A 44,311-nucleotide genomic window follows, 5' to 3' on the forward strand; every position below is an offset into this window, starting at 1 on the left:
CGCAGCACCGGCGGAAACCCGCCCGCTTTTGCCGCGCAACGGCGAGCGGCCGCCTGAGCGCGTGCCGATCATTCTCGAATCGTCCGGTGCCGGTGATTTTCACCTGGTCGACAGCGGCAACGGACTGAAACTCGAGCAATACGGTCCTTACCGCATCGTCCGGCCGGAAGCCCAGGCGCTCTGGCAGCCGTCACTTCCCGCCCACGTTTGGGAAAAGGCGGATGCACTCTTCACCGGCGATACGGATGAGGACGGCATGGGCCGCTGGCGGTTCACCAAGGAAGCTCTTGGCGAAACCTGGCCGTTGTCGCTGCTCGGCACCGATTTCCTCGGTCGCTTCACGTCCTTCCGCCATGTCGGCGTCTTCCCGGAGCAGATCGTCCACTGGGAGTGGATGAAGAACCGCATCGAGGAGGCGAAACGCCCGGTGAAGGTGCTGAACCTCTTCGGTTATACGGGCGTTGCCTCGCTGGTCGCGGCAGCTGCCGGCGCCGAAGTTACCCATGTGGATGCCTCCAAGAAGGCGATCGGCTGGGCGCGAGAAAACCAGTCGCTCGCCCGCCTCGACAAGGCTCCGATCCGCTGGATCTGCGAGGACGCCATGAAGTTCATCCTGCGCGAGGAGCGTCGCGGCAACCGCTACGATATCATCCTCACCGATCCGCCGAAATTCGGCCGGGGCCCGAATGGTGAAGTCTGGCAGCTTTTTGATCATCTGCCGCTGATGCTCGACATCTGCCGCGAACTGCTGTCACCGAAGGCAATCGGCCTGGTGCTGACCGCTTATTCCATCCGCGCCAGCTTCTACTCCATCCACGAACTGATGCGCGAGACGATGCGCGGCGCCGGCGGCGTCGTGGAATCGGGCGAGCTCGTCATCCGTGAGGCGGGGCTGGACGGCAAGACGCCGGGCCGCGCGCTTTCCACATCTCTTTTCAGTCGCTGGGTGCCGGCATGACCGACAATTTTCAGAGATCCGGACCACGACGGGTCGGTCAGGTGAAGGAAGTCACTTCGCTTTCCAATCCGATCATCAAGGACATCAAGGCGCTCACCAACAAGAGAGACCGCGAAGAGAGCGGCACCTTCATGGCCGAGGGCCTGAAGCTCGTCATCGACGCATTGGAGCTCGGCTGGGAAATCCGCACGCTGGTCTATGCCAAGGCGGCCAAGGGCAAGGCGCTTGTCGAGCAGGTGGCGGCCAAGACAGTCGCCCATGGCGGGCTGGTGCTGGAGGTCAGTGAGAAAGTGCTCTCGTCGGTCACCCGCCGCGACAATCCGCAGATGGTCGTCGGCATTTTCGAGCAGCGCTGGAAGAAACTTGAGGACCTGAGGCCGGGCAGGGACGAGACGCTGGTCGCGCTCGACCGCGTGCGCGACCCCGGCAATCTCGGCACCATCATCCGCACCGCCGATGCGGCAGGCGCTACCGGAGTGATCCTGGTCGGCGAATGCACAGACCCGTTTTCGCTGGAAACCGTGCGCGCCACCATGGGTTCGGTCTTCGCGGTGCCGGTCGTCAAATGTTCGCCGGAAGAATTCCTGATCTGGCAGAAGCGCTCCGGCACCCAGGTCGTGGCGACCCATCTTGCCGGCGCCGTCGATTATCGCACCGTGGATTATTCGAAAAAGCCGGTCGTGCTGCTAATGGGCAACGAGCAGTCCGGCCTGCCGGACAATCTTGCCAGGGCCGCCGATCGCACTGTTCGCATTCCTCAGCAGGGCAGGGCGGACTCGCTCAACCTCGCCGTCGCGTCCGCCGTGATGCTCTTCGAGGCCCGCCGCCATCTGCTGACCCTGGACGACAAGAAATGACCGCACGCGCAGCCCTTCTTTCGCGGCCTCTCGTGGCTCTGATCGTCATCGTCCTCGCCGTCATTCTCGATCAGGTGGTGAAGATTGCCGTCGAGAATTATCTTCCGATGCAGGAAGCAGTGCCGCTGGTGCCGCTTTTGGCGCTCTACCGTACCTATAATCTCGGCGTCGCCTTTTCCCTTCTGTCCGGCATGGAGCGGGAATTCATCGTCGGCATGCGGGTGCTGATCGTCGCCTTCGTGCTCTGGCTCTGGCGCCGCACCCCGAAGGAGCGGCCTTTCGCCCATGCCGGGTTCACGCTGATCATCGCTGGCGCGATCGGCAACCTGATCGATGGTTTCGCCTATGGTCACGTGATCGACTACATCCTGTTCCACACCGCGACTTGGTCCTTCGCGGTCTTCAACCTGGCGGACAGTTTCATCACCATCGGGGCAGGCCTGGTGATCCTCGACGAGCTGGCCGGGCCGAAAAAGGTCGATCAGTAAAATTTTACCTGATTGCTCTAAGGATTGGGAAAGAAACCTCGTTAGTCTTTCCCAATGCGAGATATCGCCGACATACATGAACGTATCTCCAAGGCGTTCGGGTCTTCCCCGGCGGCCGACATGGCCGAACCCGTGGTCGAAAAGGTCGTGCCCGCATTTGGCGTGCAGCCGGGTGAGGGAAAGCCTGCATCACGCAGCGTATTTGCCTCGCTCTTTTCCCGGATCTCCGAGTGGCGCCGTCAGCGCACGGTGCCCCGGCTCCAGCACGCCTTGAAGAATGCCGAGGCGGCCAGCGCTGCGAAATCCCGGCAGATTGCCACCGTCGTCCACGAAATCCGCACGCCGCTCAACGGCATTCTCGGCATGACCCATCTTCTCGGTCAGACCAAGCTGACTGCGGAACAGCAGAACTATCTGAGCGGCATTCGCCAGTCCGGTTACGCGCTGGCGCAACTGGTCGAAGACCTGCTCGATTATTCGACGCTGGAAGCTGGCCGCTTCCGGCTCAACAACCGGGCGGAAAATCTTCGCCACCTCATCGAAAACGTCGTCGAGATGCTGGCGCCGCGCGCCCATGAGAAGCGCATCGAGATCGCCGCGACGGTGGCCGCTGATCTGCCCGACCTCCTCGATTTCGATCCGGGACGTATCCGGCAAGTGCTTTTCAACGTCATCGGCAATGCCGTGAAATTCACCGCCCATGGCGGCGTACTGGTGCAGGCTGCGGTCGATGACGGCAATGTCGCTATCGCCGTCATCGATACCGGTCCCGGCATGGCGCCAGAGGAGCTGAACCAAGTTTTCGGTGAGTTCGAGCAGGCAGGCTCCGCGGAGGCCCGCAGCGGCGGCACCGGCCTCGGTCTAGGCATTGCCTCCCGCATCCTGGCGGAGTTCGGCGGATCGCTTTCCGTCGCCAGCCAGAAGGGGGCCGGCAGCACGTTCACCATCCGCTTCCCCTTGCATTTCGCGGAAACGGCGCAATCGGGCACAGGCGAACGCAACCAGTTGCTCGCGATGTCCCGCGTTCTGCTTCTGGCGCCGGAAGGGCCAGCCGCCAAGGCGACGGTCGCGACGATCGAAACGCTTGGCGGCCGCTGCCGGCACGTCGCCAACACGGCCGACGCGCAGATGCTGATCGACCGCGCCGAGACAGGGCCGCTGGCCTATACCGACCTGATCGTCGATCACCGGCTTGCCTCCGATTATGCCAATGAAAAGGCGCATGCGCCGCTTCATCGCATCCTGCTCGTCAACCCGGAGGAACGCGCTTCCCAGCCTCAGGATTTCTTCGATGCCTGGCTCATCCGGCCGCTCCGGGAAAAATCCCTGATCGATGTCTTGAGCGGCCGCCTGCGCGGCTTCGGCACACGCGACGCGCTCAACGATAACCAGGCCATGCCGCCGCCGCCCGTCATCGAAAAACATGGCGAAGGGCTCGACGTGCTGCTCGGCGAGGACGATCCCGTCAATGCGCTGATCATCCGCTCGGTTCTGACAAAGGCCGGACATCGCGTCCGTCTCGTCGGTGATTTCCCCACCCTGATCGAGGCGGTGCTTAACCGGGACACGCCGCTCGATCTCATCATTTCCGACATGTACATGCCTGGAGGGGATGTTTTCAGCCTCCTGGCGGCACTGCGTGGCGAGGAGCAGAACGGCGTCCGGTCTCTGGTTCCGGTGATCGTGCTGACGGGCGAGAGCCGCGAAGCGACGCATCGCGAGGCGCTTCTGAATGGGGCCAGCCGTGTCTTCGCAAAGCCGGTCGATCCGCTGACCCTACTGGAGGAGGTTCGAATTTTGGGAGTTCTCTCCACCGAGCGCCAACAGGCGCGTTGACGCGACCATTCCTGGAACCTATTATGACAATGGATGTCACGTTCTTGTCGCAGAGAAGTGATTTAAGGCGGTGATCAAACCGGGACGGGGAGAATCACCTTGGCAATCGAACTCCTGAACCGTGAAGTGATACCTGAAACAAACCAGGCGCCGGCCTCTGCTCCGGTAAGCGGCGATGTCTTCGGCCGCATTGGCACGCTCGAAACTCGGCTTGCCCGCAGCGAGCGTGAGATCGATGCCGCGCAGGCGGTTCGCTATCGCGTCTTCGTTGAAGAAATGCACGCGACACTCAGCCCCGACGCCATGCGCCGCCGCCGCGACGTCGATGCCTTTGATGCGATCTGCGACCACCTTCTGGTCGTCGACAACGCAATCGAGGGTGACATCGAAGATCAGATCGTCGGCACTTACCGCCTGCTGCGCCAGGAAGTGGCGTTAGCCAATAATGGCTTCTATTCGGCATCGGAATTCGACATCGAGCCGCTGCTTGCGCGTCATCCCGACAAACAGTTCATGGAGCTCGGCCGCTCCTGCGTACTGCCCGACTACCGTACCAAGCGCACCGTCGAACTGCTCTGGCAGGGCAATTGGGCCTATTCGCTGAAGCACGGCATGAACGCGATGTTCGGCTGCGCGTCCTTCCCGGGCGTTTCGCCCGAAGAACACGCCATGGCGCTGTCTTTCCTGCACCACACGGTCTCGACCAAGGGCGATTGGGCGGTTTCGGCACGGCCGGAACTCTATCGCCCGATGGACCTGATGCCGATGGAGGACGTGAATACCCGCAAGGCGCTTTCCTTGCTGCCGCCGCTGATCAAGGGATATCTGCGCCTCGGCGCCATGGTGGGCGACGGCGCGGTCATCGACCACGCTTTCAACACCACCGACGTTTTGATCGTCCTGCCGATCGCCTCGATCTCCGACCGCTACATCAGCCACTTCGGCGCCGATGCGGGACGTTTCGCGAGCTAACGGACAAGCCTTACGGGACCGTCGTATTGTGCGATGGTTTCATCCGAAGTCAGCAGCAGCATGCCTTCGGAAATACTCTGCGCGATGAGAATCCGGTCGAACGGGTCCTTATGGATCGGAGGTAGGCTCTCGACAGCAAGAGCATGCTCGGTGCTCACGTGTAATTCCTGAAATCCATTGTCGAGCAAAGCGCGATGTAAAACGCGCGGGCTGATATTGAAACCACTACGATTGAGCGCTCGTTTGATAGTCAGCTCCAGAGGCTGGCGGCACTGAAGAAAAGCTCATTTTCCTCATCTTCAATGATGGCGCGCATTTCGTCGGTGAGCTTTGGCGCATCGTCGGCGAACCAAGCGAGGATATGAGAATCCGGGAGAACTCTCATTCTCCGTAAAACATCTCTTCAATTTCCTTGGCGAACATTGTGTCGAAATCGTCGGGAACGGATGCATAGCCTTTTAGAAAGCCAGCCCGTCTTTTCTTCTTCGGCGCTTCCTCCAGCGGCACGACCCTCACCATCGGTTTGCCGGCCTTGGCGATGATGAAAGCTTCGCCGTTTGCTGCCTCTTCGACGAGGCGCGACAGATGGGTTTTGGCTTCATGAATGTTGATAGTTTTCACAAGCAAACCGCCGGGTGGACTTAGTCCACTCGGAGGTTGATTGCAAGAAAACCACTTACGTCCCGGCGTTGTAAGCCGCGATTGCTGCCATATTGACGATATCGCTGTCCTTGGCACCCATCGAGGTGATCTGTACCGATTTGTCGAGGCCGACGAGCAGCGGACCGATCACTGTCGAAGCGCCGAGTTCCTGCAGCATGCGGGTCGAGATCGAGGCCGAATGGATCGCCGGCATGACGAGCACGTTGGCTGTTCCCGAGAGCCGGCTGAACGGGTATTGCTCCATCCGGTGCGGGTTGAGCGCCACGTCCGCGGCCATCTCGCCGTCATATTCGAAATCCACGCGACGCTGGTCGAGGATCTTGACCGCCTCGCGAACCCGCTCCGAACGCTCGCCGATCGGCTGTCCGAAGGTGGAATAAGCAAGCATCGCGACACGAGGCTCGTAGCCCATGCGCTTTGCGACGCGCGCGGCTTCGACGGCGATATCGGCGAGATCCTCCGCATTCGGCATATCGTGGACGGCGGTATCGGCGACGAAGATCGTCCGGCCGCGTGAGATCACCAGCGATACGCCGATCACCTTGTGCCCCGGCTTCGGATCGATGCAGCGGCGGACGTCCTGAAGCGCCGTCGCATAATTGCGGGTCGTGCCGGTTACCATAGCATCCGCATCGCCGATGGCGACCATGGTCGCGGCGAAGTGGTTGCGATCGTTGTGGATCAGGCGCTGGACGTCGCGATAGAGGAAGCCTTCGCGCTGCAGGCGCGCGTAGAGATGATCGATATAGGCATCGAGCCGATTGGAAAGACGCGCGTTGACGATTTCGACGCCGGTGCGGTCGAGGTCGATGCCCGCCTTTTCCGCCGTCGTGCGGATGACGTCGTCGCGGCCGAGAAGGATGGCAGTGCCGAGCTTCTGGGTGGTGAAGGAAATCGCCGCGCGCATGACCTGCTCTTCTTCGGCCTCGGCGAAGACAACCCGCTTCGGAAAGCGGCGAACGCGTTCGTAGATGCCCTGCGTCGTCGCGGCAATCGGATCGCGACGGGCAGAAAGTTCGCGGCCATAGGCGGCCAGGTCGGCAATGTTCTTGCGGGCGACGCCGCTTTCCATCGCGGCTTCCGCGACGGCGACCGGGATCGCCGAGATGAGGCGCGGGTCGAACGGAACCGGGATGATGTATTGTGCGCCGAAACGGGGGCGGTTGCCCTGATAGGCGGCGGCGACATCGTCCGGCACGTCTTCGCGGGCGAGACTGGCGAGCGCATTGACGGCAGCGATCTTCATCGCGTCGTTGATCTGGCTAGCCCGCACGTCGAGCGCGCCGCGAAAGATATAGGGGAAGCCGAGGACGTTGTTGACCTGGTTCGGATAATCCGAACGTCCGGTCGCCATGATTGCGTCGTCACGAATGCGGGTGACCTCTTCCGGGGTAATTTCCGGATCGGGATTGGCCATCGCGAAGATGATCGGCCTGTCCGCCATCGAACGGATCATCTCTTCGGTAAAGGCGCCCTTTTGGGAAAGACCGAGCACGACGTCGGCGTCCTTCATGGCCTCGGCGAGGGTCCGCTTGGCGGTGTTCACCGCATGGGCGGACTTCCACTGGTTCATGCCTTCGGTACGGCCCTGATAGATGACACCCTTGGTGTCGCAGAGAATGACATTTTCCGAATTGAAGCCCATCGCCTTGATGAGTTCGACGCAGGCGATCGCCGCGGCGCCGGCGCCGTTGCAGACGAGCTTGGTGGTCTTGAGGTCCCGGCCGGTCAGTTCCAGCGCGTTGATCAGGCCAGCGGCGGCGATGATCGCCGTGCCGTGCTGGTCGTCATGGAAAACCGGGATGTCCATCAGCTCGCGCAGGCGGCTTTCGATGATGAAGCACTCCGGCGCCTTGATGTCCTCGAGGTTGATGCCGCCAAAGGAAGGGCCGAGGAAGCGCACGCAGTTGATGAATTCGTCGACGTTTTCGGTGTCGACCTCAAGGTCGATCGCGTCGACGTCGGCGAAGCGCTTGAACAGCACGGCCTTGCCTTCCATCACCGGTTTCGAGGCGAGCGCCCCAAGATTGCCGAGACCGAGGATCGCCGTGCCGTTGGAGATGACGGCGACCATGTTGCCGCGTGTCGTGTAGTCATAGGCGGTTGCCGGGTTTGCGGCGATGGCCAAGACCGGCACGGCAACGCCCGGCGAATAGGCAAGCGACAGGTCGCGCTGGGTCGCCATCGGCTTGGTGGGATTGATTTCGAGTTTACCGGGGCGGCCTTCCGAATGGAAATCGAGTGCTTCCTGTTCGGTTACGGAAGCGCGCGAACGTGCGGCCTTCTCCGTGGCCTTGTCCTTAGCAGGCATGTCTCCTCCAGCTTTTTGTGGGCAGCCGTCCTCTAGGCCGCGGCAGATGTTGTCTTTCAGGTGTCTTCATCGATAGTGTCGCAAGTTCCAGCGCGCAACAAAAAATCGGTTCCGTGACCCAGTTTGAAAGATTCCCCATCGACGCCCTGAATACTGCCGAGCTTGCCTCGGAGGAAAGCCGCGCCTCGGCAACGCCGATGATGGAGCAATATATCGAGATCAAGGCGAACAATCCGGGTTCGCTGCTCTTCTACCGCATGGGCGATTTCTATGAGCTCTTCTTCGAGGATGCGGTCGATGCGTCGCGCGCGCTCGGCATCACGCTCACCAAGCGCGGCCAGCATCTCGGCCGCGAAATCCCGATGTGCGGCGTGCCGGTGCATGCCGCCGACGACTATCTGCAGAAGCTGATCTCGCTCGGTTTCCGCGTCGCAGTCTGCGAACAGGTGGAAGACCCGGCGGAGGCCAAGAAACGCGGCTCGAAATCGGTGGTGAAGCGTGACGTCGTGCGGCTGGTGACGCCGGGCACGATTACCGAGGAAAAGCTCCTCTCACCGTTCGAGTCGAATTACCTGATGGCGCTCGCCCGCATCAAGGGAGCCGCCGAACCGCTTCTGGCGCTTGCCTGGATCGATATCTCGACCGGCGTCTTTCGGCTGGCGGAGACCGATCAGTCCCGGCTGCTCGCCGATATCCTGCGCATCGATCCACGCGAACTGATCCTGCCGGACACGATGTTTCATGATGCCGAACTGAAACCCGTCTTCGACGTGCTCGGCAAGGTCGCGGTCCCGCAGCCGTCCGTGCTCTTCGACAGCGCCAGCGCCGAGGGCCGCATTACCCGCTATTTTGGTGTCGGCACGCTCGATGGTTTCGGCAATTTTTCCCGTGCAGAACTCGCCGCCGCCGCGGCCGCCGTCGCCTATGTGGAAAAGACCCAGATCGCCGAACGGCCGCCGCTCGGCCGCCCGGAACGGGAAAGCGGCGCCTCGACGCTGTTCATCGACCCGGCGACCCGCGGCAATCTGGAACTGACCAAGACTTTGTCCGGGGAGCGCGAAGGAACGCTTCTGAAGGCGATCGACCGCACGGTGACCGGAGGCGGCGCTCGTTTGCTCGCCGAGCGGCTGATGTCGCCGCTGACGGATCCCGACCGCATCAACCGGCGTCTCGATTCCATCTCCTTCCTGCTGGAAGAACCCTCGCTCTGCGGCGAGCTGCGCTCCGGGTTGAAGCACGTGCCGGATATGCCGCGCGCCCTGTCGCGCCTGGTGCTCGACCGCGGTGGCCCGCGTGATCTCGGCAGTATCCTGCAGGGGCTGGAAGCGGCCCGCGGTGTCGCGGCCTTCCTCGACAAGGCGATGCTGCCCGAGGAGCTGGGGCAAGCGCTCGACGACCTGAAGGCTTTGCCGCTTCATCTGGAATCCATGCTCGGCAACATGCTGGCGCGGGAACTGCCGCTTCTGAAGCGCGACGGTGGGTTCCTCGCCGATGGCGCCCATTCGGACCTCGACGAGGTGCGGGCGTTGCGCGACCAGTCGCGGCGGGTGATTGCCGCGCTCCAGCTCCAATATGCCGAGGAAACCGGCATCAAGTCGCTGAAGATCAAGCACAACAACGTGCTCGGTTATTTCATCGAGGTGACCGCCGGCAATTCGGGCACGATGACCGATACGCCTGAAGGCAAGGCGCGCTTCATCCACCGCCAGACCATGGCGAGCGCTATGCGCTTCACGACGACAGAACTTGCCGATCTCGAAAGCCGCATCGCCAATGCCGCCGACAAGGCGCTGACGATAGAGCTCGAAGCCTTCGACAGCATGGTCGCAGCCGTGACCTCGGAGGCGGAGACGATCAAGGCCGGCGCCCGGGCGCTGGCGGTGATCGACGTCGCGGCGGGCCTTGCCATGCTCGCCGACGAATGGAGCTATCGCCGTCCGACAGTGGATGACTCGCGCATGTTCGCGATCGAAGGTGGTCGCCACCCCGTGGTCGAACAGGCGCTACGCAAACAATCGGCCGGCCCGTTCATCGCCAATGATTGCGATCTCTCGCCGCATAATGGCGGTGAGTTCGGTGCGCTCTGGCTGCTCACCGGCCCGAATATGGGCGGTAAGTCGACCTTCCTGCGCCAGAACGCGCTGATCGCCATTCTCGCCCAGATGGGGTCCTTCGTGCCAGCGGCCTCCGCCCATGTCGGCATCGTCGACCGGCTTTTTTCGCGCGTCGGCGCTTCGGACGATCTGGCCCGGGGGCGTTCCACCTTCATGGTCGAGATGGTCGAGACGGCCGCCATCCTCAACCAGGCGAGCGATCGTTCGCTGGTCATCCTCGACGAGATCGGCCGTGGCACCGCGACCTTCGACGGCCTGTCGATCGCCTGGGCGGCGGTCGAGCACCTGCACGAGGCGAACAGATGCCGCGGCCTGTTCGCCACCCACTTCCATGAGCTGACCGTGCTTTCGGAGAAGCTGAACCGGCTTTCGAATGCCACGATGCGGGTGAAGGAATGGGATGGCGAGGTGATCTTCCTGCACGAAGTCGGCCCCGGTGCTGCCGACCGTTCCTACGGCATCCAAGTCGCGCGACTGGCGGGTCTTCCCGACTCGGTGGTTGCCCGTGCCCGCGACGTGCTGACCAAGCTTGAGGATTCCGACCGCAAGAATCCCGCGAGCCAGCTGATCGACGACCTGCCGCTCTTCCAGGTCGCAGTCCGCCGCGAAGAAGCCAAGCGCGCCGGGCCGTCCAAGGTCGAGGACGCGCTGAAGGCCATCAACCCGGACGACATGACGCCTCGTGAAGCTCTGGACGCGCTTTACGCGCTGAAGAAGCAGCTCAAGGCCTGACGTTTCGACAACGGGTTGAGGGTGCGCGATTTAGCAGGTGAGGGACCGTGCCGAGGATCGCCCCCTTCGGACCCTCGATCCGCATGCCATCTCGGCCTGAACATGCTAATGCCTTCCAGATCGTGATCGAGGCCGTTTCATCGGGTATCCTGCGTGCTGTCCGTTCCCTTGCCTTTTCTTGCCGGCCTCGTCTTCGCGCTGACGCTTTATCGCAGCCTGAAGGGCGTCGAACTGCCCGGAACGCGTCGCTATTTCTATGCGTTCCTTGTGCTCTATGCCTTCCAGGGCGTCGGCGTAGGGCTGCGTTTCGGCTACGGGGTCGACGGATTGGTGCCCTTTTTGCCGATCACCGCGTCCATTATGCCGCCGCTTGCCTTCCTGGCGTTCCGTGGCCTGACCGCAAAACCTCTAGAGCGGCCTTGGTTGCACGCCGTGGTGCCCTGCGTCGTGGCAGTGGCGGTTGGCTTCTTCCGCGATCTTGTCGATCCACTGCTGCTGGTGATCTTCTTCGGCTACGGCGTTGCGCTCTACAGGCTGACGGTCTCGGGCGGAGACGACGTGATGGCCGAAGCCTCCCTGCAGCGGGTTCGTCCGGCTCTGCGCGCCGCCCGGTTGACCGCCGGGCTGATGCTGTTCTTCGCTCTCAGCGATGCCGCGCTCGCCGTCTACACCAATATTTACGGCGCCCGTGACGTACCGGTGGCGGTTACGATCATGAACCTCGCGGCGATGGCCGTGGTGATCGTCTACTATTTTTCACCGGATTTTTCGCCGGCCGAACCGACTGCTGCTTCGCCTTCCGTCGAGCCAACGGAAGAAGATAAGATCGCGTTATCTCGCATCGAGGCGGCTCTGGAAGAGGGCGAGCTTTACAGGAGCGAGGATCTGAGCCTTGCGAAGCTTTCCCGCAAGGCAAGGCTTCCGGCCCGCGAGGTCTCTGCCGTCATCAATCGCGCGAGGGGGTTGAATGTCTCGCAGTTCGTCAACGATCGCCGTATCGCTGAAGCCTGCCGCCTCTTACGGGAGACCGAACGGACGGTGATCCAGGTCATGCTGGACGTCGGCTTCTCGACGAAATCGAACTTCAACCGTGAATTCCGCCGCGTGACGGGCATGAGCCCCAAGCAATGGAGAGCCGAGGCAAGGGCCGCACAAGACGGCGGTGCGATAAAAACACGGCCTTGAACTTCAAAGCGGGAAGCAACAACTTTGAAACGTCCGATGATGATAATCGTTGGTCAAGGTGCCTCAAAAAGATTATAGCCTCCCTCCGCAGGCCGGGCACCGGCAGGATAATATGGCCAGACACGACATCGATTTTTCTGAACTTCTCGACGTGGCCCGTCTTCGGGCCGATTGCAGGGCGATCGTCAAGGACAAGGATCGCCCCCAGCTGGAATTGCGGGCGGCGCTTCTGCCGTTGCTGCGCCGGGCAAGCGTCGAGGGCCGCGAAAAGGCCCGCCAGCTTCTCTCCAAGGACGGCAGCGGGTTGAATTGCGCCCGCCGCATCTCCTGGCTCCAGGACCAGCTGATCCGCGTTCTTTACGAGACGATCGCCGAAGGCCTTTATACGGAGGGCACGGATATCGCCGTGGCAGCCGTCGGCGGTTATGGCCGCGACACGCTGGCGCCGGGTTCGGACATCGACCTCCTGTTCCTGCTGCCTCCGCGAAATACCGAGACCATGCGCAAGGCCGTCGAGTTCCTGCTCTACGTGCTGTGGGACATGGGCTTCAAGGTTGGCCACGCGACCCGCACCGTTGAAGAATGCATCCGTCTCTCCAAGACGGATATGACGATCCGCACCGCCATTCTCGAAAGCCGCTACATCTGCGGCCGCGAGGCGCTGGTGAACGACCTCGAGAGCCGTTTCGACAACGAAATCGTCGCCGATACCGGTCCGGAATTCATTGCCGCCAAACTTGCCGAGCGCGACAATCGCCACGAGAAGGCCGGCGATACGCGTTATCTGGTCGAGCCGAACGTCAAGGAAGGCAAGGGCGGCCTGCGGGACCTCCACACGCTCTTCTGGATCGCCAAATATTACTACCGCGTCCGCGAGACGACCGAACTGGTGAAGCTGGGCGTTCTCTCGCGCGAAGAAGCCCGCTCGTTCGAAAAGGCGGACGACTTCCTCTGGGCGGTGCGGTGCCAGATGCATTTCCTGACCGGCAAGGCCGAGGAACGTCTTTCGTTCGACATCCAGCGCGAGATTGCCGAGAGCCTCGGTTATCACTCGCGCCCCGGCCTTTCCGCCGTCGAACGCTTCATGAAGCACTATTTTCTCGTGTCGAAGAATGTCGGCGATCTGACCCGCATTCTCTGCGCAGCACTCGAAGAGCAGCAGGCGAAGGCGGCACCCGGCCTTACCAACCGCGTCATCTCGCGTTTCACCAAGCGTCTTCACAAGATCCCCGGCACCGTTGAATTCGTGGTGGACCGCGGTCGCATCACGCTTGCCGATCCGAATGTCTTCAAGCGCGATCCGGTCAATATCATCCGCTTTTTCCATGTGGCCGATATCAACGGGCTTGAGCTCCATCCCGATGCCCTGAAGCGCATGACCCGCTCGCTTTCGCTGATCGACAACGAGGTGCGCGAGGACGAGGAGGCCAACCGGCTTTTCCTCTCCATGCTGACCTCGCGGCGTGATCCGGCACTGATGCTGCGTCGGATGAATGAGGCGGGCGTGCTCGGCCGCTTCATTCCGGAATTCGGCAAGGTCGTCGCGATGATGCAGTTCAACATGTATCATCATTATACGGTCGACGAGCACCTGATCCGCTCCGTCGAAGCGCTGTCGGAAGTCGACAGGGGCAAGGCCGCCGATATCCACCCGCTCGCCAACAAGGTGATGCCGAGTGTCGAAGAGCGCGAGGCGCTTTATGTCGCCGTGCTGCTGCACGATGTCGCCAAGGGCCGGCAGGAGGATCATTCGATCGCCGGCGCCCGCATCGCCCGCAAGCTTTGCCCGCGTCTCGGCCTCAATGCCAAGCAGACCGAACTCGTGGTCTGGCTGATCGAAGTGCATCTCCTGATGTCGATGACAGCCCAGACCCGTGACCTGCATGACCGCAAGACGATCACCGACTTCGCCGAAAAGGTACAGTCGATGGACCGGCTGAAGCTGCTCCTGATCCTGACCATCTGCGATATCCGCGCCGTCGGCCCGGGTGTCTGGAACGGCTGGAAGGGCCAGCTGCTGCGCACGCTCTATTACGAGACCGAGCTGCTGCTCTCGGGCGGTTTCTCCGAGGTATCGCGCAAGGAGCGCGCCAAGGTTGCCGAAGAGGAGCTCTTCAAGGCACTGGCCGACTGGAGCGCCAAGGATCGCCGCACCTATTCGAAACTGCACTACCAGCCCTACCTCCTGTCGGTCTCGCTGGACGACCAGGTCCGTCACACGAAGTTCCTCCGCGACACCGACAAGGCGGGCCAGGCGCTCGCCACCATGGTGCGGACGGACAGTTTCCACGCCATCACCGAGATCACTGTCCTGGCGCCGGACCATCCGCGCCTGCTGTCGATCATCGCCGGCGCCTGTGCCGCAGCCGGCGCCAACATTGCCGACGCACAGATCTTCACGACCTCGGACGGGCGGGCGCTCGACACCATTCTGATCAACCGCGAATTCCCGGTGGACGAGGACGAGTTGCGCCGCGCCGGCACGATCAGCCGGATGATCGAGGACGTGCTGTCGGGCAAGAAGCGCCTGCCGGAAGTCATCGCGACGCGCGCCAAGTCCCGCAAGCGCAACAAGACCTTCACCATTCCGCCGTCGGTCATTCTCTCGAACGGCCTGTCGAACAAGTTCACGGTCATCGAGGTGGAATGCCTCGACCGTACCGGCCTGCTGGCGGATATCACCGCCGTGCTTGCCGATCTCTCGCTCGACATCCATTCGGCACGCATCACCACCTTCGGCGAAAAGGTCATCGATACCTTCTATGTCACCGATCTCGTCGGCCAAAAGGTCGTGAACGAGAACCGCCAGGGCAATATCGCGGCGCGGCTGAAGGCTGTGATGTCCGAGCAGGAGGATGAACTGAGGAGCGGCATGCCGATGGGCATGATCGCGCCGGCCCCCAATCCGGATCAGGCGTCGCAGCCGCGCAAGTCCAAGGCAAGCGTGTGAGTTTCGTCCGATGAGTCCCGCCCGATGAGCTTAGTCCGGAAATTCGCAACCGTCGGCGGAGCGACCCTCGGCAGCCGGATTTTCGGTTTTGCGCGCGAGACCTTCATGGCGGCGGCGCTCGGCACCGGCCCGATGGCCGACGTTTTCTACGCCGCCTTCCGTTTCCCGAACCTCTTCCGCCGGCTGTTTGCCGAGGGCGCCTTCAACGCTGCCTTCGTGCCGCTGTTTTCGAAAGAGATCGAGGCGAACGGCGTCGAGGGTGCCAAGCGTTTTTCGGAAGAAGTCTTCGGCGTTCTGTTCTCGGCTCTGATGATCATCACCATCGTCATGGAACTGATGATGCCGTGGCTGGTGGAATGGATCATCGCACCGGGTTTCGCCGACGATCCCCAAAAGACCTCCATCACCATCCGCTTAGCGGCGGTGATGTTCCCCTATCTGATGTGCATGTCGCTGACGGCGATGCTGAGTGGCATGCTGAATTCGCTGCATCATTTCTTTGCTGCCGCCATCGCCCCGGTTTTCCTGAACGTGGTGATGATCGGTGCCTTGTTCTACGGCCTCTGGATCCATGCGGATCCGCTGACCATCGCCTGGTATCTCTCCTGGAGCGTGCTGGCGGCCGGCCTCCTGCAGCTTGCCGTGGTCTATGCTGGTGTGCGCCATGCCGGCATCAACATCGGCTTCCGCCGCCCGAAGATGACGCCGAACGTCAAGCGCCTCCTCGTGCTTGCGGTGCCGGCGGCCGTCACCGGCGGCATCACCCAGATCAACCAGATCATCGGCCAGGCGATCGCCTCCGGCAAGGAAGGCGCGATCGCCGCCCTCCAATATGCCGACCGCATCTACCAGCTTCCGCTGGGCGTGGTGGGCGTCGCCGTCGGCGTCGTGCTCTTGCCGGAACTTGCGCGTGCCCTGAAGGGCGGGCATCTCAAGGAGGCTGCCAATACCCAGAACCGCTCCATCGAATTCGTGCTGTTCCTGACCCTTCCGGCTGCGGCCGGGCTCTGGATCCTGTCGGAAGCAATCATTCGCGTGCTTTATGAACGCGGTGCCTTCTCCGCCGAAAACACCTCGGTCGTCGCCTCCGTTCTCGCGATCTACGGCATAGGCCTGCCGGGGTTCGTGCTGATCAAGGCGCTACAGCCCGGGTTTTATGCCCGCGAGGACACAAGGACGCCGATGCGTTTCACCATGCTCTCGGTCGTCATCAATTCTGGCCTGGCGATTTCGCTTTTCCCGCTGATCGCCGAGCGCGGCATTGCCACAGCCGAAGCTGCGGCCGGCTGGACGAACACCGTGCTGCTGTTTTCGACGCTCGTCTGGCGCGGCCATCTCGCCTGGGAATGGGCGCTCGCCAAGCGCACGGCCCTGTTGCTCGTCTCGACAGGTATCATGTCCGCAGCACTGATCTTTGCGCTCCGCTATGCCGGGTCGTGGCTGACCCCGGATGCGCTGCTGATCCATCAGGTCGCGGCACTTGCCTGCCTGCTTGTGCTGGCGATCACCGTCTATTTCGCCTGCGCCTTCCTGATCGGTGGCGCCGATATCGGCATGATACGCCGGAACGTGCAACGGAAACCGAAGACCTAGCCTCGTTTCCGCCCGCCGCAATACGCCCATTGGCGTTTCGGTCCGACGTCCACATGCACGATGCCGTTGCAATAGCGGCCGATGCCGCCGATACCCGGTGCGCTGGCCGCGGCTGCGAGGATTGCTCGCTCCGACACACCCGGCACCCGGATATCGGCCGCATAACAATGACTGTGCTGAGACCCGCCGGAATGCGGCCGATGGCCCGACGTGACCATAGGCTTATGGCCGGTCTCGCGCGCGATATGCGCAAGGATGGCCCCCAGTTTTTCCGGAAAACAACTTGTGCGAACGCTGATCCGCTGCACGGTGAAGAAAGCTGAATAATCGTGCTTGAAGGAAGTGCTTCTGCGTTTCTGATTTTCGCCGGCTTCGGCGGCGACATTGAGCCCTAGCGTCAAAAGGCAGAAAAGCGCGACGCGAAATATGATGCGCATGGGTATCCCCCGTGGACAGACCGTGTCGTTCATGACCGGTTAACTGTGATGCGCTTGGGTATTTCCTTTCCAAAATTGGCGCGAATAAGGAGACTTTTGCTCAGAAATGGGATTCTGCCTGCCTAAAAGACTAACATCCGTTAATCTATTCGGAGATGGGTGGAGAAAAATTTTCCCATTAGGCGTATTGACTTAGGAGTTGTACGCCTAATGAGGTAGGTGTTTCTCGGCCCTACCTCGAATGATATGTGGACTGCTCTTTTGTCGCTGTAGTGTTTCGCGAGGCCTCCTGAATGGAGCTCCTCGCACCGCCAAAGCCACCACGGCCGGCAACCCGCGGGTGGCTTAATCACTCGAATTCGGAGCTTCCGCATGCCTGTCCAATCGCTGTTTCTCGTGGCCCTGATTGTCGACGATTACGATCGCGCGAAGGATTTCTATTGCGATGTGCTCGGCTTTGATTGCCTGGAAGACAGCGTGCAGCCGGAGGGCAAGCGTTGGGTCGTGGTGAAGCCAAAGGGTGGCGAAGGCGCGGCACTGTTGCTGGCTGAGGCCGCCACCGACACGCAGAAGGCGGCAATCGGCAACCAGACCAGCGGCCGGGTCGGCTTCTTCCTGAAGACCGACGATTTCGCCCGCGATCATGCCGCCATGACGGCCAAGGGCGTCCGCTTCCTTGAGGAGCCGCGCCACGAGGTTTACGGTTCGGTGGCGGTGTTTGCCGATCCCTACGGCAACACCTGGGATCTGATTGAACATGCGGCTTCCGCGGCCTCTTGATCCTCCGCGCTTCGCCGTGCATAAGCCCGCGCGTTAGCAACATGACCCTTCGGGTCTGGGGCCCTCCACCAGCCTAATTGAGGACGATATGAATACCTTCAAGCCGCTTGTCTTTTCCGGCGTCCAGCCGACCGGCAATCTCCATCTCGGCAACTATCTCGGAGCGATCCGCAAGTTCGTGGCGCTGCAGGAAAACAACGACTGCATCTATTGCGTCGTCGATCTGCACGCGATCACCGCCCAGCTCGTCCATGACGACCTGCGGGGGCAGATCCGCTCGATCGCCGCCGCCTTCATCGCTTCGGGCATCGACCCGAAGAAACATATTGTCTTCAACCAGTCGGCCGTGCCGCAGCATGCGGAACTCGCCTGGGTCTTCAATTGCGTCGCCCGCATCGGCTGGATGAACCGCATGACCCAGTTCAAGGACAAGGCCGGCAAGGACCGCGAGAACGCCTCGCTCGGCCTGCTCGCCTATCCGAGCCTGATGGCGGCCGACATTCTCGTCTACCGTGCCACCCACGTGCCGGTCGGCGACGACCAGAAGCAGCACCTGGAGCTTGCCCGCGATATCGCCCAGAAGTTCAATATCGACTTCCAGGAGAAGATCCGCGCCGCCGGCACCGGTGTCGACATGGTCGTTGGCGAGGAGCCGATCCATGGCTTCTTCCCGCTGGTCGAGCCGCTGATCGACGGGCCGGCGCCGCGCGTCATGTCGCTGCGTGACGGCACCAAGAAGATGTCGAAATCCGATCCTTCGGACCTGTCGCGCATCAACCTGATGGACGATCCGGAAGAGATCGCCAAGAAGATCCGCAAGGCCAAGACCGATCCGGAAGGCCTGCCGAGCGAACTGGAAGGCCTCAAGGGCCGCCCGGAAGCCGACAATCTCGTTGGCATCTATGCAGCCCTTGCCGACAGGACCAAGGCCGACGTTCTCGCGGAATACGGCGGCCAGCAGTTCTCGGTTTTCAAGCCGGCGCTTGCCGATCTCGCCGTGCAGGTGCTTTCGCCGATCACCTCGGAAATGCGCCGCCTGATGGACGACACGACCCATATCGATGCCATCCTCAAGGATGGTGGCGAGCGCGCCCGCGCCCGCGCCGAGAAAGTCATGGGAGATGTCTTCGACATCGTCGGCTTCCTGCGCTGAGATTATCGGCGCCTTTCAAGTCACGCAAAGATTGCATACCCGCCACGGCATTCGTGGCGGGTTTTCATTTTTTTCGGTTGGTATAAGTTCCGCATCACGACTGCTTCGGTCGACTACATGCGAAGGAGGGGAAGCATGGTTTCGAAACGGCTTTCGCGGCTTGAAGGGCACCGGCGCAAGTTCATGGCCGTCATCGACGGCACGCCGGAATGCGAAAAGGCGGTTCATTACGCCGGACGCCGCGCCAAGAACTCCAACGGGGGGCTTGTTCTGCTTTTCGTTATTCCCGAGGGCGATTTCCAGCAATGGCTGGGCGTCGAGCAGATCATGCGTGCCGAGGCTCGCGAAGAAGCGGACGCGGTGATGGCAAAGGCCGCCCAGAAGGTGCGCGATACGATCGGCATCGATCCGGAAATCGTCATCCGCGAAGGCAACGCCAGCGAGCAGATCATTCAGTTGGTCGAGGAAGACCGTGACATTGCGGTCCTCGTGCTGGCGGCCGGTTCCACAAAGGAAGGACCTGGACCCCTGGTGTCGGCCGTTGCGGCCTTCCCGATCCCCGTCACCGTGCTGCCCGATACGCTGACGGCCGAGGAAATCGACGCGCTGGCCTGATTGCGGACTTGATCTTGCGCAGGCAAAGGAGCACTTGAACGAAAAGCTGATACGGCTTATCTTCTTTTGAAGAGTTCTAAATTTGCGAGGGGCGTCGTGCCCCAGGAGAGACGAGATGTTCATTCAGACGGAAGCCACCCCCAACCCGGCGACCCTGAAGTTCCTGCCCGGCAAAGTCGTCATGGATAAAGGCACCGCCGATTTCCGCAATGCCGGCGAGGCGGAAGCATCTCCGCTGGCTGAGCGGCTGTTCGGCATCTCCGGCGTGACCGGCGTCTATTTCGGCTACGACTTCATCACCGTCACCAAGGAAAGCGCCGAATGGCAGCACCTGAAGCCGGCGATCCTCGGTTCGATCATGGAGCATTTCATGTCCGGCGCGCCGGTCATGGGTGGTGCGTCCACGCTTGCGGAAGCATCCGACGTGGAAGGTGAGTTTTTCGACGAGGACGACGAAACGATCGTCGCGACGATCAAGGAACTGCTCGAAACCCGCGTCCGCCCGGCCGTCGCCCAGGATGGCGGCGACATTACCTTCAAGGGTTTCCGCGACGGCACGGTCTATCTCAACATGAAGGGCGCATGCTCGGGTTGCCCGTCTTCCACGGCGACGCTGAAGCATGGCGTACAGAACCTGCTGAAGCATTTCGTTCCGGAAGTGCAGGCCGTCGAAGCTCTCTGAGCCCGCCGGCACCGTTGAATGATTATTCTCGCCATCGATACCGCCGGGGTGGATTGCTCCGCAGCGCTCTACGACAGCGCCGCGGGCAAAATGCTGTCTGAAGTCACCGAGACGATCGGAAAGGGCCATGCCGAAAGGCTGATGTCGGTCATCGACGAAGCGCTCGCTGCAGCCAATCTTCCTCTCAAGGCCGTCGAGCGCGTCGCGGTCGTCATCGGCCCCGGCTCGTTCACCGGCATTCGCGTCGGCGTCGCCGCCGCCCGTGGTTTTGCGCTCGCGCTCGGCGTGGAATCGGTCGGCGTGACCACGTTGGAGGCCTTGGCGCTCAAGTTTCTGGGCGAACATCCCGACCAGCCGGTCGTGGTTGCCATGGATGCCAAACGCAACGAGATCTACTCCCAGGCATTTTCCGCCAAGGGTGAGGCGTTGAGCCAACCCGCAGCGCTTTCGCCGGAGGATGCTTCGGAACTTGCCCGGTCTCTTTCGGCAGCAATGACCGGCTCCTGGGTCGAGCATTCCCTTGGTAAGGGAATGGCCGAATATGACGGGCGGGATCGCTTCGACATTGCCGTCGTCGCGCGCATCGCTGCCGAAAAACCTGCGGATGCGCAACGCCCTAAACCGTTGTATCTTCGGGGACCCGATGCGAAACCGCAGACCGGTTTCGCCCTTGCCCGTTCGTGAATGTACAGACTGCGCCGATGCTCGACGATTATCTGACCTGGAAGCCGTATTTCGAAGTCGTGCCGATGGAGGCCGGCGATTGCCTGGAGATCTCCGAGCTGCATGGCCAGCGGTTTCCGCGACAATGGAGCGACGGAGAATTCCAGAACCTCCTCCTGCAGCACAATGTCTTCGGTTTTGTTGCCCGCCAGACCAATGCGTTCTTCTCGAAGCCGCTCGGCGGTTTCGTTCTTTCGCGTGAGGCTGCCGGCGAGGCAGAGATTTTGACGGTCGCCGTCAACGAGAAATTCGGCCGGGTGGGGCTCGGCTGGCGCCTGATGCAGGCGGCCTTGCGCGAGGCGGCGTCGCGCGGCGGGGAGAGCATGTTCCTGGAAGTGGAGGCAGCCAACCGCCCCGCCGTCGAGCTTTACCGCAAGCTCGGTTTCCGGAAAGTGGGCGAACGCCCCGCCTATTACGCCGGGCCGGATGGGACGCGCTCCACGGCGCTTGTCATGAGCCGCGTTCTTCGTTAGTCCGTTAGTTTCTACGGGAACGTTTCGAAAGCCAAAACGACATGACAGACCTTTCCAAAACCCTGGAGGAGCTGTGTGCCGAAAAGGGCATGCGAATGACGGATCAACGCCGCGTGATCGCGCGTATCCTGCAGGAATCCGTTGACCATCCCGATGTCGAGGAACTCTATCGCCGGTCCTCGAAAGTCGACCCGCGTATCTCGATCTCGACGGTTTACCGCACGGTAAAATTGTTCGAGGACGAAGGGATCATCGAACGTCACGATTTCCGCGACGGCCGCTCGCGTTACGAGACCGTGCCTGAAGAACATCATGACCATATGATCGATCTCAAGACCGGTACCGTCATCGAGTTCCGCTCGGCGGAAATCGAGGCGCTGCAGGAACGCATCGCCCGGGAGCACGGCTTCCGTCTCGTCGGCCACCGGCTGGAGCTCTACGGCATCCCGCTGGACAAGGACGATAAGTGATTACCTGGGCGCGGATCGGCTTCGTTTTTGTCGTTCTTTTCGCAGTTACGCTGATTTTGTGGCCGTTCCAGCTCCTGGGCCTCGCACTCGACCTCAAGATCCGCCGCTATATCCCGCGCTACTGGCATCGGACCGCATGTTTCCTGCTGGGCATCCGTATTCATGTTCACGGAACACTGGAGCGTCGCCGGCCGCTGATGCTTGCCTGCAATCATGCGTCGTGGAAGGATATTCTCGTGCTCGGGGCGATCGCCGACGTCGTCTTCATCGCCAAGATGGAAGTGTCGGAATGGCCGGTCTTCGGCACGCTCGCCAAGCTGCAGAAGAGCATCTTCGTCGCTCGCGAGCAGAAGCGTCGGACCGGCGACCAGGTGAACGAGATCGCCGAGCGCATGGCGGCCGGCGAGATCGTCGTGCTCTTTCCCGAAGGCACCACCTCCGACGGCAACCGGCTTCTGGAGGTGAAGTCGTCGCTGTTCGGGGCCGCCGCCGCCGCGGTCCAGCACACGCCGGAAGGTGTCGTGCATGTCCAGCCGGTAGCTATCGCCTATACCCGCATCCATGGCATGGCCATGGGCCGTTACCATCGGCCGATCGCCGCCTGGCCGGGCGATATAGAACTGGTGCCGCATCTGCTCGGCGTCTTGAAGGAAGGGGCGCTCGACGTGGACGTGGCTTTCGGCGAGACGATCGAATTCCGCGCCGGCGACAATCGCAAGCATCTGAGCATGGCCGTGACGAGCCGGCTTCGGCGCATGCTGAACCGCCATCTGCGGGGGCGTGACTACGAAGCGCTATAGGAAACGCTTCATTTCCGGGTCTTCTTGCGGTATGGAGCGAGCCATGAACGAACACCTCTCCCTTCCCGTGCCCGCCGACGAGCCGGCCCAGCGCCCGAATTCCCGCAAGGTCTTCATCAAGACCTACGGCTGCCAGATGAATGTCTATGATTCAGGCCGCATGAGCGATGCGCTGGCGGGCGAAGGTTACGTGCCGACAGAAGAGATGGGCGAAGCCGACCTCATCCTCCTCAACACCTGCCACATCCGCGAGAAGGCGGCCGACAAGGTCTATTCCGCGCTCGGGCGTCTTCGCGACATGAAGAAGGCACGCGCTGCCGAAGGCCGGGAACTGATGATCGGCGTCGCCGGCTGCGTCGCCCAGGCCGAAGGCGAGGAAATCATCCGCCGTGCGCCAGCCGTCGACGTGGTGATCGGCCCGCAGACCTACCATCGCCTGCCGGAAGCGCTGAGACGCGCCCGCGGCGGAAAGCCGGTCGTCGATACTGAATATGCGGTCGAGGACAAGTTCGAGCACCTGCCGGTTACCGAGAAGGCGAAGATCCGCGCACGCGGCGTCACCGCTTTTCTCACCGTTCAGGAAGGCTGCGACAAGTTCTGTACCTTCTGCGTCGTGCCTTACACCCGCGGTTCGGAAGTTTCCCGCCCCGTCCAGCAGATCGTCGACGAAGCTTGGCGGCTTGTCGACGGCGGTGTGCGCGAGATCACGCTGCTCGGCCAGAACGTCAATGCCTGGCGTGCGCAAGGTCCGAAAGGCGGCGAATGGAGCCTCGGCGACCTGCTTTATCGCCTGGCGGAAATCCCTGGCCTTGCGCGTTTGCGCTACACGACCAGTCATCCGCGCGACATGGACGATCGGCTGATCGAGGCGCATCGCAACCTGCGCACCCTGATGCCCTATCTGCATCTGCCGGTTCAGGCAGGTTCGGATCGCATCCTGAAAGCCATGAACCGCCGTCACACGGGTGCCGAATACCTCCGTCTGATCGAGCGCATCCGCGATGCCCGGCCGGACATCGCCATCGCCGGCGATTTCATCGTCGGTTTCCCCGGCGAGACGGATCGGGACTTCGAAGATACGCTGCGCCTCGTCGAGGACGTGAACTACGCCCAGGCCTATTCCTTCAAATATTCGACCCGTCCCGGCACGCCCGGTGCCGACCTCGGCGATCAGGTGCCGGAAGAGGTGAAGGCGGAGCGGTTGGAAAGATTGCAGGCCCTGCTCTTGAAACAGCAGGCCGAATTCGCCAAATCTTGCGTCGGAAAAGTCATCGACCTGTTGCTGGAAAAGCCCGGTCGCATGCCAGGACAGATAATCGGACGTTCTCCCTGGCTTCAATCTGTGAATGTTGATGCAAAAACATCGCAAATCGGTGACATTATCCAGGTACGAATCAGTGGAACCGGCCCGAACAGCTTGTTTGCCGACCCGGCAGAGAGTTTAATAGGAGCCTGAGCTAACATCGAGGAGCTTGCCCTACTTGAACGGACGTGAATTGGTTTCTTCATCCGCGCGCCAGCCCCGCACCGCCGCTACCGACGCCAATCACTTTGTCCTGACGTTCGAGAACAATAGGTTCGCAAGCGAGCTTTTCGGGCAATTCGATCAGAATCTCAAACTTCTCGAAGAGCGGCTTCATATCGATGCCCGGGCGCGCGGCAATTCGGTGGCGATCTCCGGCGATCTGACGGCGACCAACCAGGCGCGCCGGGCGCTGGATTTCCTCTATGAACGCATCCAGAAGGGCGGGTCGGTCGAGACCTCCGACGTCGATGGCGCGATCCGCATGGCGCAGGCGGCCGACGACCAGCTGCAGCTGCCGACGCTTGAGAAAAAAGCCAAGCTCTCGATGAGCCAGATTTCCACCAAGAAAAAGACGGTCGTCGCCCGCACCCCCACCCAGGACGCCTATATGCGGGCGCTGGAACGCTCGGAACTCGTGTTCGGCGTCGGCCCGGCCGGCACCGGCAAGACCTATCTCGCCGTCGCTCATGCCGCCCAGCTTCTGGAACGCGGGGCTGTCGATCGCATCATCCTGTCACGTCCGGCCGTCGAAGCCGGCGAGCGTCTGGGCTTTTTGCCCGGCGACATGAAGGACAAGGTCGATCCCTATCTGCGGCCGCTCTATGACGCCCTTTACGACATGATGCCGGGCGACAAGGTGGAGCGGGCGATCACCGCCGGCGTCATCGAAATCGCCCCGCTCGCCTTCATGCGCGGCCGCACGCTCGCCAATGCTGCGGTCATCCTCGACGAGGCGCAGAATACCACGTCGATGCAGATGAAGATGTTCCTGACCCGTCTTGGCGAAAATGCCCGGATGATCATCACCGGTGACCCGAGCCAGGTCGATTTGCCGCGTGGCGTGAAATCAGGCTTGGTGGAGGCGTTGCAGATCCTGAAGGGCGTCGAGGGCATCTCGGTGATCCGCTTCAAGGATACCGATGTGGTCCGTCATCCGCTGGTCGGCCGCATCGTCCGGGCCTATGATGCGCAATATGCCGTCCACGAGGAAAGCGAGGAAGTCGACCGTTAACGGTCGGCTCCAAACCTTATGCCCCAACTCGACATACAGATCAGCATTGAAGACGAGGGCTGGCCCGAGGAGCCGGCCCTTTTGGCCTTGAGCGAAAAAGCGCTTGGGGCGGCTGCCGAATTCCTGGCGAAGGAAGAGAAGCAACCTTTTCCGAAAATCGCCCCCGAACTGTCGCTGGTCTTTACCGACGACGCGGCGATCAAGGAGATCAACGCCGAATGGCGCGGCAAGGACAAGCCGACCAACGTATTGTCTTTCCCGGCTTTTCCGCTCGAACCAGGCAAGATGCCGGGCCCGATGCTGGGAGATATCGTCATCGCTCGCGACACGGTTGAGCGGGAAGCGGTTGATCTCGACAAGAGTTTCGATGATCATCTGACCCATCTGCTTGTCCACGGTTTCCTGCATCTGTTCGGCTACGACCATATGCAAACGGACGACGCGGAAAGAATGGAAGCGTTGGAGACTCGCATTTTGGCCGCCCTTGGCCTATCTGACCCCTATGCGGGGCAGGACCCGATAATATAGTCTGGACCAATGAACGACTTTTCGACAAACCCGACCCGTGAGGGCAAGGACGCCGACTCGAGTTCCTCGGAAGAGGGCAGTAGTCCGTCTCGAGCGGAAGCTCAGAAACACCAAAGCTCTTTCTGGTCGCGCGCCGTCAGGCTGCTCAGGCCGTCGCAGGGCGAGAAGCTCCGCGAGGACCTCGCCGACGCGCTGATGACCGATACCAATATCAGCAATGCCTTCTCGCCCGAGGAACGGGCGATGCTGCACAATATTCTCCGGTTCCGCGAGATCCGCGTCGAAGACATCATGGTGCCGCGTGCCGATATCGAGGCGGTCGATATGACCATGACGATCGGCGAGCTGATGATCCATTTCGAGGAAACCGGTCGCTCGCGCATGCCGGTCTACAACGACACGCTCGACGACCCGCGCGGCATGGTCCATATCCGCGACCTGCTCTCCTATCTCGCCAAGCAGGCTCGCAACAAACGCCGCACCAGCGCGCGCGCCGCGCCTACGCAGCCGATGCCGCTTGCCACCGACAAGCCGGAAAAGGCCGAAAAGACGGTGCGCACCCCGCGGCCTGCCTTCGACCTCGGCCGTGTCGACCTCGAACAGACGGTTGCCGAGGCCGGGTTGATCCGCAAGATCCTGTTCGTGCCCCCCTCGATGCTCGCTTCCGACCTGATGCAGAGCATGCAGGCGGCGCGTACCCAGCTGGCGCTCGTCATCGACGAATATGGCGGGACCGACGGCCTCGTCACCCATGAGGACATCGTCGAAATGGTGATCGGCGATGTCGAGGACGAACATGACAATGAAGAGGTCATGTTCTCCCGCACCAGCGAGGACGTCTTCGTCGCCGATGCGCGTATCGAACTGGAAGAGATCGCCAAGGCGATTGGTTCCGATTTCGACATTCGCGACCGCCTTGAAGACGTCGATACGCTGGGCGGCCTGATCTTCTCCGCGCTTGGTCGCATTCCCGTGCGCGGCGAGGTGGTGCAGGCGGTGCCCGGCTTCGAATTCCAGATCCTGGAGGCCGATCCTCGCCGCATCAAGCGCGTACGGATCCTGCGCAGGCGCACGCTCGCGCGCCGCCGGCAGAAAGGCGATGGCGAGATGCTGCTCACCGATCAGACGCCGACGACTGCCCTGCTGCCGGCGCCATCCGCTCAGGACGCCGACGGACGCAATCACCAGGCCTGAGTGATCCCTGAAGTGTCCGCGCCTCTTTGACCTCACGACAAGCCCGCCATTTTTTGAAAGACTGCAGCCGCTGATTCGGGGGCGGAAGGGAACATAGATGGAGCGGCTGGCGGGCAGGATCATGCTTCTCTGGGGCTTCCCGCGCGTCGTCGTTGCTTTTCTCGCAGGAGCGATCGGTGCGCTCGCCCTGCCGCCCTTCGGTTTCTTCGCGGCGTTCTTCATCTCCTTCACGCTGCTCGTCTGGCTGATGGACGGTTCCACCGGCAATCCAGATGGTGGATGGTTCGCGCGGTTTCGTTCGGCCTTTTGGATCGGCTGGGTTTTTGGCTTCGGCTATTTCGTCGCCGGCCTCTGGTGGCTTGGCAATGCGCTGCTGGTGGAAGCTGACGAGTTTGCCTGGGCGCTGCCGCTCGCGGTTCTTGGCCTGCCTGCCTATCTTGCCCTATTTTACGGTCTTGCGACGGCGATCGCCCGCATCTTCTGGTCGGATGGTTTCGGGCGGATGGCCTCGCTCGCCTTCGGTTTCGGCCTTGCCGAATGGCTGCGTGGCTTCGTCGCTACCGGTTTCCCTTGGAATGCGGTCGGTTATGGCGCGATGCCGATGCCGCTGATGATGCAATCGGCGGCGGTGCTCGGCATTTTCGGCGTGACGGTTCTTGCCGTCTTCGTGTTTTCAGCCCCCGCCCTGATCGGCACTAAAAAGGGCATGCGGACCGGGCTAACGCTCGCGGCCTTGCTGTTTGCCGCCCATCTCGGTTATGGCGCCTATCGTTTGCACATCGCCGACGCCGCGCCGGCCCCGGCCGCCGATAGCCAGCCGGTCGTCCGCATCGTCCAGCCGGTAATAGACCAGGCGCGAAAACTGGACGATGCCGAACGGGCGGCGATCTTCGAGGAACATCTTGCGTTGTCGGCTTTGCCGCCCGAGAACGGTGGCAAGCGGCCGGACATCATCGTCTGGCCCGAAACCTCGGTGCCCTTCATTCTGACCCAGAACCCGGATGCGCTGACCCGCATTGCCGAGGTGCTGCAGGATGGTCAGGTCCTCATCACCGGCGCGGTCCGCTCGGAAGATGCCGGCGCGGGCTTCGCGCCGCGTTTTTACAATTCGATCTATGTGATCGACAGCCAAGGCCAGATCGTTTCGGCCTCCGATAAGCTGCATCTCGTCCCGTTCGGGGAATATGTCCCATACGAGGATCTCCTGCGCAATCTCGGCATCCCCGATGCCATCGCCATGCCGGGCGGCTTCAGTGCCGCGCCCGTGCGGGCCATGCTGACCCTGCCGGGTGGCAGGGTCTTCTATCCGCTGATCTGTTACGAAGCGATTTTCCCGGACGAGATCGGGCCGGACGTGGAGCGGGCGAGCGCGCTTTTGAATATTACCAATGACGGCTGGTTCGGAGCGACGCCGGGACCGTATCAGCACTTCCAGCAGGCTCGAATCCGCGCCGTCGAAAACGGTCTGCCGCTGATTCGCGGGGCGAATACCGGCGTTTCGGCGGTTGTCGACCCCTTTGGAAGGCTGATTCGAGCTATGGATTATAATCAAAAAGGCGTGATTGACGCAACCTTGGGCAGCATTTCAATCCCGCATTGGGATATGAAAGCTCGGGAACAGCACTTCTGGTTGGTTCTTGTGACGATGTTGTTGATTGCAGGCGTCTCGCGCGTTGGTTTTAATTTTCGGACGAATTGACCAAAAACCCCTAAAATTGCATAGTGGTCTCAGCCTTTCGTCTCGCCATATGCTTCAAACGTTGAGCCTGTTGTGACCAGCCGCGCGAAGTGTATCACCACACGCAGACCGGGTTGTGAGGATTAAACAACAAACGTCGTCAGGACATCGTTATGATTGAAAACAAAAAGAAGCCGAACCCGATCGATATTCACGTCGGGAGCCGGATTCGCCTTCGCCGGACCATGCTCGGAATGAGCCAGGAAAAGCTGGGTGAAAGCCTTGGCATTACCTTCCAGCAGATTCAGAAATACGAAAAAGGCACCAACCGCGTTGGCGCCAGCCGTCTGCAGAATATTTCCAGCATTCTCAACGTGCCGGTATCCTTCTTCTTCGAGGATGCACCGGGCGATCAGGGCGGTCAGGGCGGCATGGCGGAAGCCTCGAGCTCCAACTACGTGGTCGATTTCCTCTCCTCCTCCGAGGGCCTGCAACTGAACCGGGCTTTCGTGAAGATTTCCGACCCGAAAGTTCGTCGGCGTGTGGTTGATCTCGTAAAAGCTCTGGCAGCGGATGCCGAGGTCGAATAACGACCTTTCGATATCAGCACGAAAGCGGCCGCAAGGCCGCTTTTTTGTTGCCTATTCCAAGGTGAGGAGTGTTGCCGGAATACCTAACTTGTACACATAAAGATATATTTATGTCGTTGTACGCTTGTGTTTGTCGGTGAAAATCACTACACAGGTGCGTCGTTTCTTTGAGGGGAATCCCGTAATGCGCGCAAGTTATCTGTTCACCAGCGAGTCGGTTGCCGAGGGCCATCCGGACAAGGTTTGTGATCGTATCTCCGATGAAATTGTAGATCTTGTGTACCGCGAAGCGGCCAAGACCGGCGTCGATCCCTGGACCGTGCGCATTGCCTGCGAAACGCTGGCGACCACGAACCGTGTGGTGATCGCGGGCGAAGTTCGCCTGCCGCCAAGCCTGATGAAGAAGGACAAGGACGGCAAGGACGTCATCAATCCCTCGAAGTTCAAGTCCGCCGCCCGCAAGGCTATCCGTGACATCGGTTACGAGCAGGACGGCTTCCACTGGAAGACGGCCAAGATCGACGTGCTGCTGCATTCCCAGTCCGCTGATATCGCGCAGGGTGTTGACAGCGCCGCCGACAGGCAGGGCGATGAAGGCGCCGGCGACCAGGGCATCATGTTCGGTTACGCCTGCAAGGAAACGCCGGACCTCATGCCGGCACCGATCTATTATTCCCACAAGATCCTGCAGCTGCTCGCTATCGCCCGCAAGAAGGGCGAAGGCGATGCCGGCAAGCTCGGCCCCGACGCCAAGAGCCAGGTGACCGTGCGTTACGAAAACGGCAAGCCGGCTGCGGTCGACTCGATCGTTCTTTCCACCCAGCACCTCGACGAGAGCTGGGATTCCAAGAAGGTCCGCGAGGTCGTCGAACCTTATATCCGGGAAGCGCTCGGCGACCTGCCGATCGCCAGGGATTGCAAGTGGTACATCAATCCGACCGGCAAGTTCGTCATCGGCGGCCCGGATGGTGACGCAGGCCTTACCGGCCGCAAGATCATCGTCGACACCTACGGTGGCGCGGCTCCCCACGGCGGCGGCGCATTTTCCGGCAAGGACACGACCAAGGTCGACCGTTCGGCCGCTTACGCTGCCCGCTATCTGGCAAAGAACGTCGTCGCTGCCGGCATCGCCGACCGCTGCACGATCCAGATTTCCTACGCCATCGGCATCGCCCAGCCGCTGTCGATCTATGTCGACCTGCATGGCACGGGCAAGGGTGTGACGGAAGACCAGGTGGAAGCCGCCATTCGCAAGGTCATGGACCTGTCGCCGACCGGTATCCGCCGCCATCTCGACCTCAACAAGCCGATCTACGCCAAGACGTCCGCTTATGGCCACTTCGGCCGCAAGGCCGGCCGCGACGGTTCCTTCTCCTGGGAGAAAACCGATCTGGCGAAGCCGCTCAAGGATGCGCTGAAGGAAGAGCCCCTCAAGGCAGCCTGATCGGCCTTTACGGATAGCTCCATAAAACTGTAAAGCGGGTGCCTCCTGGCGGAGACGCCCGCTTTTATCGTGAGAGACCAGCCCATGACCGAACCGCAGCACCCGAGCCGCAGCACCGAAGCCTTCTTCGGGCGCCGCAAGGGCAAGCAGCTCCGCGAGCGCCAGGCGGAAGGGATTGCAACTCTGCTGCCTGCACTGAAGCTCGATCTTGCGGCGCCCGCGCCCGCCGCGCTTTCAGAGATATTTCCCATTCCGGTGGAGGAGCTGCGGCTGGAGATCGGCTTCGGCGGCGGCGAGCACCTCGTCCACCGCGCGGAGGAAAATTTAAAAACCGGCTTCATCGGCGTCGAGCCTTTCGTCAATTCCATGGCGAAGCTTTTGTCGCGCGTCGACGAACTGGGGCTCGAGAATATCCGGGTCTATGACGACGACGCCACGCAGGTGCTCGACTGGCTGCCGGATGCATCGCTCGATCGCATCGACCTGCTCTATCCGGACCCGTGGCCGAAGCGGAAACATTGGAAAAGGCGGTTTGTATCTGCGGTCAATCTCGACCGCTTCCACCGCGTGCTGAAGCCGGGCGGTCTGTTCCTGTTCGCATCCGACATCGACACCTATGTCAACTGGACGCTGATCCATTGCCGTGACCATGGCGGATTTCAATGGCAGGCGGAGCAATCTTCCGACTGGCTGACGCCCTTCGCCGGCTGGCCAGGTACGCGATACGAAAACAAGGCCCGCCGAGAAGGCCGTTCCTCGGCCTATCTGACGTTCAGGAAAGCCTGAAAGGTCAGTGCAGGCTGACGGTCTTCAAGTCGTCTTCAGCAGCCTTGAAGAAGGTGCTGGAGCGATTGTCGGTCAGAAGAATCGGCGTGCCATCTGCGCCGAACAGGGCCCAAAGATCGAGACTGGGATCGATATCCGGGGCTTCAGGGAAGCAGCGGGACACTTCGTCCGACCGCATCTTGCGAATATATCCGACCTCTCCAGCACCCAGATGAGCAAGTTCGGACAGCGTCAAACGCGTATTCGCTTCTTTCAGGAGCATTCCAGCCTCCAGCATTGAGGGGCAACGGCATTGGCGCCGTTGACCTACTCTGAGACGGAAATGTTAATTTTTCGCACCATGCGCGCGGGCTCGGGACGGATAAGGTCAACCGACAGCAAACCGTTCTTGAGAGAGGCGCCGGAAACCTGCATTCCGTCGGCGAGCACGAACATACGCTGGAACTGCCGCGCAGCAATGCCGCGGTAAAGATAGTCGCGCTCACCCTGCTCTGTCTGACGTCCGCGGATGACGAGGTGGTTTTCTTCCGTCGTCACCTCGAGCTCGGCTTCGGAAAAGCCGGCGACGGCGAGCGTGATTCGCAGCCGTTCAGGGGCACCGGAAGCGTCAGCGCGGATGCGTTCGATATTGTAGGGAGGATAACCGTCGTTCGCCTTCGCAAGGCGTTCGAGCGTCTTTTCCATGGCGTCGAAGCCCAGAAGCAGGGGGCTCGCAAACGGCGTCATTCGGCTCATCGGACAGTCCTTGCAACAAGCGACCATGTTGGCGCCCGCAGGGCGGCCCACCAACTCGTTCGTTATATGGGAGGTTACGGCGGCGACCGCAAGGATGAGTGCTGGTTCATAGTCAGGGCTACCCCATGCCGGTCATGCGGCACTTGACAGAATGTCAGCTTGTGGACCACTACCCGGAAAAAAGGAGCATTCATGCAGCGCAGGAAGATCATCATCGATACCGACCCGGGTCAGGACGATGCCGCGGCGATCATGCTTGCCTTTGCGAGTTCGGACGAGATCGAGGTGCTTGGTCTCTGCGCGGTCGCCGGAAACGTGCCGCTTTCCTACACCAGTCGCAACCTCCGGATCGTCTGCGAACTCTGCGGCAAGCCGGATGCGCCGGTTTATGAAGGCGCGCTGAAGCCGACAGTGCGACCACAGGTAACCGCCGAGCACGTGCACGGCAGGACCGGCCTTGACGGTATCGAACTGCCCGAACCGACAATGCCGGTGAAAGCTGCGCATGCGGTCGACTTCATCATCGAGACCCTGCGCGCCGAGCCGGCCGGAACGGTAACGCTCTGCACGCTCGGGCCGCTCACCAATATCGCGCTTGCTCTTGAGAAAGCGCCGGACATCGCGGGGCGCGCGAAGGAGCTGGTGATGATGGGTGGCGGCTTTTTCGAGGGCGGCAACATCACGCCGGCTGCCGAATTCAACATCTATGTCGATCCCGAAGCAGCAAAGACCGTGTTCGCCTCGGGCATGCCGATCGTCATGCTGCCGCTCGACGTCACCCATCAATTGCTGACGACCAAAACCCGTGTCGAAAAGATCGCCGCGCTCGGCACCCGTCCGGCGGAGGTCCTGGTCGCGTGGCTTGCCTTTTTCGAGCGATTCGACATTGAAAAATACGGCTCCGATGGCGGCCCGCTGCATGATCCGACGGTCATCGCCTACCTCATCAAGCCCGAACTCTTTTCGGGCCGCGACTGCAATGTCGAGATCGAAACGCAATCGGAACTGACGGTCGGCATGACCGTAGTGGACTGGTGGCACGTCTCCGGCCGCAAGCCGAACGCCAAGGTCATGCGCCATGTCGATGCCGATGGCTTTTTCGAATTGCTGACGGAACGGGTTGCTCGGCTCTAAGGCGGAATAAGCGGGCAAAGAAAAAGCCGCCGTTTGAAGGGCGGCTTTTATACGTTCAGCTTTAGGTGCGATCAGAATTCCTGCCAATCGTCGGATGCGACGGCCGCCGATCCGTGTGAGATCGCAGCCCTTGGCGCCGGCTTGGCACGTGGTGCCGGTGCGGGCTGGCTCGGCCGCGTTGCCCGCATGGTTTGGGCGACCTGACGCAGCGCCTGCGGAGCGCTTTGGACGTGGCCAGTCGCGTGTGCCGAAACGCGGAACCGCGCGACCAGCGACTTCAGGGTTTCCGCTTCCGTGCTCAGCACCGTGCTTGCGGCGGTGGTCTCTTCCACCATCGCGGCATTCTGCTGGGTTACCTGGTCCATCTGGTTGACCGCCGAGTTGACCTCCTTGAGGCCGACGGCCTGTTCGCTCGCGGAAGCCGAGATCTGGCGGATCAATCCGTTGATCTGCATCACCTGCACTGCAATTTTCTGCAGCGTATCGCCAGCCTTGCCGACCAGTTCCACCCCGTCGCTGACCTGGCTGGTCGAGGCGTTGATGAGCGCCTTGATTTCCTTGGCGGCGTTTGCGGAACGCTGAGCGAGTTCGCGGACTTCCTGTGCGACGACAGCAAAACCCTTGCCGGCCTCGCCGGCGCGGGCAGCTTCCACCCCGGCATTGAGGGCGAGCAGGTTGGTTTGGAAGGCGATCTCGTCGATCACGCCGATGATGCGCGAGATTTCCTGCGAGGATCGGGCGATGCCCTGCATCGAGGCGACGGCCTTCTGCACCACTTCGCCCGACTTTTCCGCATCGTCACAGGCGAGGTTGACCGTACCGGCGGCCGAGCTGGCGTTCTCGGCGCTCGAGTTTACCTGCGCGGTGAGCTCGTTGAGTGCGGCTGCGGTTTCCTCGAGGCTGGCAGCCTGCTGCTCGGTCCGGCGCGACAGGTCCTGAGCGCTGGTTGTGATCTCGCGGCTGCCATTGCCGATATTGTAGACGGTCGAACTCACCGTCGCGATAGTCTCCTCAAGACTTTCCAGCGCCTTGTTGAAGTCGATCTTCAGCTTGGCATAGTCGCCCGGGAAATCGTCCTGGATGCGATAGCCGAGATTGCCATTGGAGAGTTCCGCCAGGCCATTGGCAAGCGAGGTGACGACGCGCTGCTGCTGCTGGGCGTTCGCTTCGCGCTCGCCTTCGGAACGGTGGCGCTCGCTTTCCGCCGCATGGCGCTGCGCTTCCGCCTCCGTTCCGAGCCGCCGGCCGTCCGCCAGCGTGTGGCGGAAGCCTTCGAGCGCGCCGGCCAGCGAGCCGATTTCATCGGTGCGATCCTGGCCTTCGACCGGCTGTTCGAAGCGGCCCTTGCTTAAGGTGTCGACGCTGCCGAGCAGCGCCCCCAGAGGCCGCCGCACGAAGACGGTGCTGCCGAAATAGAGGGTCGCGATGCAGGCCCCCATGATGACGATCCCGCCGAGCACCATCATCAGTGTCTGGTCCTGAACCGGCGCGGCAATCACGCTCTGCGGCACGTCCAGGACAATCGCCCAGGTGGCGTTGAGGTCCGGGACCGTGAACGGATAGACGACGCGTTCAAAGGGTTCCGCCGCATCGGCGGTCAGGTTGTCGAGCTGGACCGGCTGGTTCGACTTCAACGCGGCCAGCAGCTCGCTCGTTTTTTCGCCTTCGACCGGCTTCATCAGCTTGTCGGGATTGACAGGCACGATCCATTTACCGCCTTGCGACACCAGGAGAACCCGGCCGGAGCCGAACGGCCGCATCGCCTGGAGCTTCTTTGTCAGGGTTGCCATCGAGACGTCGAGGCCAGCAACACCGAGGAGCTTGGAGCCGGACATGACGGGGTAGGCGACGGAGCTCATGGCGACAGCATCGCCCGTCGTGCTTTCGATATAGGGCTGGGTGAGCGAGCCTTTCTTCGAGGTTGCCGCGAGCGAATACCATTCCGCCTGGGTGTCGATGTCGAAGACGCTATAGGCGATATCGCCGGTGCGGCTCTTGGTCCAGTACGGGGCAAGCTCCCCCTTCTTGTTGGCGCCCATCTCCTTGTTGCCGACGAGTTCCGCGTTCTTCCCGTCGAACACGCCCGGAACTTCGGCGAACCAGCTGCCATAGGCAAAAGCATTCTGCTCCAGGTTGGCCTTGAGAGCGTCGGTGACGCCCTTGCGGTCGAGATAACCCGCGGCATGGCCGCGGCCGATCACGCCCGCCATCGAGCGTGCCGCTCCGGCAAGCTGGCCCATGTCGACGGCGACTTCGTTGGCGATCGAACGCGCCTCGGCCTGCGCCTGCGCCATGGTCAGCGTCGACACGCGATTGCGGGTTTGGGAAATCAGGAAGAAGTTGGAGAGAACCAGAACGACGGCGATTACCAGGCTCGTTACCAGTATGAGCTTCGTGGAGAGCGACTTGATCTTGAGCGAAAACATCGATTGCCTCGCGTTGCGGACAGAGGTGGGGCTCCTTCATGGAGCTGCCGCGAGGCGGATCGAATCTCGTCCCCGCTGAGATATCCGCGACCCTAAAAGCGATATGTTAATGTTGGCTAAAATTGTAAATACGTTCTCCCACGGCGCAGCGAGAGTAGCGGGGAATACCCGATCAAAGCAGCTTAGACCCTGGCATCGACCGCCTCGGCGGGCGGGATCGATGGCTGGGCGCCGCGGCTGAGGCAGGCGAGCGAACCGGCCACCGCGGCGCGGCGGAGCGCTTTCGCAAAATCGAGCCCCTGTTCGAGGCTGGCGGTCAGGTAACCGCAAAACGTGTCGCCGGCGCCGACCGTATCGACCGGTTCGATCTTTAATCCCTCGGCGGCGATGATCTCCCCGTCGCGGATCGCGACCACGCCGTCGCCACCGAGCGTGACGACGTATGTCTGGCCGGTTTCCGCGTGCAGTTTTTTCAACATCTCCTGGCGCGCCGCAGCGTCCGGGATCGGGCTTCCGGCCAGCAATTCGAATTCGGTTTCATTGGCGATGACGATATCTGCAAGCCGGGCCAGCCGGGCCGCATCGCCGGTCAGCGGCGCAGTGTTGATCACCGTCTGAATGCCTTTGGCACGCGCTGCGTTGAGCGCCGTCTCTACCGTCTCGGCCGGAATTTCGAGCTGCAGCATCAGGATATCGCCGATCTTCATGGCTTCGACCGCCGCCTCGGCCTGTGCCGTGCTCACGGTACCGTTGGCGCCGGCCACCACCGCGATCATGTTTTCGCCCGTGCCCCCCACTAGGATCAGTGCCGTGCCCGTTGGATCGGTTACGCGCGCGACCGCTGAGAGGTCTACCTTGGCGTCATCGAGAAGTGCCAGCGCCGGCGCAGCAAAACCATCTTCCCCAACGGCTCCAACCATATGCACGGAGCTTCCGGCACGGCGTGCTGCGAGCGCCTGGTTGGCGCCCTTACCACCGGCGGCCGTCGCAAAGCTCGATCCTGCAACCGTCTCGCCCGGCTGGGGCAGGCGTTCGGTCGTGGCGATGAGGTCCATGTTGATGGAGCCGAGGACGGTGATCATGGGCAGGCCTGCTTGCGTAAATTAAAGTCGCGCGACACTGCCCGAGAGGATCACTCCTCGTCAACCACCCGCAGTTTGAGAAGACCGGTACGGCTTTCGACCACCTTCGCCTGCGGCAGGTCGCGGGTTGCCTCGGCCTCCGCTGGCGCCTCCAGTTCGAGAGCCTCGATCTTGGCGCCGCGGCGGTTGAGCTTGTCGGTGGAGGTGAGGATCTGCTCGACATCCTTCTGCGCCGCGAAGAAATGTGTCTGCAGTTTGCGGGTGCGGTCGTCGAGGCGGGAAAGATCCTCGATCAGCAGCGCCACTTCGCCCTGGATGAGATGTGCCTGCTCGCGCATCCGCTGATCCTTCAGCACGGCCTGGATGACCTGGATGGACAGCATCAGCAGCGAAGGAGAGACAATGACGATCCGGGAACGTTGCGCCTTCTGCACGGCACTCTCGAAATGCTCGTGGATCTCCGCGAAGATGGATTCCGACGGCACGAAAAGGAAAGCCATTTCCTGCGTCTCGCCCGGGATCAGGTACTTTTCCGAGACATCGCGGATGTGAACCTCAAGGTCGCGCTTGAAGGCCTGGGCGGCGGCCCTTCTGGCTTCGGGTGCCGCGGCCTCGCGAAATGCGTTCCAGGCTTCGAGTGGAAATTTGGCATCGATCACCAAAGGCGGAGCGCCGTTCGGCATCCTGATCGTACAGTCCGGCCTGGTGCCGTTCGAAAGCGTGGTCTGGAAACCATAGGCGCCCATCGGCAATCCGTCGGCAATGATCGCTTCCATTCGGCCCTGGCCGAAGGCGCCGCGTGTCTGCTTGTTCGACAGGATCGCCTGCAGGCCGACGACGTCTTTTGCGAGCGTTTGGATATTGTTCTGTGCAGCGTCGATCACCGCCAGCCGTTCCTGCAGCCGCTGCAGGTTCTCATGCGTCGACTTGGTCTGTTCGGTAATCGTCGCGCCGATCCGGTGCGTCATGCCGTCGAGCCGTTGGCTGACCGACTGGTTAAGTTCCGATTGCCGCGTCGAAAGCGTCTCCGCCATTGCCGACAGCCGTCCCTGCATCTCGCTCTGCGCTCTCAGAAGTTCGGAAAGCCGGGCTTCGCCTTCCATCACCCGCAAGGCCGCCTCTTCCTGCCGCCGAAGCGATGCGCGCCGGACCAGGAACAGCCATAACAGTAGCAATGCCGCTCCACACATCACCGCCACGACGGCAGCGCGTGGATCGTCGGAGAAACGGGAAAGGCTGGCAACAAGATTATTCATGGCGGGAAACTAACAGAATTTTGCCACTTGAAAAGATCAAAACGTGAACATTCCGCTTCCTCGGGCCGTAATTTCTATTCCTTCGGAAAAAAAGATGGGTTATGGGAAGCCATGACGATCAAGCCTCTGATTATTCTGCCTGACCCGATCCTGCGTCAGGTTTCCAAGCCGATAGAGCGTGTTGACGCCGAGCTTCTGAGGCTCGCCGACGACATGCTGGAGACCATGTATGACGCGCCGGGCATCGGCCTTGCTGCGATCCAGATCGGCGTGCCGCGCCGCCTGCTGGTCGTCGACATCGCGCGTGAGGGTGAGGAAAAGCAGCCGCAGGTCTTCATCAATCCGGAGATCGTCAGATCCTCCGACGAAATCGCGGTCTACGAAGAAGGCTGCCTGTCCATTCCGGAATATTACGCCGAGGTCGAGCGGCCCGCGACCGTCAGCGTCAAGCATCTGGGCCGCGACGGCAAGGAATATGTGGTAGAGGCCGATGGCCTGCTCGCCACCTGCCTGCAGCATGAGATCGATCACCTGAATGGCGTGCTTTTCATCGACCATATCTCCCGCCTGAAGCGCGAGATGGTGATCAAGAAATTCACCAAGGCTGCCAAGTCCAAGGCGGTCTGAACCGTCGCTCGGGCGATCCGAGTTAAGAAGGCGCGGTCTCTTGAGACGCGGAACGACCATGTCTCTTCGCATCATCTTCATGGGAACGCCGGAATTTTCCGTGCCGACGCTGCAGAGCCTGAAACATGCGGGCCATGAGATCGTCGCCGTTTATACCCAGCCGCCGCGCCCGGGCGGCCGCCGCGGGCTCGATCTGGTGAAGTCGCCGGTCCATCAGGCCGCCGAACTGCTGGGCATTCCCGTTTTTACGCCGGTGAATTTCAAGGATCCCGATGAGCGCGAGAAATTCCGCGCACTCAAGGCGGATGTTGCCGTTGTCGTCGCCTACGGCCTGCTGCTGCCGGAAGCGATCCTAACGGGCACAAAGTTCGGCTGTTACAACGGCCACGCTTCGCTCCTGCCACGCTGGCGCGGTGCCGCACCGATCCAGCGCGCGATCATGGCGGGTGACAAGAAGACTGGCATGATGGTCATGCAGATGGAAAAGGGTCTCGATACCGGCCCCGTTGCGCTGACGAGGGAAGTCGAAATCGGCGAGAACATGACGGCGGGCGAGCTGCACGACAAGCTGATGCTGGTCGGAGCCCGTGCGATGGTCGAGGCGATGGGGAAACTCGAAGCCGACGACCTGCCGCTGACGCCGCAATCGTCGGAAGGCGCGCTTTATGCCGCCAAGATCGACAAGGGCGAGACGCACATCGATTTTTTGAAGACCGCACGTGATGTGCATAACCACATCCGCGGTCTGTCGCCGTTTCCGGGCGCATGGTTCGAGGCGGAGATCAACGGCAGGCCGGAGCGCGTAAAGGTTCTCCTCTCGGAAGTCGGCGAAGGGCAGGGTGAGCCCGGAACGGTTCTTGACGACGCACTGACCCTTGCCTGCGGCGCGGGTGCGGTGCGGCTCCTCAAGTTGCAGAAGGCCGGGGGCAAGCCCTTGGCCGCGGCGGAGTTTCTGCGCGGGACGCCGCTGGAGCCCGGCACGAGGCTTTCCTGATGCCGCGATTCCGCATGATCGTCGAATATGACGGCACGCCCTATGTCGGCTGGCAGAAGCAGAAGAATGGCCATTCGGTACAGTCGGCACTTGAAACTGCCATACTGTCCTTGACCAAGGAGAGCGTGGTGGTCAAGGGCGCCGGCCGCACCGATTCCGGCGTTCATGCGCGCGGGCAGGTGGTGCATGTCGATCTGTCGCGGTCGTGGCCGCCACACCGGCTGCGCGACGCGCTGAATGCCTATCTCGGCATGGCCAGGGAGAAAGTCGCCATCATCGGCGTGCAGGTCGTCGATGATACGTTCGACGCCCGCTTTTCGGCTGTCCGGCGATATTATCTCTACCGTATCATTTCACGCGCCGGCCCGCTGGCGTTGGATGCGAAGCGCGCCTGGTGGGTCACCAAGGATCTGGATCATGAGGTCATGCATGCCGCCGCCCAGACGCTGGTCGGAAAGCATGATTTCACGACCTTTCGCTCGGTTCATTGTCAGGCGAAAAATCCCGTCCGCACGCTGGACATGCTGGATGTCACGCGCAGCGGCGACCTGATCGAAATTCGCGCGACGGCACAGAGTTTCCTGCACAATCAGATACGCTCGCTCGCAGGCACGCTGAAACTGGCCGGCGAAGGCCGCATGACGCCGGCGGATGTCCGCGCAGCATTGGACGCCCGGGACCGCAAGGCCTGCGGCCCGGTGGCACCGCCGGAGGGACTTTATTTCATGCGGGTCGATTATCCAGGCGATCCTATAGAGCCCTGAAGCGCTGGCTTCGTCAGAGTGGGTAAATGCCGAGGAAACGCTGCAGCGCTTCGGTCAGCAGCATGCTCGGCACGATCAGCACCAGCACCAGCGTTGTGATCATCAGCGGCTGCGGCCCGCAGATCATCCGCATCACCCGCGATATCGAAATGATCATCACGAGCAGCAGCGCGAAATGGACCAGCGCCAGGGCGGTATCGAGTCTCGACGGCAACAGGAAACGCAGGCTCAGCAGGCCGTAGAGATAGGCGAAGGGAACCGAGAGCCAGTTGACGGTGACGACGACCGCCGGAAACTTTCGGGCGATGCCGAGCAGTGAGCAGAGTATGCCGGCAAGGATCAGCGGCACCAGCCAGTTGAAGATTTCCAGCATTGCCATGCGAACGAAGAAAATCCCGCCGATCCGGGCGCCGGACGGCATGCCCTCAAGCAAATAGTCTCGCCACCACAGCCACGAGACGAACGCGCCCGGCAGGCACCAGACGAACGCCCAGAACGAGCGCATCATCCCGCGATCGGAAATGTCGAGCAGGCGGAAACCCTGCGCATCGCCGCGGATCAGCAGCCAGAGACCGCTCAGATAAAGTCTGACTTCAGCATAGGAGGGCAAGGCGGCCTCCTCGCAAAACGGCGAAATCACGCATCAGGTTAACGAAACCCCCATGATATTCTCCAGTTCGCGCGCAACAAACATGTCGGTCAGGAGCACAAGTCCCAGGGTGGCAATGCGGATCATCACCGGGCCACCCATGACTGCTCTTAGAACGCACCAGGCGAGGAAAAGCGCGGCGATCAGAATGGTTGCCGCCAGAATTATCGAAGCGTAACCGGCAAGCCCCATGGCGCCACCTTGCTGGGCAGATAGGAAAGCGATGGGCGAATAAACCGCATGGATCGCATAGGCGAGCGGGACGGCAAACCAGTTGCGCACCACGATCAGGATCGGCACGAGCGGCATGAAGCGCAGAATGAAGCCGAGGGCGATGAGCGCCGCGGCCGGCACGACCCATTGGGCCGCTTCGAGGACCAGCATCTTCAGGAAAAAGATGAAGGAATAGTCTTCGCGTTGAGGGAAATGACGAAGGTATTCCATCCGCTGAACGATCCAGCCGACAATCAATGCCGGCGCGCACCAGCCCGCCGCCCAGAACGAACGCAATACGCCCTGGTCCGAAATGTCGAACGGTCGCAGACCGCGCGCATCGCCCCTGATCAGCAGCCAGAGACCGCCGAGGTAGAGCCTGACTTCATGATAGGAGGGCATTATCGAACCAGCGGGAGATGAAGGTCCCATAGATTTGGGTGAGCGTCTCCAGATCGGCAAGGGCTACGCGCTCATCGATCATATGCATGGTCTGCCCGACAAGGCCAAATTCGACGACCGGGCAATAATCCTTGATGAACCGGGCATCCGAGGTGCCGCCTGTCGTCGAAAGTTTCGGCACCTTGCCGGTCACGCTCTCGACGGCACCCGATAGCGAAGCGATCAGGGCATTGTTGCGGGTCAGGAACACGTGGCTCGGGCGTTCTGCCCAGGTGATGTCGTAGCGGACCGGATCGCGCTCCGGGCGCAGCGGGCTAGCAATCGCTGCTGCGTCGAGCCGCCTGACGATCTCGGCTTTGACCGTATCGGCGGTCCAGGTGTCGTTGAAGCGGATGTTGAAGGCGAACGCCGCCTTGGCCGGAATGACGTTGGTCGCCGGATTGCCCACATCGACGGAGGTCACTTCCAGATTGGAGGCAGGGAATTCCGCCGTGCCGCCGTCGAAGGGCGGATTCATCAGCACTGAGGCGAGCGGCAGCAGGCCGCGTACCGGATTGTCGGCAAGGTGCGGGTAGGCCGCATGGCCCTGGACGCCGAAGACGGTGACCTTGCCGGAGACCGAACCGCGTCGGCCGATCTTGATCATGTCGCCGAGCGCATCCGGATTGGTCGGCTCGCCGACCAGGCAGGCATCCCAGGTCTCGCCCCTCTCGGCCGCCCATTTCAGCAGCTTCTCGGTGCCGTTGACGGCCGGGCCTTCCTCGTCGCCGGTGATCAGGAAGGAGATCGAGCCTCTTGGCGCGCCATGCAGATCGATATGGCGGGCGACCGCTGCGACGAAACAGGCGATGCCACCCTTCATGTCCACCGCGCCGCGGCCGAACAGCTCGCCGCCGACGATCTCGGCGGCAAAAGGCGGCTTACTCCAAGACGTCTCGTCTCCCGGCGGCACCACGTCCGTGTGGCCGGCAAACATCAGATGCGGGGCGTCGGTGCCGAGTCGGGCATAGAGGTTCTCGATGTCCGGCATGCCGGGTTCCGTCGCCACCATGCGCTCGACCTTGAAACCGAGCGGAAGCAGCATCGCCTCGAGCGCCGCAAGCGCGCCGCCTTCGGCAGGCGTCACCGAGGGGCAGCGGATCAAAGTTTGGAGATTGGCGATGGGATCGGCAGCAGACATTTGATCAGATCAATCGCGCAGCAGTTCGTTGATAGCGGTCTTGGAGCGGGTCTGCTCGTCGACGCGCTTGACGATCACGGCACAATAAAGGCCCGGTCCCATGTCTCCGTTCGGGAACGGCTTGCCCGGCATCGTGCCGGCGACGACGACGGAATAGGGCGGCACTTCGCCATAGCTGATCTCGCCGGTGGCACGATCGACGATCTTGGTCGACTTGCCGATGAACACGCCCATTCCGAGCACTGAGCCCTGGCGGACGATGCAGCCTTCGACCACTTCCGAACGGGCGCCGATGAAACAATTGTCCTCGATGATGGTCGGGCCGGCCTGCATCGGCTCCAGCACACCGCCGATGCCGACGCCGCCGGAAAGATGCACGTGCTTGCCGATCTGGGCGCAGGAGCCGACAGTCGCCCAGGTGTCGACCATCGTGCCTTCATCGACATAGGCGCCGAGGTTGACGAAGGAGGGCATCAGGACGACGTTCTTGGCGATATGGGCCGAGCGCCGCACGACAGCGTTCGGCACGGCGCGGAAACCGGCAGCGCGGAACTGGTTTTCACCCCAGTTCTCGAATTTGGAAGGCACCTTGTCCCACCAGGTGGAGGCACCGGGGCCGTTCTTGACTACTTCCATGTCGTTGAGGCGGAAGGACAGCAGAACGGCCTTCTTCAGCCATTGGTGCACGGTCCAGGTTCCGCCTTCGCCGCGGCTTGCGACCCGCGCCTGACCGCTGTCGAGCAGGTTGAGCGCTTCCTCGACCGCATCGCGGATTTCCCCTTTGGTCGAAACCGTCACGCCGTCGCGGTTGTCGAAGGCGGTCTCGATGGTCTTTTCGAGGGAAGAGAAGTCGGGGCTGCTCATGGGAAATCCTTAAACGTCACTCTGTATCGTGATGGTGGGAGAGGTGGCCATTTGGTGTCTTTTGATCTAAGCGACCGCCACTCAAGCGTCAATGCGAATTGGCGTCAATGCATTTGACGCCGGAAGGATCATGCGAATGGCAAAGGCGAAGAAGGATGGCCCGCGACGCAAGGACGGGGCCTGGGATCCGCTGAAGGACAACAAGGCGGACAAAAACGATGCCGCAGTCCAGCCGAGGACGCCGCAGACGGAATCGCATTCCTATCGCCTCGCCTATGCGGATGACGAGTTTCTCAGCCGCGAGGAGCTTCGCCCCGTCCGTCTCCAGCTCGAGCTGATGAAGACGGAAATGGCGCTTGCCGAGCGCGGCATCAAATCGACCGTGGTGCTGTTCGGCGGCGCGCGCATCCCGGCGCCCGGCCAGAGCGCCTGGGCC

General features: G+C 61.6%; 43 protein-coding genes and 1 pseudogene. 30 read left to right on the plus strand and 14 right to left on the minus strand.

Annotation, left to right across the window (positions count from 1 at the left end):
* From MOV61_RS11600 to MOV61_RS11620, 5 genes are all read left to right on the plus strand, one after another.
* A partial coding sequence (locus tag MOV61_RS11600; RefSeq protein ID WP_247136681.1) for a class I SAM-dependent methyltransferase occupies positions 1 to 958 on the plus strand: 958 nt, incomplete at its 5' end.
* Entirely contained in the window at positions 955 to 1,815 is an 861-nt protein-coding gene (locus MOV61_RS11605; protein ID WP_247136682.1) for an RNA methyltransferase, read from the plus strand. The genes MOV61_RS11600 and MOV61_RS11605, both read left to right, overlap by 4 nt.
* Positions 1,812 to 2,303 carry a signal peptidase II gene (gene lspA / locus MOV61_RS11610; RefSeq protein WP_247136683.1) on the plus strand — a complete coding sequence of 164 codons (492 nt, stop codon included), beginning with the start codon at positions 1,812 to 1,814 and terminating at the stop codon, positions 2,301 to 2,303. Before MOV61_RS11605 ends, lspA begins: the two co-directional genes overlap by 4 nt.
* Positions 2,304 to 2,423: 120 nt before the next feature.
* Positions 2,424 to 4,139, plus strand: coding sequence for a hybrid sensor histidine kinase/response regulator (locus tag MOV61_RS11615; protein ID WP_247136684.1), 1,716 nt, complete (start codon positions 2,424 to 2,426; stop codon positions 4,137 to 4,139).
* A gap of 99 nt (positions 4,140 to 4,238) precedes the next feature.
* Entirely contained in the window at positions 4,239 to 5,111 is an 873-nt protein-coding gene (locus tag MOV61_RS11620) for a GNAT family N-acetyltransferase (protein WP_038539147.1), read from the plus strand.
* Here the strand turns inward: MOV61_RS11620 and MOV61_RS30445 are convergent.
* The 4 genes from MOV61_RS30445 to MOV61_RS11635 all read right to left on the minus strand — a co-directional run bounded on the left by MOV61_RS30445 (position 5,108) and on the right by MOV61_RS11635 (position 8,085).
* Positions 5,108 to 5,299 (minus strand): type II toxin-antitoxin system VapC family toxin, encoded by a 192-nt coding sequence (locus MOV61_RS30445; RefSeq protein WP_309493804.1) that lies wholly within the window; start codon positions 5,297 to 5,299, stop codon positions 5,108 to 5,110. The genes MOV61_RS11620 and MOV61_RS30445 overlap by 4 nt on opposite strands.
* Before the next feature lie 62 nt (positions 5,300 to 5,361).
* Complete coding sequence (locus tag MOV61_RS30450; protein WP_309493805.1) at positions 5,362 to 5,496, minus strand: hypothetical protein; 135 nt, start codon at positions 5,494 to 5,496, stop codon at positions 5,362 to 5,364.
* Positions 5,493 to 5,732 (minus strand): type II toxin-antitoxin system Phd/YefM family antitoxin, encoded by a 240-nt coding sequence (locus tag MOV61_RS11630; RefSeq protein WP_247136685.1) that lies wholly within the window; start codon positions 5,730 to 5,732, stop codon positions 5,493 to 5,495. The genes MOV61_RS30450 and MOV61_RS11630 overlap by 4 nt, the downstream gene beginning before the upstream one ends.
* A 55-nt stretch (positions 5,733 to 5,787) precedes the next feature.
* A complete protein-coding gene (locus tag MOV61_RS11635; protein ID WP_247136686.1) occupies positions 5,788 to 8,085 on the minus strand; it encodes an NADP-dependent malic enzyme in 2,298 nt (765 codons plus the stop codon).
* Between the two features lie 197 nt (positions 8,086 to 8,282).
* Between MOV61_RS11635 and mutS the strand changes: the two genes are divergently transcribed.
* The 4 genes from mutS to murJ all read left to right on the plus strand — a co-directional run bounded on the left by mutS (position 8,283) and on the right by murJ (position 16,659).
* Positions 8,283 to 10,931, plus strand: coding sequence for a DNA mismatch repair protein MutS (mutS, locus tag MOV61_RS11640; protein WP_247136703.1), 2,649 nt, complete (start codon positions 8,283 to 8,285; stop codon positions 10,929 to 10,931).
* A 153-nt stretch (positions 10,932 to 11,084) separates the two neighbouring features.
* On the plus strand, positions 11,085 to 12,116 hold the full coding sequence (locus MOV61_RS11645) for an AraC family transcriptional regulator (protein WP_247136687.1): 1,032 nt from the start codon (positions 11,085 to 11,087) through the stop codon (positions 12,114 to 12,116).
* Between the two features lie 112 nt (positions 12,117 to 12,228).
* Positions 12,229 to 15,066, plus strand: a complete 2,838-nt coding sequence (locus MOV61_RS11650) for a [protein-PII] uridylyltransferase (RefSeq protein ID WP_038539162.1) — start codon at positions 12,229 to 12,231, stop codon at positions 15,064 to 15,066.
* A 24-nt stretch (positions 15,067 to 15,090) separates the two neighbouring features.
* Positions 15,091 to 16,659 (plus strand): murein biosynthesis integral membrane protein MurJ, encoded by a 1,569-nt coding sequence (murJ, locus tag MOV61_RS11655; protein ID WP_247136688.1) that lies wholly within the window; start codon positions 15,091 to 15,093, stop codon positions 16,657 to 16,659.
* On the opposite strand, the gene MOV61_RS11660 is transcribed toward murJ, so the two are convergent.
* Positions 16,656 to 17,096 (minus strand): DUF882 domain-containing protein, encoded by a 441-nt coding sequence (locus MOV61_RS11660; protein WP_038539169.1) that lies wholly within the window; start codon positions 17,094 to 17,096, stop codon positions 16,656 to 16,658. The genes murJ and MOV61_RS11660 overlap by 4 nt on opposite strands.
* A 372-nt stretch (positions 17,097 to 17,468) precedes the next feature.
* On the opposite strand from MOV61_RS11660, the gene MOV61_RS11665 reads away from it, so the two are divergent.
* From MOV61_RS11665 to MOV61_RS11740, 16 genes are all read left to right on the plus strand, one after another.
* Positions 17,469 to 17,876 (plus strand): VOC family protein, encoded by a 408-nt coding sequence (locus MOV61_RS11665; RefSeq protein WP_247136689.1) that lies wholly within the window; start codon positions 17,469 to 17,471, stop codon positions 17,874 to 17,876.
* A gap of 88 nt (positions 17,877 to 17,964) precedes the next feature.
* Positions 17,965 to 19,029 carry a tryptophan--tRNA ligase gene (trpS, locus tag MOV61_RS11670; protein ID WP_038539177.1) on the plus strand — a complete coding sequence of 355 codons (1,065 nt, stop codon included), beginning with the start codon at positions 17,965 to 17,967 and terminating at the stop codon, positions 19,027 to 19,029.
* Positions 19,030 to 19,164: 135 nt separating this feature from the next.
* Positions 19,165 to 19,644, plus strand: a complete 480-nt coding sequence (locus MOV61_RS11675) for a universal stress protein (RefSeq protein ID WP_038539180.1) — start codon at positions 19,165 to 19,167, stop codon at positions 19,642 to 19,644.
* Between the two features lie 115 nt (positions 19,645 to 19,759).
* Entirely contained in the window at positions 19,760 to 20,326 is a 567-nt protein-coding gene (locus MOV61_RS11680) for a NifU family protein (protein WP_007756066.1), read from the plus strand.
* A gap of 18 nt (positions 20,327 to 20,344) precedes the next feature.
* The gene (gene tsaB / locus MOV61_RS11685) at positions 20,345 to 21,010 is read left to right on the plus strand and encodes a tRNA (adenosine(37)-N6)-threonylcarbamoyltransferase complex dimerization subunit type 1 TsaB (protein WP_247031509.1); all 666 of its coding nucleotides are present in this window, start codon (positions 20,345 to 20,347) and stop codon (positions 21,008 to 21,010) included.
* Positions 21,011 to 21,027: 17 nt separating this feature from the next.
* Positions 21,028 to 21,522: a GNAT family N-acetyltransferase gene (locus MOV61_RS11690; protein ID WP_038539188.1), complete on the plus strand. Its 495-nt coding sequence runs from the start codon at positions 21,028 to 21,030 to the stop codon at positions 21,520 to 21,522.
* A 41-nt stretch (positions 21,523 to 21,563) separates the two neighbouring features.
* Complete coding sequence (locus tag MOV61_RS11695) at positions 21,564 to 21,992, plus strand: Fur family transcriptional regulator (RefSeq protein WP_038539194.1); 429 nt, start codon at positions 21,564 to 21,566, stop codon at positions 21,990 to 21,992.
* Positions 21,989 to 22,792, plus strand: coding sequence for a 1-acyl-sn-glycerol-3-phosphate acyltransferase (locus tag MOV61_RS11700; protein ID WP_038539197.1), 804 nt, complete (start codon positions 21,989 to 21,991; stop codon positions 22,790 to 22,792). The genes MOV61_RS11695 and MOV61_RS11700 overlap by 4 nt, the downstream gene beginning before the upstream one ends.
* Before the next feature lie 43 nt (positions 22,793 to 22,835).
* The gene (gene miaB / locus MOV61_RS11705) at positions 22,836 to 24,248 is read left to right on the plus strand and encodes a tRNA (N6-isopentenyl adenosine(37)-C2)-methylthiotransferase MiaB (RefSeq protein ID WP_247136690.1); all 1,413 of its coding nucleotides are present in this window, start codon (positions 22,836 to 22,838) and stop codon (positions 24,246 to 24,248) included.
* A 25-nt stretch (positions 24,249 to 24,273) separates the two neighbouring features.
* Complete coding sequence (locus tag MOV61_RS11710; RefSeq protein WP_038539202.1) at positions 24,274 to 25,329, plus strand: PhoH family protein; 1,056 nt, start codon at positions 24,274 to 24,276, stop codon at positions 25,327 to 25,329.
* 18 nt (positions 25,330 to 25,347) lie between these two features.
* Positions 25,348 to 25,857: an rRNA maturation RNase YbeY gene (gene ybeY, locus MOV61_RS11715; protein WP_247136691.1), complete on the plus strand. Its 510-nt coding sequence runs from the start codon at positions 25,348 to 25,350 to the stop codon at positions 25,855 to 25,857.
* A 9-nt stretch (positions 25,858 to 25,866) separates the two neighbouring features.
* Positions 25,867 to 27,051, plus strand: coding sequence for a hemolysin family protein (locus MOV61_RS11720; RefSeq protein WP_038583408.1), 1,185 nt, complete (start codon positions 25,867 to 25,869; stop codon positions 27,049 to 27,051).
* A gap of 97 nt (positions 27,052 to 27,148) precedes the next feature.
* Positions 27,149 to 28,750 (plus strand): apolipoprotein N-acyltransferase, encoded by a 1,602-nt coding sequence (gene lnt, locus MOV61_RS11725; RefSeq protein WP_247136692.1) that lies wholly within the window; start codon positions 27,149 to 27,151, stop codon positions 28,748 to 28,750.
* 152 nt (positions 28,751 to 28,902) lie between these two features.
* Positions 28,903 to 29,319: a helix-turn-helix domain-containing protein gene (locus MOV61_RS11730; protein ID WP_037079404.1), complete on the plus strand. Its 417-nt coding sequence runs from the start codon at positions 28,903 to 28,905 to the stop codon at positions 29,317 to 29,319.
* A 184-nt stretch (positions 29,320 to 29,503) separates the two neighbouring features.
* Positions 29,504 to 30,763: a methionine adenosyltransferase gene (gene metK / locus MOV61_RS11735; RefSeq protein WP_247136693.1), complete on the plus strand. Its 1,260-nt coding sequence runs from the start codon at positions 29,504 to 29,506 to the stop codon at positions 30,761 to 30,763.
* Between the two features lie 84 nt (positions 30,764 to 30,847).
* Positions 30,848 to 31,549, plus strand: coding sequence for a tRNA (guanosine(46)-N(7))-methyltransferase TrmB (locus MOV61_RS11740; RefSeq protein WP_247136694.1), 702 nt, complete (start codon positions 30,848 to 30,850; stop codon positions 31,547 to 31,549).
* A 4-nt stretch (positions 31,550 to 31,553) separates the two neighbouring features.
* Here MOV61_RS11740 and MOV61_RS11745 read toward each other — a convergent pair whose 3' ends face one another.
* Both MOV61_RS11745 and MOV61_RS11750 read right to left on the minus strand, forming a co-directional pair.
* The gene (locus MOV61_RS11745) at positions 31,554 to 31,811 is read right to left on the minus strand and encodes a DUF1150 family protein (RefSeq protein WP_038539224.1); all 258 of its coding nucleotides are present in this window, start codon (positions 31,809 to 31,811) and stop codon (positions 31,554 to 31,556) included.
* 44 nt (positions 31,812 to 31,855) lie between these two features.
* Positions 31,856 to 32,284: an Hsp20 family protein gene (locus MOV61_RS11750; protein ID WP_105417655.1), complete on the minus strand. Its 429-nt coding sequence runs from the start codon at positions 32,282 to 32,284 to the stop codon at positions 31,856 to 31,858.
* Positions 32,285 to 32,476: 192 nt separating this feature from the next.
* Here MOV61_RS11750 and MOV61_RS11755 point away from each other — a divergent pair, with 192 nt between their 5' ends.
* Positions 32,477 to 33,418, plus strand: coding sequence for a nucleoside hydrolase (locus tag MOV61_RS11755; RefSeq protein WP_247136695.1), 942 nt, complete (start codon positions 32,477 to 32,479; stop codon positions 33,416 to 33,418).
* Between the two features lie 71 nt (positions 33,419 to 33,489).
* On the opposite strand, the gene MOV61_RS11760 is transcribed toward MOV61_RS11755, so the two are convergent.
* From MOV61_RS11760 to MOV61_RS11770, 3 genes are all read right to left on the minus strand, one after another.
* Complete coding sequence (locus tag MOV61_RS11760) at positions 33,490 to 35,844, minus strand: methyl-accepting chemotaxis protein (protein WP_247136696.1); 2,355 nt, start codon at positions 35,842 to 35,844, stop codon at positions 33,490 to 33,492.
* A 182-nt stretch (positions 35,845 to 36,026) separates the two neighbouring features.
* Positions 36,027 to 36,926 carry a ribokinase gene (locus MOV61_RS11765; RefSeq protein ID WP_247136697.1) on the minus strand — a complete coding sequence of 300 codons (900 nt, stop codon included), beginning with the start codon at positions 36,924 to 36,926 and terminating at the stop codon, positions 36,027 to 36,029.
* A 50-nt stretch (positions 36,927 to 36,976) separates the two neighbouring features.
* Entirely contained in the window at positions 36,977 to 38,116 is a 1,140-nt protein-coding gene (locus tag MOV61_RS11770; RefSeq protein ID WP_408962375.1) for a DNA recombination protein RmuC, read from the minus strand.
* Positions 38,117 to 38,293: 177 nt separating this feature from the next.
* On the opposite strand from MOV61_RS11770, the gene def reads away from it, so the two are divergent.
* Genes def through truA form a run of 3 tightly spaced genes read left to right on the plus strand, consistent with a single transcriptional unit; the run spans position 38,294 to position 40,567 of the window.
* Positions 38,294 to 38,809, plus strand: coding sequence for a peptide deformylase (def, locus tag MOV61_RS11775; RefSeq protein WP_247034423.1), 516 nt, complete (start codon positions 38,294 to 38,296; stop codon positions 38,807 to 38,809).
* Positions 38,810 to 38,867: 58 nt separating this feature from the next.
* Positions 38,868 to 39,803, plus strand: a complete 936-nt coding sequence (fmt, locus tag MOV61_RS11780; RefSeq protein ID WP_247136699.1) for a methionyl-tRNA formyltransferase — start codon at positions 38,868 to 38,870, stop codon at positions 39,801 to 39,803.
* Entirely contained in the window at positions 39,803 to 40,567 is a 765-nt protein-coding gene (truA, locus tag MOV61_RS11785) for a tRNA pseudouridine(38-40) synthase TruA (protein WP_247136700.1), read from the plus strand. The genes fmt and truA overlap by 1 nt, the downstream gene beginning before the upstream one ends.
* Before the next feature lie 13 nt (positions 40,568 to 40,580).
* Here truA and MOV61_RS11790 read toward each other — a convergent pair whose 3' ends face one another.
* The 4 genes from MOV61_RS11790 to dapD are packed head-to-tail and all read right to left on the minus strand — an operon-like array spanning position 40,581 to position 43,875.
* A complete protein-coding gene (locus MOV61_RS11790; protein WP_038548612.1) occupies positions 40,581 to 41,177 on the minus strand; it encodes a hypothetical protein in 597 nt (198 codons plus the stop codon).
* Between the two features lie 33 nt (positions 41,178 to 41,210).
* Positions 41,211 to 41,831, minus strand: coding sequence for a hypothetical protein (locus tag MOV61_RS11795; protein ID WP_247136701.1), 621 nt, complete (start codon positions 41,829 to 41,831; stop codon positions 41,211 to 41,213).
* A complete protein-coding gene (gene dapE / locus MOV61_RS11800; RefSeq protein WP_247136702.1) occupies positions 41,815 to 43,011 on the minus strand; it encodes a succinyl-diaminopimelate desuccinylase in 1,197 nt (398 codons plus the stop codon). Before dapE ends, MOV61_RS11795 begins: the two co-directional genes overlap by 17 nt.
* A 9-nt stretch (positions 43,012 to 43,020) precedes the next feature.
* Positions 43,021 to 43,875: a 2,3,4,5-tetrahydropyridine-2,6-dicarboxylate N-succinyltransferase gene (gene dapD / locus MOV61_RS11805; RefSeq protein WP_038539254.1), complete on the minus strand. Its 855-nt coding sequence runs from the start codon at positions 43,873 to 43,875 to the stop codon at positions 43,021 to 43,023.
* A 136-nt stretch (positions 43,876 to 44,011) separates the two neighbouring features.
* On the opposite strand from dapD, the pseudogene MOV61_RS11810 reads away from it, so the two are divergent.
* A pseudogene (locus MOV61_RS11810) lies at positions 44,012 to 44,311 on the plus strand (lysine decarboxylase); the annotation flags it as partial.

The sequence above is a fragment of the Neorhizobium sp. BETTINA12A genome (genome assembly GCF_023006485.1).
In the GTDB taxonomy this organism is placed as follows: Bacteria; Pseudomonadota; Alphaproteobacteria; order Rhizobiales; family Rhizobiaceae; genus Neorhizobium.

Coding starts and splice junctions, on each gene's coding strand:
- MOV61_RS11605 (WP_247136682.1), top strand. CDS start 955: ATGACCGACAATTTTCAGAGATCCGGACCACGACGGGTCGGTCAGGTG.
- lspA (WP_247136683.1), top strand. CDS start 1,812: ATGACCGCACGCGCAGCCCTTCTTTCGCGGCCTCTCGTGGCTCTGATC.
- MOV61_RS11615 (WP_247136684.1), top strand. CDS start 2,424: ATGGCCGAACCCGTGGTCGAAAAGGTCGTGCCCGCATTTGGCGTGCAG.
- MOV61_RS30450 (WP_309493805.1), bottom strand. CDS start 5,496: ATGAGAGTTCTCCCGGATTCTCATATCCTCGCTTGGTTCGCCGACGAT.
- MOV61_RS11635 (WP_247136686.1), bottom strand. CDS start 8,085: ATGCCTGCTAAGGACAAGGCCACGGAGAAGGCCGCACGTTCGCGCGCT.
- mutS (WP_247136703.1), top strand. CDS start 8,283: ATGATGGAGCAATATATCGAGATCAAGGCGAACAATCCGGGTTCGCTG.
- MOV61_RS11650 (WP_038539162.1), top strand. CDS start 12,229: ATGGCCAGACACGACATCGATTTTTCTGAACTTCTCGACGTGGCCCGT.
- murJ (WP_247136688.1), top strand. CDS start 15,091: ATGAGCTTAGTCCGGAAATTCGCAACCGTCGGCGGAGCGACCCTCGGC.
- MOV61_RS11660 (WP_038539169.1), bottom strand. CDS start 17,096: ATGCGCATCATATTTCGCGTCGCGCTTTTCTGCCTTTTGACGCTAGGG.
- MOV61_RS11665 (WP_247136689.1), top strand. CDS start 17,469: ATGCCTGTCCAATCGCTGTTTCTCGTGGCCCTGATTGTCGACGATTAC.
- trpS (WP_038539177.1), top strand. CDS start 17,965: ATGAATACCTTCAAGCCGCTTGTCTTTTCCGGCGTCCAGCCGACCGGC.
- MOV61_RS11675 (WP_038539180.1), top strand. CDS start 19,165: ATGGTTTCGAAACGGCTTTCGCGGCTTGAAGGGCACCGGCGCAAGTTC.
- MOV61_RS11680 (WP_007756066.1), top strand. CDS start 19,760: ATGTTCATTCAGACGGAAGCCACCCCCAACCCGGCGACCCTGAAGTTC.
- tsaB (WP_247031509.1), top strand. CDS start 20,345: ATGATTATTCTCGCCATCGATACCGCCGGGGTGGATTGCTCCGCAGCG.
- MOV61_RS11690 (WP_038539188.1), top strand. CDS start 21,028: ATGCTCGACGATTATCTGACCTGGAAGCCGTATTTCGAAGTCGTGCCG.
- MOV61_RS11695 (WP_038539194.1), top strand. CDS start 21,564: ATGACAGACCTTTCCAAAACCCTGGAGGAGCTGTGTGCCGAAAAGGGC.
- miaB (WP_247136690.1), top strand. CDS start 22,836: ATGAACGAACACCTCTCCCTTCCCGTGCCCGCCGACGAGCCGGCCCAG.
- ybeY (WP_247136691.1), top strand. CDS start 25,348: ATGCCCCAACTCGACATACAGATCAGCATTGAAGACGAGGGCTGGCCC.
- MOV61_RS11720 (WP_038583408.1), top strand. CDS start 25,867: ATGAACGACTTTTCGACAAACCCGACCCGTGAGGGCAAGGACGCCGAC.
- lnt (WP_247136692.1), top strand. CDS start 27,149: ATGGAGCGGCTGGCGGGCAGGATCATGCTTCTCTGGGGCTTCCCGCGC.
- MOV61_RS11730 (WP_037079404.1), top strand. CDS start 28,903: ATGATTGAAAACAAAAAGAAGCCGAACCCGATCGATATTCACGTCGGG.
- metK (WP_247136693.1), top strand. CDS start 29,504: ATGCGCGCAAGTTATCTGTTCACCAGCGAGTCGGTTGCCGAGGGCCAT.
- MOV61_RS11740 (WP_247136694.1), top strand. CDS start 30,848: ATGACCGAACCGCAGCACCCGAGCCGCAGCACCGAAGCCTTCTTCGGG.
- MOV61_RS11745 (WP_038539224.1), bottom strand. CDS start 31,811: ATGCTCCTGAAAGAAGCGAATACGCGTTTGACGCTGTCCGAACTTGCT.
- MOV61_RS11750 (WP_105417655.1), bottom strand. CDS start 32,284: ATGAGCCGAATGACGCCGTTTGCGAGCCCCCTGCTTCTGGGCTTCGAC.
- MOV61_RS11755 (WP_247136695.1), top strand. CDS start 32,477: ATGCAGCGCAGGAAGATCATCATCGATACCGACCCGGGTCAGGACGAT.
- MOV61_RS11760 (WP_247136696.1), bottom strand. CDS start 35,844: ATGTTTTCGCTCAAGATCAAGTCGCTCTCCACGAAGCTCATACTGGTA.
- MOV61_RS11765 (WP_247136697.1), bottom strand. CDS start 36,926: ATGATCACCGTCCTCGGCTCCATCAACATGGACCTCATCGCCACGACC.
- MOV61_RS11770 (WP_408962375.1), bottom strand. CDS start 38,116: ATGTGTGGAGCGGCATTGCTACTGTTATGGCTGTTCCTGGTCCGGCGC.
- def (WP_247034423.1), top strand. CDS start 38,294: ATGACGATCAAGCCTCTGATTATTCTGCCTGACCCGATCCTGCGTCAG.
- fmt (WP_247136699.1), top strand. CDS start 38,868: ATGTCTCTTCGCATCATCTTCATGGGAACGCCGGAATTTTCCGTGCCG.
- truA (WP_247136700.1), top strand. CDS start 39,803: ATGCCGCGATTCCGCATGATCGTCGAATATGACGGCACGCCCTATGTC.
- MOV61_RS11795 (WP_247136701.1), bottom strand. CDS start 41,831: ATGCCCTCCTATCATGAAGTCAGGCTCTACCTCGGCGGTCTCTGGCTG.
- dapE (WP_247136702.1), bottom strand. CDS start 43,011: ATGTCTGCTGCCGATCCCATCGCCAATCTCCAAACTTTGATCCGCTGC.
- dapD (WP_038539254.1), bottom strand. CDS start 43,875: ATGAGCAGCCCCGACTTCTCTTCCCTCGAAAAGACCATCGAGACCGCC.